Annotated in this window: 49 protein-coding genes (2 of these 49 only partly in view); 25 read left to right on the forward strand and 24 right to left on the reverse strand. The window is 71.3% G+C overall.

The features are described from left to right. Nucleotides 1-853, reverse strand: the 5' portion of a protein-coding gene (locus tag ACFVTR_RS00770; RefSeq protein WP_387034111.1) for an APC family permease. Its footprint begins 593 nt before the window's first position; 853 of the gene's 1,446 nt are visible here — the first part of the coding sequence; its start codon is at nt 851-853; its stop codon lies off the left edge, out of view. A gap of 169 nt (nt 854-1,022) precedes the next feature. Continuing rightward, nucleotides 1,023-2,015, reverse strand: a complete 993-nt coding sequence (locus ACFVTR_RS00775; RefSeq protein WP_387034113.1) for a LacI family DNA-binding transcriptional regulator — start codon at nt 2,013-2,015, stop codon at nt 1,023-1,025. Between the two features lie 294 nt (nt 2,016-2,309). On the opposite strand from ACFVTR_RS00775, the gene ACFVTR_RS00780 reads away from it, so the two are divergent. Continuing rightward, nucleotides 2,310-6,611: a DUF5722 domain-containing protein gene (locus ACFVTR_RS00780; protein ID WP_387034114.1), complete on the forward strand. Its 4,302-nt coding sequence runs from the start codon at nt 2,310-2,312 to the stop codon at nt 6,609-6,611. Between the two features lie 84 nt (nt 6,612-6,695). On the opposite strand, the gene ACFVTR_RS00785 is transcribed toward ACFVTR_RS00780, so the two are convergent. Both ACFVTR_RS00785 and ACFVTR_RS00790 read right to left on the reverse strand, forming a co-directional pair. Continuing rightward, nucleotides 6,696-7,373, reverse strand: a complete 678-nt coding sequence (locus ACFVTR_RS00785) for an SRPBCC domain-containing protein (RefSeq protein ID WP_387034115.1) — start codon at nt 7,371-7,373, stop codon at nt 6,696-6,698. A gap of 16 nt (nt 7,374-7,389) precedes the next feature. Then, nucleotides 7,390-7,809 (reverse strand): ArsR/SmtB family transcription factor, encoded by a 420-nt coding sequence (locus ACFVTR_RS00790; RefSeq protein ID WP_387034117.1) that lies wholly within the window; start codon nt 7,807-7,809, stop codon nt 7,390-7,392. Between the two features lie 90 nt (nt 7,810-7,899). Here ACFVTR_RS00790 and ACFVTR_RS00795 point away from each other — a divergent pair, with 90 nt between their 5' ends. Both ACFVTR_RS00795 and ACFVTR_RS00800 read left to right on the forward strand, forming a co-directional pair. Then, on the forward strand, nt 7,900-8,691 hold the full coding sequence (locus ACFVTR_RS00795; protein ID WP_387034119.1) for a hypothetical protein: 792 nt from the start codon (nt 7,900-7,902) through the stop codon (nt 8,689-8,691). 38 nt (nt 8,692-8,729) lie between these two features. Next, nucleotides 8,730-9,212 (forward strand): hypothetical protein, encoded by a 483-nt coding sequence (locus ACFVTR_RS00800; RefSeq protein WP_387034120.1) that lies wholly within the window; start codon nt 8,730-8,732, stop codon nt 9,210-9,212. A 15-nt stretch (nt 9,213-9,227) separates the two neighbouring features. Here ACFVTR_RS00800 and ACFVTR_RS00805 read toward each other — a convergent pair whose 3' ends face one another. Both ACFVTR_RS00805 and ACFVTR_RS00810 read right to left on the reverse strand, forming a co-directional pair. Next, nucleotides 9,228-9,635, reverse strand: coding sequence for a VOC family protein (locus tag ACFVTR_RS00805; protein ID WP_387034121.1), 408 nt, complete (start codon nt 9,633-9,635; stop codon nt 9,228-9,230). A 99-nt stretch (nt 9,636-9,734) separates the two neighbouring features. Next, nucleotides 9,735-10,076, reverse strand: a complete 342-nt coding sequence (locus ACFVTR_RS00810) for a RidA family protein (protein ID WP_387034122.1) — start codon at nt 10,074-10,076, stop codon at nt 9,735-9,737. Between the two features lie 120 nt (nt 10,077-10,196). Here ACFVTR_RS00810 and ACFVTR_RS00815 point away from each other — a divergent pair, with 120 nt between their 5' ends. Continuing rightward, on the forward strand, nt 10,197-10,685 hold the full coding sequence (locus ACFVTR_RS00815) for a nucleoside deaminase (protein WP_387034123.1): 489 nt from the start codon (nt 10,197-10,199) through the stop codon (nt 10,683-10,685). 36 nt (nt 10,686-10,721) lie between these two features. Here the strand turns inward: ACFVTR_RS00815 and ACFVTR_RS00820 are convergent, their stop codons facing one another. Further along, on the reverse strand, nt 10,722-12,473 hold the full coding sequence (locus ACFVTR_RS00820) for an L-aspartate oxidase (RefSeq protein ID WP_387034124.1): 1,752 nt from the start codon (nt 12,471-12,473) through the stop codon (nt 10,722-10,724). Between the two features lie 77 nt (nt 12,474-12,550). Between ACFVTR_RS00820 and ACFVTR_RS00825 the strand changes: the two genes are divergently transcribed. Next, on the forward strand, nt 12,551-13,540 hold the full coding sequence (locus ACFVTR_RS00825; RefSeq protein ID WP_387034125.1) for a LysR family transcriptional regulator: 990 nt from the start codon (nt 12,551-12,553) through the stop codon (nt 13,538-13,540). Here ACFVTR_RS00825 and ACFVTR_RS00830 read toward each other — a convergent pair. After that, nucleotides 13,480-14,418 (reverse strand): DUF1214 domain-containing protein, encoded by a 939-nt coding sequence (locus ACFVTR_RS00830; protein ID WP_387034126.1) that lies wholly within the window; start codon nt 14,416-14,418, stop codon nt 13,480-13,482. The two genes, ACFVTR_RS00825 and ACFVTR_RS00830, sit on opposite strands and share 61 nt — an antisense overlap. 104 nt (nt 14,419-14,522) lie before the next feature. Further along, the gene (locus tag ACFVTR_RS00835; protein WP_387034127.1) at nt 14,523-15,332 is read right to left on the reverse strand and encodes an SDR family oxidoreductase; all 810 of its coding nucleotides are present in this window, start codon (nt 15,330-15,332) and stop codon (nt 14,523-14,525) included. 72 nt (nt 15,333-15,404) lie between these two features. On the opposite strand from ACFVTR_RS00835, the gene ACFVTR_RS00840 reads away from it, so the two are divergent. Both ACFVTR_RS00840 and ACFVTR_RS00845 read left to right on the forward strand, forming a co-directional pair. Next, nucleotides 15,405-16,037 (forward strand): TetR/AcrR family transcriptional regulator, encoded by a 633-nt coding sequence (locus tag ACFVTR_RS00840; RefSeq protein WP_387034128.1) that lies wholly within the window; start codon nt 15,405-15,407, stop codon nt 16,035-16,037. Between the two features lie 33 nt (nt 16,038-16,070). Beyond that, the gene (locus tag ACFVTR_RS00845; protein ID WP_387034129.1) at nt 16,071-16,814 is read left to right on the forward strand and encodes a formylglycine-generating enzyme family protein; all 744 of its coding nucleotides are present in this window, start codon (nt 16,071-16,073) and stop codon (nt 16,812-16,814) included. A gap of 13 nt (nt 16,815-16,827) precedes the next feature. Here ACFVTR_RS00845 and ACFVTR_RS00850 read toward each other — a convergent pair whose 3' ends face one another. The 6 genes from ACFVTR_RS00850 to ACFVTR_RS00875 form a co-directional block, all read right to left on the reverse strand. Beyond that, complete coding sequence (locus ACFVTR_RS00850) at nt 16,828-18,021, reverse strand: serine hydrolase domain-containing protein (protein ID WP_387034130.1); 1,194 nt, start codon at nt 18,019-18,021, stop codon at nt 16,828-16,830. Further along, nucleotides 18,018-18,851 (reverse strand): ATP-binding cassette domain-containing protein, encoded by an 834-nt coding sequence (locus ACFVTR_RS00855; protein WP_387034131.1) that lies wholly within the window; start codon nt 18,849-18,851, stop codon nt 18,018-18,020. Before ACFVTR_RS00855 ends, ACFVTR_RS00850 begins: the two co-directional genes overlap by 4 nt. Continuing rightward, nucleotides 18,848-19,846 carry an ABC transporter ATP-binding protein gene (locus ACFVTR_RS00860; RefSeq protein ID WP_387034132.1) on the reverse strand — a complete coding sequence of 333 codons (999 nt, stop codon included), beginning with the start codon at nt 19,844-19,846 and terminating at the stop codon, nt 18,848-18,850. Before ACFVTR_RS00860 ends, ACFVTR_RS00855 begins: the two co-directional genes overlap by 4 nt. A 41-nt stretch (nt 19,847-19,887) precedes the next feature. After that, a complete protein-coding gene (locus tag ACFVTR_RS00865) occupies nt 19,888-20,781 on the reverse strand; it encodes an ABC transporter permease (protein ID WP_387034133.1) in 894 nt (297 codons plus the stop codon). Beyond that, nucleotides 20,778-21,794, reverse strand: a complete 1,017-nt coding sequence (locus ACFVTR_RS00870) for an ABC transporter permease (RefSeq protein ID WP_387034134.1) — start codon at nt 21,792-21,794, stop codon at nt 20,778-20,780. Before ACFVTR_RS00870 ends, ACFVTR_RS00865 begins: the two co-directional genes overlap by 4 nt. A gap of 80 nt (nt 21,795-21,874) precedes the next feature. Beyond that, nucleotides 21,875-23,476 (reverse strand): ABC transporter substrate-binding protein, encoded by a 1,602-nt coding sequence (locus tag ACFVTR_RS00875; protein WP_387034135.1) that lies wholly within the window; start codon nt 23,474-23,476, stop codon nt 21,875-21,877. 126 nt (nt 23,477-23,602) lie between these two features. Between ACFVTR_RS00875 and ACFVTR_RS00880 the strand changes: the two genes are divergently transcribed. Further along, nucleotides 23,603-24,490, forward strand: a complete 888-nt coding sequence (locus ACFVTR_RS00880) for a LysR substrate-binding domain-containing protein (protein WP_387034136.1) — start codon at nt 23,603-23,605, stop codon at nt 24,488-24,490. A gap of 132 nt (nt 24,491-24,622) precedes the next feature. Continuing rightward, nucleotides 24,623-26,908 (forward strand): hypothetical protein, encoded by a 2,286-nt coding sequence (locus tag ACFVTR_RS00885; RefSeq protein ID WP_387034137.1) that lies wholly within the window; start codon nt 24,623-24,625, stop codon nt 26,906-26,908. Nucleotides 26,909-26,990: 82 nt separating this feature from the next. On the opposite strand, the gene ACFVTR_RS00890 is transcribed toward ACFVTR_RS00885, so the two are convergent. Then, nucleotides 26,991-28,787, reverse strand: a complete 1,797-nt coding sequence (locus ACFVTR_RS00890; protein WP_387034138.1) for an acyl-CoA dehydrogenase — start codon at nt 28,785-28,787, stop codon at nt 26,991-26,993. A 167-nt stretch (nt 28,788-28,954) separates the two neighbouring features. Between ACFVTR_RS00890 and ACFVTR_RS00895 the strand changes: the two genes are divergently transcribed. The 4 genes from ACFVTR_RS00895 to ACFVTR_RS00910 are packed head-to-tail and all read left to right on the forward strand — an operon-like array spanning nt 28,955 to nt 32,910. Then, nucleotides 28,955-29,731 carry an electron transfer flavoprotein subunit beta/FixA family protein gene (locus ACFVTR_RS00895; RefSeq protein ID WP_387034139.1) on the forward strand — a complete coding sequence of 259 codons (777 nt, stop codon included), beginning with the start codon at nt 28,955-28,957 and terminating at the stop codon, nt 29,729-29,731. Nucleotides 29,732-29,741: 10 nt separating this feature from the next. Then, nucleotides 29,742-30,725 carry an electron transfer flavoprotein subunit alpha/FixB family protein gene (locus ACFVTR_RS00900; protein WP_387034140.1) on the forward strand — a complete coding sequence of 328 codons (984 nt, stop codon included), beginning with the start codon at nt 29,742-29,744 and terminating at the stop codon, nt 30,723-30,725. A 6-nt stretch (nt 30,726-30,731) separates the two neighbouring features. After that, a complete protein-coding gene (locus ACFVTR_RS00905; protein ID WP_387034141.1) occupies nt 30,732-32,324 on the forward strand; it encodes a cytochrome b/b6 domain-containing protein in 1,593 nt (530 codons plus the stop codon). 1 nt (nt 32,325) lies between these two features. After that, nucleotides 32,326-32,910, forward strand: coding sequence for a TetR/AcrR family transcriptional regulator (locus ACFVTR_RS00910; protein ID WP_387034142.1), 585 nt, complete (start codon nt 32,326-32,328; stop codon nt 32,908-32,910). Nucleotides 32,911-32,940: 30 nt separating this feature from the next. Here the strand turns inward: ACFVTR_RS00910 and ACFVTR_RS00915 are convergent, their stop codons facing one another. Continuing rightward, nucleotides 32,941-34,083 (reverse strand): acyl-CoA dehydrogenase family protein, encoded by a 1,143-nt coding sequence (locus ACFVTR_RS00915; RefSeq protein WP_387034143.1) that lies wholly within the window; start codon nt 34,081-34,083, stop codon nt 32,941-32,943. Between the two features lie 200 nt (nt 34,084-34,283). On the opposite strand from ACFVTR_RS00915, the gene ACFVTR_RS00920 reads away from it, so the two are divergent. Then, nucleotides 34,284-35,195 (forward strand): lytic transglycosylase domain-containing protein, encoded by a 912-nt coding sequence (locus tag ACFVTR_RS00920; protein WP_387034144.1) that lies wholly within the window; start codon nt 34,284-34,286, stop codon nt 35,193-35,195. Nucleotides 35,196-35,301: 106 nt separating this feature from the next. Here the strand turns inward: ACFVTR_RS00920 and ACFVTR_RS00925 are convergent, their stop codons facing one another. Then, nucleotides 35,302-35,730, reverse strand: coding sequence for a winged helix-turn-helix transcriptional regulator (locus ACFVTR_RS00925; protein WP_387034145.1), 429 nt, complete (start codon nt 35,728-35,730; stop codon nt 35,302-35,304). Nucleotides 35,731-35,858: 128 nt separating this feature from the next. Between ACFVTR_RS00925 and ACFVTR_RS00930 the strand changes: the two genes are divergently transcribed. Then, the gene (locus ACFVTR_RS00930) at nt 35,859-36,218 is read left to right on the forward strand and encodes a DoxX family protein (protein ID WP_387034146.1); all 360 of its coding nucleotides are present in this window, start codon (nt 35,859-35,861) and stop codon (nt 36,216-36,218) included. A 37-nt stretch (nt 36,219-36,255) separates the two neighbouring features. On the opposite strand, the gene ACFVTR_RS00935 is transcribed toward ACFVTR_RS00930, so the two are convergent. Beyond that, the gene (locus tag ACFVTR_RS00935) at nt 36,256-37,191 is read right to left on the reverse strand and encodes a LysR family transcriptional regulator (protein WP_387034147.1); all 936 of its coding nucleotides are present in this window, start codon (nt 37,189-37,191) and stop codon (nt 36,256-36,258) included. A 74-nt stretch (nt 37,192-37,265) separates the two neighbouring features. On the opposite strand from ACFVTR_RS00935, the gene ACFVTR_RS00940 reads away from it, so the two are divergent. The 3 genes from ACFVTR_RS00940 to ACFVTR_RS00950 all read left to right on the forward strand — a co-directional run bounded on the left by ACFVTR_RS00940 (nt 37,266) and on the right by ACFVTR_RS00950 (nt 41,433). Further along, complete coding sequence (locus ACFVTR_RS00940) at nt 37,266-38,768, forward strand: aminotransferase class I/II-fold pyridoxal phosphate-dependent enzyme (RefSeq protein WP_387034148.1); 1,503 nt, start codon at nt 37,266-37,268, stop codon at nt 38,766-38,768. An 82-nt stretch (nt 38,769-38,850) separates the two neighbouring features. Continuing rightward, nucleotides 38,851-40,329 (forward strand): amino acid permease, encoded by a 1,479-nt coding sequence (locus tag ACFVTR_RS00945; protein WP_387034149.1) that lies wholly within the window; start codon nt 38,851-38,853, stop codon nt 40,327-40,329. A 168-nt stretch (nt 40,330-40,497) separates the two neighbouring features. Next, nucleotides 40,498-41,433 (forward strand): LysR family transcriptional regulator, encoded by a 936-nt coding sequence (locus tag ACFVTR_RS00950; protein WP_387034150.1) that lies wholly within the window; start codon nt 40,498-40,500, stop codon nt 41,431-41,433. A gap of 84 nt (nt 41,434-41,517) precedes the next feature. Here the strand turns inward: ACFVTR_RS00950 and ACFVTR_RS00955 are convergent, their stop codons facing one another. Continuing rightward, nucleotides 41,518-42,900, reverse strand: coding sequence for an MFS transporter (locus ACFVTR_RS00955; protein ID WP_387034151.1), 1,383 nt, complete (start codon nt 42,898-42,900; stop codon nt 41,518-41,520). A 178-nt stretch (nt 42,901-43,078) separates the two neighbouring features. Here ACFVTR_RS00955 and ACFVTR_RS00960 point away from each other — a divergent pair, with 178 nt between their 5' ends. Beyond that, entirely contained in the window at nt 43,079-43,300 is a 222-nt protein-coding gene (locus ACFVTR_RS00960) for a hypothetical protein (protein ID WP_387034152.1), read from the forward strand. A gap of 43 nt (nt 43,301-43,343) precedes the next feature. Here the strand turns inward: ACFVTR_RS00960 and ACFVTR_RS00965 are convergent, their stop codons facing one another. Continuing rightward, nucleotides 43,344-45,086 (reverse strand): glycoside hydrolase family 13 protein, encoded by a 1,743-nt coding sequence (locus ACFVTR_RS00965; protein WP_387034153.1) that lies wholly within the window; start codon nt 45,084-45,086, stop codon nt 43,344-43,346. Between the two features lie 74 nt (nt 45,087-45,160). Then, nucleotides 45,161-45,541 carry a DUF2255 family protein gene (locus tag ACFVTR_RS00970; RefSeq protein WP_387034154.1) on the reverse strand — a complete coding sequence of 127 codons (381 nt, stop codon included), beginning with the start codon at nt 45,539-45,541 and terminating at the stop codon, nt 45,161-45,163. 140 nt (nt 45,542-45,681) lie between these two features. On the opposite strand from ACFVTR_RS00970, the gene ACFVTR_RS00975 reads away from it, so the two are divergent. From ACFVTR_RS00975 to ACFVTR_RS00990, 4 genes are all read left to right on the forward strand, one after another. Then, nucleotides 45,682-46,212, forward strand: a complete 531-nt coding sequence (locus ACFVTR_RS00975; protein ID WP_387034155.1) for a bifunctional nuclease family protein — start codon at nt 45,682-45,684, stop codon at nt 46,210-46,212. A gap of 70 nt (nt 46,213-46,282) precedes the next feature. After that, a complete protein-coding gene (locus tag ACFVTR_RS00980; RefSeq protein ID WP_387034156.1) occupies nt 46,283-47,083 on the forward strand; it encodes an alpha/beta fold hydrolase in 801 nt (266 codons plus the stop codon). Between the two features lie 158 nt (nt 47,084-47,241). After that, nucleotides 47,242-51,207 (forward strand): collagen binding domain-containing protein, encoded by a 3,966-nt coding sequence (locus tag ACFVTR_RS00985; protein WP_387034157.1) that lies wholly within the window; start codon nt 47,242-47,244, stop codon nt 51,205-51,207. 88 nt (nt 51,208-51,295) lie between these two features. Then, complete coding sequence (locus ACFVTR_RS00990) at nt 51,296-51,760, forward strand: recombinase family protein (protein WP_387034158.1); 465 nt, start codon at nt 51,296-51,298, stop codon at nt 51,758-51,760. 3 nt (nt 51,761-51,763) lie between these two features. On the opposite strand, the gene ACFVTR_RS00995 is transcribed toward ACFVTR_RS00990, so the two are convergent. Then, nucleotides 51,764-52,321, reverse strand: a complete 558-nt coding sequence (locus ACFVTR_RS00995; protein WP_387034159.1) for a TetR/AcrR family transcriptional regulator — start codon at nt 52,319-52,321, stop codon at nt 51,764-51,766. A 137-nt stretch (nt 52,322-52,458) separates the two neighbouring features. Between ACFVTR_RS00995 and ACFVTR_RS01000 the strand changes: the two genes are divergently transcribed. Further along, nucleotides 52,459-55,062 carry an MMPL family transporter gene (locus tag ACFVTR_RS01000; RefSeq protein WP_387034160.1) on the forward strand — a complete coding sequence of 868 codons (2,604 nt, stop codon included), beginning with the start codon at nt 52,459-52,461 and terminating at the stop codon, nt 55,060-55,062. Between the two features lie 15 nt (nt 55,063-55,077). On the opposite strand, the gene ACFVTR_RS01005 is transcribed toward ACFVTR_RS01000, so the two are convergent. After that, complete coding sequence (locus ACFVTR_RS01005) at nt 55,078-55,968, reverse strand: LysR family transcriptional regulator (protein WP_387034161.1); 891 nt, start codon at nt 55,966-55,968, stop codon at nt 55,078-55,080. A gap of 92 nt (nt 55,969-56,060) precedes the next feature. On the opposite strand from ACFVTR_RS01005, the gene ACFVTR_RS01010 reads away from it, so the two are divergent. Beyond that, on the forward strand, nt 56,061-56,145 hold the 5' end (the start) of the coding sequence (locus ACFVTR_RS01010; RefSeq protein ID WP_387034162.1) for an aminotransferase class I/II-fold pyridoxal phosphate-dependent enzyme. 1,388 nt of this gene lie beyond the right edge of the window; only the first 85 of its 1,473 coding nucleotides appear in the window; it begins with the start codon at nt 56,061-56,063; the stop codon falls past the right edge of the window.

Raw genomic sequence — 56,145 nt, forward strand, 5'->3', positions numbered from 1 at the left:
GGACCTGGAAGAGCATGCCGCCGACCGAGAACGCGAGCTCGGGGAGCGCGGTGCCCTCGGTGAGCCCCTCGACGCTGGGGAAGAGCGACTGGGCGAACCACCCGGCGACGAAGAACAGCGCCCCGCCGATCAGCAGCGAGAGCACGATCGCCTTCGGCACGGTGTTCGCGTCCTTCGCCTCCTCGGTGTACATCGTGATCGCATCGAACCCGATGAACGAGAAGCAGACGATCGTGGCCGCACTGATGACCGTCGCGATCTGCACGTTCGCGTGGTACAGCGGTTCGATGCTGAGCGGCGTGCCATTGCCGGCACCCGCGTTGAGCGCACCCCACGCGAGGCCGATGAACACGACGATGAGCACGACCTGGAAGATGAGGAGCGTGGCGTTCACGCGCGAGGTCGAAGTGATGCTCCACAGGTTCAGGAGCGTGATGAGGGCGACGTAGCCGCCGACCCACACCCAGCCCGAGATGTCGGGGAAGAACGCCTCGAAGTACTGGCGCAGCAGCAGTGCGTTCACGAGCGGCAGCAGCAGGTAGTCGAGCAGTGCCGTCCAGCCGACGAGGAAGCCGAAGTTCGGGTGGATCGTCTCGGAGGCGTAGGTGTAGGCGGAGCCCGCCGACGGGTAGACGCGGGTCATCCGGCCGTAGCTGATCGCGGTGAAGAGCATGACGACGAGCGCGAAGAGGTAGGCGAGCGGCACCACGCCGCCGCTCTCGTCCGAGACGTAGCCGAAGGTGTCGAACACCGTCATGGGCGTCATGTAGCCGAGGCCGAGGCCGACGATGGCCCAGAGTCCGAGCGAGCGCCGGAGCTTCGTGGGGTGGGCTGCGAGAGCGGGGGAGGTCATGCGTGGTTCCTGTCGTCGCCATTGATCGAGCGGACAGACACTACGCTACGCCGACGGAGGGCCGGCCTGCCGCTTCGGCCAATTCACGAGACACGATTGGACATGATGTCCAGCGGGCGTCCAAGCGGGGTGTGAGCGTGGAACGCGGCGCACGGAACGAGCCGACGCGCTACGTCGACCTCGTCGAGCTCTCGCGCACGATCAGCTTCGGCTCGATCAGGACGCGTTCGATGACCGCGGTCGCCCCGGCGTCCGTCTGACGGCGGATCAGGTCGACGGCGCGACGGCCGAAGGTCTCGCGCGGCCGGCGCACCGAACTCAGCGGCACGGCCGATGCGGCGACGAAGTCGACATCGTCATAGCCCACCACGGCGATGTCCTGCGGGATCCGGATGTCGCTCGCGCGCGCGAAGGCCTCGATCACGCCGATGGCGAGCGAGTCGTTGGCGGCGAAGATCCCGTCGGGCCGATCGGCGGGCGCACGCGCCGCGATCTCGCGGCCCACGGTGAGGCCCGATTGCACAGAGCGGTCCGCGGTCGGGACGACCTCGAGGCTCACTCCTGACGCCGCGCCGATCGTCGCCGTCGCGCCGCGCAGACGCTCGGCGATCTGGTAGGTGCGCGTCTCACCGCCGATGAACGCGATGCGGCGGCATCCCTGTTCGATCAGATGCTCGACCGCCTGGCACGCCCCGGTGAAGTCGTGGATCGAGCACGACGAGAATCGCCCGTTGGCCGGATAGGCGTCCATCAGCACGGTCGGGATGCCCGTGCTGTGGAGGAGCTCGAGGTCCTCGGCCGGCGTGATTCCCGAGGCGAGGATCACGCCGTACACCCGTTGCTGCACCAGCATTCGGATGTACTCGCTCTCGCGCTGCGGGTCGCCTCCGGCGCTCACGATCGACAGGAACAGATCCTCCTCGGTCGCCCGCCGCTCCATGGCTTCGGCCACCTCGCCGAAGAACGGGTTGTTCAGTTCGAGGGCGACGAACCCGAGCACCCGGCTGCGACCGGATTTGAGCTGGCGTGCTGCCTCGTTGCGCGTGTAGCCGAGTGCGTCGATCGCGTCGACGATCCTGCTCTGCGTCGCGGGGGCCACTCGCTCGGGCGTGTTGAGGAACTTCGACACGGTGCCCAGGGACACGGCGGCCCTGGCGGCCACGTCTTTCATGCTGACCACATCGAACCCCTTCCGTGACGGCGACGATCAGGCGCTCATCTGCATGTTAGGGCGGACGGAATGGGACTCGGACGCTATAACGTTTCATCGAAACGTGCCGGAATCTCGGCGCGATGGCGGCTTCAGCGGCCGACAGTAGGTCGGCGTGGGGCTTGACAGCGGCAAAGTGGAGCCCACATAGTGACTGTAACGTTTCACTTCTGGCGCGACCGTCTTGCGAGGCGCGCCGAGGGCTCGATGGAGAGAAGTTCGATGACGAACGACAGGAGTGCGGTTATGACGTGGCATGAGCAGGTATCCCCTCGATCATCGGCGCGGCGCCGGCTGCCCGGGCGATGGCGCCTGATCGCGGTGGCGGTGGCGGCGGCGATCATGGGCAGCGTGCTCACCCCGCTCGCGGCGGCCGCGGCCGAGACGCCGCACTGGACCTTCGGCACGGCCGGTGACCTGCAGGGCTGGAGTGCCGGAACGAGCACGGCGACCGTCGCAGCGACCGAGGCCGGCCTCGAGGTCCAGATCACGGGAGGCGACCCGTGGGTCATGTCGGGCAAGTTCGCCCTGGACGCGACGACGGCGAACACCGTGCACATCACCGCCCAGAACGAGACCGAGAACACGGGTGGCAAGATCTACTGGTCGACCGTCGCCCAGCCCACCTTCGCGGAGGAGCGCAGCGCGACCTTCGACATGCGGGAGAGCGAGACCGCTCCGGGGGAGTACGTCGTCGACCTGCGCGGCGTGCCGGTGTGGACCGGCACGATCGAGCGACTTCGCATCGACCCCGGCGAGAACGCGAGCGACATGGGCCGGGTCGTCATCACCGACGTCGGCTTCTCGTTCAACTCCGAGCCGTTGCCGGAGCCCGAACCCGACCCCGCGGACCGCGAGCCCGTCGAGCACATCGGCTCGGTCGAGCCCGTCAGCGCGACCGCGGACGAGATCCGCGTCACGGGCACGGCCCCCGCGGCGACATCCGCGACGACGCTGACGTTGTACGAGCTCGACGGCTGGGAGTACGAGCCCGACTTCGCTGACGGCATCGAGCTCGGGACGGTCGACGGCGGCGGATCGTTCGACTTCCGGGTGAGCCGCATGGACGGCGAGCGCGACCGGATCTCCTCGAAGTTCCTGGTCGTCGCGGATGCCGGTGGAACGCCCTCGTTCATCGACTCGGCCCGCTACGTGACGGTGCGCGACTTCCCCTCCGACAACGACTTCGCGTTCCCGGCGCCGGCGACCAAGAAGGGCTTGCAGGTGCAGCTGACCGACGACGCGGACGAGCTCGGCGTCGGACACGCGGCCATCAACATCGCGCTCGACCGAACCATCCAGACGACCGCCGCCGACGATGCGATCGAGTTCGAGTACGACGGCGAGACCTACTACTTCGACCGGGCGTACATGGCCGAGATGGATCAGACGATCAAGCCGTTGTCCGACAACGGGATGGTCGTCAACGCGATCCTGATCGCCTACGACGACAAGGGGTCGAACCCCGGTGCCGCGGATCTGATCATCCATCCCGACGCTGCTCGTCGCGCCTCCGGCGCGGTCGTCTACGCGTTCAACACGGTTGACGAGAACTCGCGCTACTTCCGAGCGACGATGGCGTTCCTCGCCGATCGGTACAGCCGCGAGGACCAGGCGCACGGCCGCGTCGTCGGCTGGATCGTCGGCAACGAGGTGAACTCCGGCTGGGTCTGGCAGAACATGGGCGAGCGGAGCCTGAACCGCTTCGTCGACGACTACGAGCGCGCCGTGCGCTGGGTCGACACGGCCGTCCGCAACGAGTACGCCGGGGGGCGCACCTACATCTCGCTCGATCACCTGTGGACGATGGCGCTGAGCACGACCGCGCCCAAGCGCTACTACAAGGGACGGGACGTGCTCGATCGGATGAACGCGGTCGCCGACGAGGGCGGGCAGTTCGGCTGGGACATCGCGTACCACCCCTACCCCGAGAACCTGTTCAATCCGGCGACGTGGAACGACCAGACTGCGCTCGACTCGATCGACAGCCCGCGCATCACGTTCAAGAACCTGCACATCCTGGGCCAGTACCTGCAGCGCGACGAGCTGATGTACCAGGGCGCGCAGCGTCGGATCATCCTGTCGGAGCAGGGCTTCCACGCCCCGGGCAACGACGCGGTCAACGCCGATCTGCAGGCCGCGGGGTACGCGTACGCCTACTACCGGGCCGTCACCACGCCGGGGATCGACTCGTTCATCCTCCATCGTCACGTCGACCACAAGCAGGAGGGCGGGCTGCGGCTCGGCCTGTGGACCTGGGACGACGCGCGGCCGGAGCCGTCGTCGCCCGACAAGATGCGTCGCATCTACGACGTGTTCAAGTACATCGACACCCCCGAGTCCCGCGCGCACACCGAGTTCGCGCTGCCGATCATCGGCGTCGACTCGTGGGAGGAGCTCTTCCCCGAACTCGACATCGAGGGGCAGGGCGTCCGGCCGCTTCCGGTGCCGTCTCCGGTCGAGCTGCGCGAGGAAACGGTCGATCCCGAGATCGCGATCGGCGCGGACCAGTGGATCGCTGGTGAGAACGTCGCGTCGGTGGCGGAGGCCGCCGAAGCGGTGACGGCGACGTTCGACACGCTCGACAAGCAGTGGCGTGGCGTGACCTTCCAGTCGTCGGATCCGGTCGATGCCTCCGACTCCGGGTTCCTGCAGGTGCGCCTCAACGTGCCCGGAACCGATCCGGCCGCCCAGCGGGTGGCGAAGATCAAGGCGTACTCCGGCGTCGAGGTGGCCGAGGGCGTCGTCGCGCTCGACGGTGCCGACAGCATCCTCACCCTCGACCTTCGCGGCTGGGACGCTCGTTCGCGCATCGACCGCGTCAAGGTCTGGGTGCGCGGTGAGTCGAACGCCGATTGGGAAGGCGAGTTCTCGGCGTCGGATGCTGGGTTCACGAACACGCCGGGCGAGCCCGGCGCCGCCAACCTCGCGATCTCGGCGACGGCCGAAGAGGTCGCCGAGGGCGAGAAGGTCACGTTCACGGTCGCGAACCGCGGCGGTACGAGCGTGTCGGGTGCGCTGAGTGCGCTCGACAGCGGCTCGGTGACGCTGACCGAGGGCGAGCTGCCGCTCGGTGACCTCGCGTCGATGGCGACGACGACTACCGAGGGCACGATCGCGGGCGTCGCGGACGGCGACGTGGTCGACCTGGAGTTCGACGGTCGCGAGTACGCGGTCACCGTGGGCGTGGCCGAGCCCGGCCCTGAGACCGGCGTGCCGGACGGGACGCGGCTGCTGTACGACTTCGAGGAGGACGTGCAGGGCTGGAAGGCGGGATCGAACACGGCAGCGGTCAGTGCCGCGTCGTCCTCGGCGAACCAGCCGGGGACCCCGCGGTTGGGCGGGTCGATGCTCGCGGTCGTGACCAACGGCGTCGCGGCCGACAAGTGGCGTTCCGCGTACGTCGACCTCGTCGAGCCGATCCCGGCGTCGGAGGGCGACGCGATCCTCGTGTCGCTCAACGCCTACGGGGGCCTGGGGACTGCTCACGAGGCGCGCATCTCGCTGACCACAACGAGTGGCGAGTACGAGCACGTCGAGACCGTGAAGCCCGACAGCTGGAACGATCTGCGGATGCCGTTGGACGGAGTCGAGGGCGACCTCACGCGCCTGACCGTCTCGTTCCGGGCCACCGGGTCGAGCACGCCGTGGGCGCCGCAGTTCCAGGTCGATCGGGTGGCGATGGAGCTCGCGGAGGACACCACGCCGCCGGTGATCACCGGGATGCCCGAGGGCATCGTGAACGCCGACGACGGCCTCGAACTCGAGATCCTGGCCGAGGACGCCGAGAGCGGCATCGGTTCGCTGAGCGTGACCCTCGACGGTCAGCCGATCGAGCCGAAGGGCTTCGTCGACCTCAGCGGGCTCTCGGGCGAGCACGTCATCGCCGCGACCGCCGTGAACGGCGCGGGCCTGTCGGCCGAAGCGTCGAGCACGCTGCTCGTCGTGCCCTCGGACGGCGCGACCAGCGCACCGGGAATGGGCTCCCTCGCGAACACCAGCGGCTGGAAGACGGGGCAGCACGACGGCACGTACGACATCCGCTTCCACCTGTGGTGGGGTACGCCTGGGAGCGTGCTGCGACTCTTCGAGAACGGAGCCGTGGTCGAGACGCGTGTGCTCACAGCGGTGCCGGGGGCGACATCGCAGCACGTCTCGATTCCGTTCGCCGGCAAGCCCGACGGGACGTACGAGTACCGGGCCCAGCTGATCAACTCACGCGGGGCGACGTTCAGCACGACCACCACCGTCAAGGTCACGTCGGCCACCCCGGGGGTACCCGTGGTGAGCCACGACAACCGGGACGGAGACGGCGACTTCACGGTCACCGCGAACATGTGGTGGGGCACCAACGCCGACGCCTACACGTTCACGCTGGACGGACAGCTCATCGGCGAGGGCTCGCTCGTGCCCGCCTCGCCCGCTGCGCAGAAGGCCAGCGTGCACGTGACCGGCGTCGCACCCGGTGAGCACACGCTCGTCGCCACGTTCCGGAACCCGAGCGGGGCGACGGAGTCGAAGCCGGTGGAGGTGACGGTCGACGAGTGAGCACCCATCCGGGGGGCGGCGGCACGCCGTCCCCCGGACGAGCGCTCGGTCGGGGGCGGCGCTGCGCCGGCCAGCGCCGGAGGATCACCCCATCTCGGGCGGCGGCAGCTCGCCGGTGTAGGTGCCGTAGGTGCGGTCGGCGGCACCCATCGCGACGTCCGCGTCGACCCCGTCGAGCTGCTGCGCCGCGGCCCAGGCGTCGGCCGAGCGTCGCATGAACGACTTGCCCTCGTCGGTGACGACCCAGGCAGCGGCCTCCTCGGGGGCGATCCCCTCGTCGCCTCCGCCGAAGTGGAGGGCGAGGCCGAGCAGGCCCTGGTCCCACCCGATGCCGGTCGCCGAGGGGCCGAACTGCTCCCACATGCCCTCGGGCAGGCTCGCCGCCGACGCGATGTTCTCGAGCTCCAGGCGAGTGGACGAGGCATCCACTTCGGTGAGGCGGATGCTCACGAGCGCCGGTTCGCCGGCGCCCATGCCCCAGGTGATCGTGTAGCCGGCCGTGCCGCCGTTCGGCGGGTCGCAGCGGCGGATCTCGCCGCCGGCGTTGCCCTCGAGCTGGTAGCGGCCGCCGAGCCGGAGGTCGCCCGAGACCGGCAGGAACCAGCGCGGGATCCGTTCGGCCGAGGTCACGGCGTCCCACACGTCGTCGATGGGGGAGGGGTAGGTCTGCGCGAGCTGCTGCACGTACGACAGCGCTCCGTCGACCTCCTTCGTCTCGATGCTGCGCGAGACCGCGTCGATCTGCGCGTTCACGTCAACCATGTCGGTGCTCCTTCGTTCACTCGTCGTGCGGATCGCTTCGAGCGTCGTCCGCGGGTTCGTCGTGCGGTCGAGCCGGCGGGGATGCCGCGGCCGCCCGTTCTTCGTCCGCCTTGCGTTGCGCCAGCCGGCCGCGCGCGAGCTCGGTGCCGAGGGCGTCGAGCTTCGGCTGCCAGAACCGGCGGAACGTGTCGAACCAGGCGTCGGCCTGCGCCAGCGGTTCGGGGTCGACCGCGTACAGCCGCCGCGCCCCGTCGGGGCGCACGGTCACGAAGCCCGACTCGCGCAGCACCCGCAGGTGCTGCGAGACCGCGGGCTGCGAGATGCCGAACTCGGCCTGGATGACTCGGCCGACGTCGCCGGCGGGCGCTTCGCCGTCGGCGATCAGCTCGAGGATGCGGCGTCGCACCGGATCTCCGAGGACATCGAGCGCGTGCATGCGAACATGATTGCATCGTGGCTTATATAAGTCAATGATTAATGGACGCTCGAGCCCGGTGCCCCGCACGCGCGTAGCATTGACGGTGTCATGAGCAGCATGGTGCATGCGCGGATCGTGACGATCTCACTGGCGGCGCTGGCCGCAGCGATGTTCGCCGGGTGCACCGGTGCGTCGCAGCCGGCCCAGCAGAGCGGGCTCCCCGAGGGGAGCGACGCCGTCGAGCTCGACCCCGCGCAGTTCACGACCGACATCGACAACCCGTACTGGCCGATGGAGCCCGGCACTCGCTGGACCTATCACGAGACCGACCCCGACGGCGATCTGACCGTCGAGGTGACGGTCACCTCGGAGACGCGCGAGATCGCGAACGGCATCGAGGCGCGCGTCGTGCGCGACACCGTGCGCCGCGGCGACGAACTCGTCGAGGACACCTTCGACTGGTACGCGCAGGACGAGGCCGGCGCGATCTGGTACTTGGGCGAGGACACGGCCGAGTTCGAGGACGGCGAGATCGTCTCGACGGAGGGGAGCTTCGAGGCCGGTGTCGACGGTGCGCTTCCCGGCATCATCATGCCCGCCGACCCTCGCCCGGGCATGGAGTACCGGCAGGAGTACCTCGCCGGCGAAGCGGAGGACCAGGGTGCGGTGCTCGGCACGGAGGAACTCGTCGAAGTGCCGTACGGGGCGTTCACCGGCGCGCTGCTGACCCGAGACACGACCCCGCTCGAACCCGACGTCGAGGAGCTCAAGTTCTACGCACGCGACGTCGGGCCGGTGCTGACGGTGACCGTCTCGGGCGGCACCGGCCGTGAAGAGCTCGTCTCGGTGACGACGGTGCCCGACGGCACCGCGACGGGGCCGCTCGGATCGCCCGACTGACCGGAGCCCATGTCGGCGGCACCCGATAGCGTCCGGCCATGAGCGCAACGGATTTCGACTTCCTCCTCGGTGACTGGTCGGTGCATCACCGGCGGCTGACCGATTCACTCGATCCCGACTGCACGACCTGGGTCGAGTTCGAGAGCATCGCCGGGGTCGAGAGCATCCTCGGCGGCCTCGGCAATGCCGACCAGACTCGCGGCACGCTCGCCGACGGCACGGCGTTCGACGGCTACTCGCTGCGCCTCTACTCGCCCGAGACCGACGAGTGGGCGATCTGGTGGGCATCGACCTCGCGCCCCGGAGTGCTCGACGACCCGGTGCGCGGCCGATTCGTCGACGGTGTCGGCACCTTCATCGGCCCTGCGGAGTACCGGGGCATCGCATTCCTCGCTCGATTCCGCTGGCTCGACACCGACGGCCCGAACCCCGTCTGGGAGCAGGACTTCTCGTTCGACGAGGGGGTCAGCTGGGCGCCGGTCAACTGGCGGATGGTGCACACGCGGCGAGAGCCGGCCTAGGGCCGAGGATCGGCCTCAGCCCGCGACGGACTCCTTCGGCGGGTTGAACATGAACTCGAAGCGGATGCCGTTGTCGTCTTCGATGAATGCCGCGTAGTAGCGGTCGTTGAAGCGCGGGTACAGCTTCGGGTCGCGCACCGAGGTCCAGCCCGCCTCGACCGCGATCGCGTGCAGCCGGTCGACCTCGTCGCGCGAGTCGACGGGGAAGGCGAGGTGCTGCCAGCCGATGCGGCCGTGGCGGTGGGGGCCTGTTCCGGGCTCGCGGGCCGGGAAGAGGATCAGCTCCTCCTCGCCGAGGTTCCAGGAGACGCTGTCGTCGGCGTCGTTGCGGGTGCAGCCGAGCGCCTGCATCACGGGGTCGAACTGGGAGATCGAGCGGGGCAGGTCCTCGACGCTGAGCCCGAGGTGGTCGAAAAGCGGCATCCGGTCATCCTCGCGTGCGATTTCGAGGCCCGTCAAGTCGGATGCGAGAAGGGCCGGATGTCGACGACATCCGGCCCTTCGTCGCGGAAGGCGACCCGCTCAGATCGCGGCCGTGACCGCGAACTCGACGAAGTAGTCGGGGGTGGCGAGCTTCGCCTCGACCGTGGCGCGGGCGGGCGGGTTCGCGCCGTCGACCCAGGCGTCCCAGACCGAGTTCATGTCGGCGAAGCTCGCGATGTCGGCGAGGTAGATGGTGACGCTCAAGAGCTTCGACTTGTCGCTGCCGACGCTCGCGAGCAGCTCGTCGACGCGCTGCAGCGCAGCCTGGCTCTGCTCGACGACGGTGGCGCCCTCGGCCACCTGGCCGGCGAGGTAGACGGTGTCGCCGTGGACGACGGCCTGGCTCATGCGGGGGCCGGGCTGGATGCGCTGAATGCTCACGTGAGTCTCCTGGTTGCGATCGGGGATGGACGTCAGGCTATCGGCCCGCGCTCGAGGTCGAGGATGCCTTGAGGTCGGCGACCCTCGCCATCGGCGCCCGCTCGGGCCAAGCTTGAGTGCATGACGATCTCAGAGGCCGATCTCGCCCATCTCCGTCGTGCGGTCGAGCTCGCGCGTGAGGCGCTCGCTGGCGGCGACGGCCCGTTCGGCTCGGTGCTCGTCGACGCGGCGGGCGTCGAGCGGTTCGCCGACCGCAACCGTGAGGAGACCACCGGCGATCCGACGCGGCATCCCGAGTTCGAGATCGCACGCTGGTCGGCGGTGCACCTCACCGCCGACGAGCGTGCGGCGGCGACGGTGTACACCTCGGGGGAGCACTGCCCGATGTGCTCGGCGGCGCACGCCTGGGTCGGGCTCGGCCGTATCGTGTACGTGGCCTCGGCCGAGCAGATCGCCGGGTGGCGCCGTGAGCTCGGCGCCCCCGCCTCACCGGTCGCGGCACTGCCGATCACTGCCGTTGCGCCCGGCCTGCCCGTCGAAGGGCCGGTCGACGAGCTCGTCGCCGAGGTGCGGGTGCTCGTGGAGCGCGCGGTCCGCTCCGCCGAGTGACGGAGCGGACTGCAGGAGCATCCCGTCGCTGCCCGTCTACTCGACGAGCTTGCCCGCCACCGAGACCTCCTCGCGCATGAGGGCGGCGATCTCGTCGGGGATCGGCGGGATCGCTTCGCGGGTCACCCCGGTCGCGGGCGACCAGACGAGGTTCACCTGCAGCGAGGCATCCGTCTCGGGGTAGTCGCTGCGGTTGTGGCAGCCGCGGGTCTCGCGGCGCTCGAGCGCCGCCTCGAGCGTCGCGCGGGCCGCCAGCGCCGCCGACCTGAGGTCGAAGGCGTGCGCGAGGTCCTGGTAGCCGGCGATGTCGGGGTGCACGCCGAGGTCGGCCATGCGTGCCTCGATCGCGTCGAGCTCGGCGAGCCCGGCGGTGAGGCCCTGCTCGTCGCGCACGACACCGGCGTGCTCGGTCATCGTGTCGCGGATGGCCCGCTGGAGGGCGCGCACGTTCTCGGTGCCGTCGGCGGTGAGCAGCGCGTCGATCTCGTCGCGCGCGATGGCGACCGCGGCGGCCGAGCGGCGCTGCGCCGGGAGGGCGCGCGAGTAGGCGGCCGCGGCCTCGCCGACGATGCGCCCGAAGACGAGCAGCTCGATGAGCGAGTTGCCGCCGAGGCGGTTCGCGCCGTGCAGTCCGCTGGATGCCTCGCCGATGGCGTAGAGCCCGGGCACGTCGGTGCCGTGGTCCTCGGGGCGCACCCAGACGCCGCCCATCGAGTAGTGCGCGGTCGGCGCGATCTCGATCGGCTGCTTCGTGATGTCGAGCATCTGCAGCTCGAGCATGGTCTGGTACACGCGGGGGAGGCGCTGCATGATCGTCTCGCGGGGCAGGTGCGAGACATCCAGCCAGACACCGCCGTTGGCGGTTCCGCGCCCCTCCTTGATCTCGGTGTAGCAGGCGAGGGCGACACGGTCGCGGGTCGAGAGCTCGAGGCGCTCGGGGTCGTACTTGTGCATGAAGCGCTCGCCGAGCCCGTTGGTCAGGATGCCGCCCTCACCGCGCGCGGCCTCGCTGATCAGGGTGCCGGCCGCGTTCTCGGGCTCGATGATGCCCGAGGGGTGGAACTGCACGAGCTCGGGGTCGCGCACGCGGCCGCCGGCCTCGACGGCGAGCCGCCACGAGTCGCCCGTGTTCTCGTCGCGGCGTGAGGAGGTGCGCCGCCAGATGCGGTTGTGGCCGCCGGCGGCGAGGATCACGGCGTCGGCGTGGATGAGGTAGCGCGTGCCGTCCTCGAGGTCGAAGCCGTAGGCGCCGAACACCGCGCCGTCGTCGTTCACGAGGATGCGGGTGACGTAGACGGTGTCGAGGATCGGGATGTCGAGCTGCGCGGCCCGGTTGACGAGGGTGCGCTGGATCTCGAGTCCGGTGTAGTCGCCCGCGAAGGCGGTGCGGCGGTAGGTGTGCGCGCCGAAGAAGCGCTGCGAGATGCGCCCGTCGGCCTCGCGTGCGAACGGCATGCCGTAGCGCTCGAGGTCGTCGATGCCGCGGGCGGCGCCCTTCGTCACGGTCTCGACCGTGCGCGGGTCGGCGAGGTGGTAACTCTCCTTCAGGGTGTCGGCGGCGTGCTGCTGCCAGCTGTCGTCGGCGTCCATGGTCGCGAGGGCGGCGTTGATGCCGCCGGCCGCGAGCGAGGTGTGGGCGTCGTGCCTGGGTCGCTTGCCCAGGGCGAGCACGTCGACGCCGGCTTCGGCGAGTTCGATGGCCGCGCGCAGACCCGAGCCGCCGGTGCCGATCACGAGCACGGTGGTGGAGATCTGCCGCTCCGGAGTGGGGTTGCCTGAGGTGGTCATGCGTTCCACGGTAGGTTCGAGGTTCTGATTACTCCAATGCATCATTCATGTGGCAACGATGCGCGTAGGCTATGAATATGAACCTTGAGCAGCTGCGCGGCTTCGTCGAGGTGGCCCGGTTCGGCAACTTCACCCGGGCCGCCGAGGAGCTCTACCTCGCACAGCCCTCGCTGAGCCGTCAGATCGCCGCGCTCGAGCAGGACCTCGGCGCCGAACTGTTCCACCGCGCCCGTGGCGGCAGCACCCTCACGGTCGCCGGGGAGTCGCTGCTGCCGCTCGCTCGCCGCATGCTCGCCGACGCCGAGTCGGTGCGGCGCGAGCTCGCCGAACTCGCCGGCCTCGAGCGCGGACGCGTGCGGCTCGGCGCCACGCCGACGCTCTGCATCAGCCTCGTCGCCGAGGTGCTCAGCGCGTTCCACACGGAGCATCCGGGCATCGAGCTGCACCTCTCGGAGCAGGGATCGCGTCGCCTCCTCGACGAGCTCGCCGGCGGCGAGCTCGACCTCGCATTGATCACCACCTCGGATGCCTCGTCGGCCGAGCGGCTCACCGTGACGCCCCTGCTCGTGGAGGAGCTCGTCGTCATCTCGTCGGCCGGAGCGCCGCCGATCACGACGCGCGACCGGATCGGCCTCGGCGAGGTCGCCGCCCTGCCGCAGATCGTCTTCAGCTCGAGCTACGACCTGCGCGCCGCGACCGACGCCGCGTTCGCCGGGGCCGGGCTCACGCCCGAGGTCGTGCTCGAGGGCGCCGAGATGGACGCGGTGCTGCGATTCGTCGAGCGCGGACTCGGCGTCGCGATCGTGCCCGCGATGGTGCTCATCGACCGGCCGGGCCTGCGCTCGGTGCGACTCGACGCCGCGGCGCTCGCCCGCACCATCAGCCTCGCCCGCCCGGTGGGCGTCGCGCCGACCGCGGCCGTCGAGGTCATGCAGCGCACGATCGCAGCGACGGCGGTCGGCTTCGCGGCGCGCGCCGGCGCGACCATGCGGGTCGCCGCCGACGACTACGCGTCGAGCACCGGGAACGACCAGCGACCCTCGAGGATCTCGGCGCGCGGGCGGTAGAGCCGCACCAGGTAGTTCCACCCCTCGGTGATCGGGATCGTGTTCGGCGTATCGGCGGGGTAGTCGCCGAAACGGACGGTGATGGTGCCGTCGCCGTTGCGGGCGCCCGTGATGTTGTTGATCGTGTACGCGCCGCGGTCGTTCGGCTCGAAGAAGCCGTCGGCGTTGTACACCGAGATCGACCAGAACCCGTCGACGGGGACGTCGCCGACGGTCAGCTCGTACCGGCCCACCGGGAGGCGCGGTTCCACGCCGATGTAGTTCGCCTCCGAGGTGGGGAGCCCGCCCCAGCCCGCGGCGGTGCCGATGAGGTGGCGGACGGGGTCGACCTCGTCCTGCGCGCCGAACATGCGGTCGAATCCGGTCAGGTTGCGGGCCAGCGCGAGCAGAGCATTTCGCGTCTCGTCGAGGCTGTTCGTGTCGTAGTCGGGCATCTCGAAGGGAGCCGACGAGTCGGCCGTCAGCGTGATCCGATCCTGGAGCGCGACGACCTCGGCCAGGTCGTCGGCCTCGACGGGATCGACGAGGATGCGCACCGCGAGCACCACATGCGGAGTGCCGAACTGCTCGAGGGTCAGCCGGTGCTCGCCCGCGTCGTGGAAGATCTCGTTGATGTAGTGCTTCTCGTTGACGACCATCGCCGAGAGGTACCGATCCCCGTGCTCAGGGAGGGTGAAGGTGGCGCCGTCGGTGATGTCGACCACCGCGAAGCTGTACAGGGTGTCGCGGTTCATCCGGATGACCGTCTGCTTGTCGATGTCGGCGGGGGCCCGGTTGTGGAGGAAGCGGTTGACGCCACCGGTGTTCTCCTGGAGGTCCCGCATCATGCGGTGGGTCTCGGCGAGCGCGAAGTTGTCGACGTTGACGTGGATGGCCATTCGACGATCTTGCCAGCTGGAGCGGATGAATCGCCGGGGACACGACGGCAGGGGGCGGATGCCACGTGGCATCCGCCCCCAGGCTGTCGACCTGCCGCGGCTGCTCAGGCCGCGGGCGTCGGGTCGTTCCACGACCAGATGTCGTCGCCCCGCAGCGTCGCGTCGGCGCCGCCGTCGCAGTAGATCGTCTGCCCGGCCATGTGCGTGTTCTCGACGCTCGTGAGCCAGACGAGCAGGTTCGCGATCGACTCGGCCGGCTGGTGGTAGTTGAGCGGCATCGGCACGGCGGCGTCGACCATCGCGAGCCCCTCGGGGTTGTCGAGGAGCGCGGCAGTCATCGGGGTGATGACCGTCCCGGGGGCGACTGCGTTGAGGGGGATGCCCGACCCGGCCCACGCCTCGCCGACCGACTCGCGGCGCACCCAGCGCGAGAGGGCGCGCTTCGAGGAGGGGTAGACGAGGTAACCCACCTCGGGGCCCTGCTCGGCGAGCTTCGCGGCGGCGGCGAGTGCGGCGGGCTCGTCGCCCGCGAGGCCCGCGTCGACGAGCTCGGGAGCGACGGGCTGCAGCGAGGCCATCGAGGAGACCACGGCTGCACGCGGGGCCGAAGAGGCCCGCAGGGCGGGCAGCAGCCCTTCGAGCACGGCCGTGACGCCGAAGAAGTTGACCGACATGGTGACGGGGGCGGGGGCCGAGATGCCGGCGCACGCGATGACGCCGTCGACGACGCCGCCCGAGAGCTCCAGCACGCGCGCGACTGCCGCGTCGCGGCCCTCGGTCGTCGACAGGTCGGCCTCGACGTCGGCGTCGCGGAGGTCGACGCCGATCACGGTCGCGCCCTGCTCGAGGAGCGCGCGCTTCGTCGCGGCGCCGATGCCCGAGGCGGAGCCGGTCACGACGTACTTGCGGGTCATGGTGTGTTTCCTTCCCATTCGCGGAGCGAGGTCTATATTTGACACACTACGTCAAAAACATCGGAGGTGGCTGTGGAAACCACATCGGCTGAGGACGCGGCACCCGAGGCACCGACCCGTGGCCGCGGGCGGCCGAGCATCGTCGACGGCGATGCGGTCGCCGAAGCGGCCTTCGCCCTCTGGTCGGAGCACGGCTACGCGGCGACAGGCTGGAAGGAACTCGGCGATGCCACCGGGGTGAGCACGCGCACGCTCATGCGCCACTACGGCACGCGCGACCGCATCGCCTGGGGCGAGGTCGAGTCGGCGAACGACCGGCTCGCGCGATCGATCGCCGAGATGAGCCCGGAGACGCCGGCCGCCGAAGCCGTGCGTCGGGCGATCGTCGCCTCGGTCTCGCACGACGCGCATGTGCGGCGCAGTGCGGCGGCCTGGTTCCGCCTGATCGCGAGCGAGCCCGAACTCGCCGCGACCGCCGCAGCCGCGGATCTCGCCTGGACGGGGCGGCTCGCCGAGTTCCTCGGCAGCCGGCTCCCGGGTGCGTCGGCCGGCACCTGCCGCGCGCTCGCCGCGGCCATGCAAGCGGCGACGTTCGCCGCACTCACGGGCTGGGTCGAGGCCGGCGCCGAGGGCGACCCCGCCGACGCCGTCGCGCAGACGCTCGCCTGGATCGAGCTCGCCGAGCCGCTGGCCGACACCGACTGACCCGCGGCACCCTGCCCGTGCGAGACTGCACGGATGACCGAGATCGAGCTCGCACCCATCGAGGCGGGCACCGTCACGCTGCACGACGCGCGTCGCAAGGTGCGCTGGAGCGTGGAGCTCGACTCGTTCGAGATCGGCGTCTACCCCGTCACGCAGGCACAGCTCGGCGAACTGCTCGGGGAGACCGCTGAGCATCCGCGACGGCCGGCGAGTGACGTCAGCTGGCTGCGCGCCGTGCGGTTCTGCAACGCGGCCTCCGAGTGGGAGGGCCTCGATCCGGCGTACTCGTTCGACGGCGAGGAGGTCACCTGGCACGTCGACGCCGACGGCTTCCGGCTGCCCACCGAGGCGGAGTGGGAGTTCGCCTGCCGTGCCGGCTCGACCGGTCCGCACTACGGGCCGCTCGATGAGGTCGCATGGACGGGGGCCGACGGAGTGAGCGCGCCGCAGCCGGTCGGAGGCAGGCTGCCGAACCTCAACGGCCTGTTCGACACCCTCGGCAACGTGTGGGAGTGGTGCTGGGACCTGCTCGACCCCGCCCGCTACGACGACTACCGCGTGTTCCGGGGCGGCGGCTTCGCCGACGACGCGTGGAACGTGCGCGCCTCGACCCGGCGTGGCGGCGCCCCGCGCATGCACCACGAGGACGTCGGCTTCCGGGTCGCCCGAGGCGGCTTCGACGCGACGGATGCCGCGCAGGGCTGGTCGGCCGCGGCCGACCGTGAGCGCGCCGACGTCGGCGGACCGCTGCCGCCCGGGTGGACCCCGCGACGCTGAACCTCGGGGGCGATCAGCGGCCCGCCGCGTCGCAGAGATCGCGGAAGAGCTCGGCGTGCACCCGGTTCCACTGCTCGGTGACCGGCTCGGGCCACGACGAGAACTTGGCCACCACGATCCCGGTCGACGGGTCGACCCAGATGAACTGGCCGTGGATGCCCACCGCGTAGTAGTCGCCGCGCGCGCTGCCGGTGATCCACCACTGGTTCGAGTACGCCCCGCCGGGATGCACCCGCTGGAACACCGTGCCGCTCGCCGCGTCGGGGTCGCCGCCGTCGCGCGTGCGACGCACCCACTCGGCCGACACCACCGTCTCGCCGCCGATGACCCCCTCGCCGAGCATCAGCTCGCCGACCCGCGCGAGGTCGCGCGCCGTGCACGAGATGCCGCCGTTCGCGAAGCCGAACCCGCCCGGATCGACGGTGATGCTCGCGTCGTGCTCGCAGCCGAGCCGCGACCACAGTCGCTGCGACACCGCATCGGGATACCGCAGGCCGGTCGCGCTCTCGACCACCCAGGCGAGCACGTCGGTGCCGGCGGAGCAGTACTTGAACCGCTCGCCGTGGCGTCCGCCGCCGCGCAGCGTGGCGAGGAAGGCGTACGTGTCGGCGGGGTCGTCGGCGAGGCGGGGCCGCCAGCCGGCGACGCGATCCTGGGCCTGCACGTGCGAGGCCGGGTTGCGGTAATCCTCGTCGTAGTCGACGTCGACGGTCATGTCGAGCACCTGCTGGAGGGTCGCGTCGCCGTACGCGCTCCCCGCGAGGGCCGGCACGTACTCGTCGACCCGCCGAGCGAGCTCGAGGCGACCGTCGTCGACGAGGGTGCCGACGGTCAGGCCGCAGATCGACTTCGACACGCTCATCAGCAGGTGCGGCGTCTCGGGCCCGATGCCCTCGCGGTAGTGGTCGGCGACCACGCGACCGTCGCGCACGACGACGAGCGCATCGGTGTAGCTCGCCTCGAGCCGGGCGGCCAGATCGGGCAGCTCGTCGAGGAGCGCGTCGAGCCCGGCGCGATCGCGGCCGGGGAGCGGCGCCGCGCTGCGGGGGATCGGCGCGGTCGGCACGAGCTCGGCGACATGGGCGAACGCCCAGCGGTTGTGCGGAGCATCCTGCCAGGTCTCGAGGCTCGGCTCGCCGGGCTCGGCGCCCGGGAATCGCGGCGGGTGAGCGTCGCGGGCGACGCCCGCGGGCAGCAGGGAGGTCATGACAGGATCCTGTTCTCGTTCGGGGCGGTCGGAGCGACGGGGGGCGCCGAGAGGTCGATCGCCCCCGGCGTCTCGGGCATGGCCGCGAGGAGGCGCTGCGTGTACTCGTGCCGCGGGTTCACGAGCACCTCCGCGGCGGGGCCGACCTCGACGAGGCGGCCGGCGCGCATGACGCCCGCCGTGTCGCTCATGTAGCGCACGACGTCGAGGTCGTGCGAGATGAGCAGGTAGCTGAGCGAGTGCTCCCGGCGCAGCTCCTGCAGGAGATTCAGCACCTGGGCCTGCACCGAGACGTCGAGTGCGCTCGTGGGCTCGTCGAGCACGAGCAGCTTCGGCCGGGTCGCGAGCGCCCGCGCGATGCCGACCCGCTGGCACTGCCCGCCCGAGAGCTGGTGCGGCAGGCGCTCGGCGTGCGCGCGGGCGAGCCCCACCTCGTCGAGCAGCGCGCGCGCCCGCTCGACGAGGGCACGGCCGCGCAACCGCGTGTGGGTGCGCAGCGGCTCGGCGATCGACTGTTCGACGGTGAGCCTGGGGTTGAGGGCCGCGACCGGGTTCTGGAACACCATGCCGGTGCGTGCCCGCAGTTCGCGGAGCGCCCGGCCGCGCAGTGCACCGATCGGTTCGCCGTCGATGCGCGAGCCGCCCGAGCTCGGTTCGATGAGCCGCAGCGCGCATCGGGCGACGGTGCTCTTGCCCGATCCGGATTCGCCGACGAGACCGAACGTGGTGCCCGCCTCGACGGCGAACGAGACGCCGTCGACGGCGCGCACCTCGCCGCCGTGCGCGCGGTACACCTTCACGATCTCGTCGACGTGCAGCATGGCCGTCATCGGATGACCTCTTCGGCGACGCGGATGCACGCCGCCTCGTGCAGCGGTGCGGTGGGCTCGAGCACGGGGTCGACCTCGGCGCACCGGTCGACGGCGACCGGGCATCGATCGCGGAACGAGCAGCCCGAGAGCGCCAGCAGGTTGCCGGGCACGGCGCCGCGAATGGCCTCGAGCGGCTGCCCCGGCCGGTGGCGCGCGGGCAGTGCGCCGAGGAGCCCCTGCGTGTACGGATGCACGGGTGAGCGCAGCACCGCCCCCGTCGGTCCGGACTCGACGACGCGGCCGGCGTAGAGCACCGCGATGCGATCGCAGATCTCGCGCACGATGCCGAGGTTATGGGTGATGAGCAGCACGCCGAAGCCGAATCGGTCGCGGAGCGCGAGCACGAGCTCGAGGATCTGCTTCGCGATCGTCACGTCGAGCGCGGTCGTGGGTTCGTCGAGGATGAGCAGGCGCGGTTCGCAGAGCAGCGCCATCGCGATCATGGCCCGCTGCAGCATGCCGCCCGAGAGCTCGTGCGGGTAGCTGCGGAAGACCCGTTCGGGGTCGGGCAGCCCGACCTGCTCGAGGTACTGCACGATGTGCGCCTTCGCGGCGGCGCGACCGAGGGGGCGGCCGTCGACGCGGCGGTGGCGGGCGACGACGTCGCGCATCTGCCGGCCGAGCGTGAACACCGGGTTGAACGCGGTCCCGGGGTTCTGGAACACGATCGAGATCGCGTCGCCCCGGGCGGCCCCGGTCCCGTCGAAGGGCTGCTCGACACCGTCGAGCACGATGCGCCCCGAGGGCACGGCGCCCTTCGGCAGGAGCCCCAGCACGGCGAGGCCGGTGAGGCTCTTGCCGCACCCGGTCTCGCCGACGATGCCGACGACCTCGCCGGGGGCGATGGAGAGGGTGATGCCGCGCACCGGCCGGTTGGTGAGGGCGCCGCGCTCCGCGAAGGCGACCTCGAGGTCGTCGATGAGGAGGAGGTCGGTCGTCGCTTCGGCGTTCATCGCTTCACCGGTTCCTGCGGCATCGGTCGGAGGTTCGGAATTCATCGCTTCACCTGCCGGGGGTCGAAGAAGTCGCGCAGCGAGTCGCCGAGCAGGTTGAAGCCGAGCACGGTGACGAAGATCGCGAGGCCGGGGAAGGTCGAGATCCACCAGGCGGTGAAGATCTGCCCGCGGCCCTCGGCGACCATGAGGCCCCAGTCGGGCGCCGGCGGCTGGGCGCCGAGCCCGATGAAGGCGAGCGAGCCGGCCGCGAGCACGACGCTGCCGATGTCGACCGTGGCCTGCACGAGCACCGGGGTCATGCAGTTGCGCAGGATGTGCCGCGGCAGGATGCGCCAGGCGGGCACCCCGATCGACCTCGCGGCCTCGACGAACGGCCGGTCGCGGAGCGAGCGCGCCTCAGCACGGACGAGTCGCGCGTACCAGGGCCACCAGCAGATGGCGAGCGCGAGGCCCGCGTTGGTGAGGCTCGGACCGAGGATCGCGACGGTGACCATCGCGAGCAGCAGCGGGGGGAAGGCCTGGAAGACCTCGGTGATCCGCATGAGGACCTCGTCGAGCCATCCGCCCCGATAGCCGGCGATCGCGCCGAGCGGAATGCCGATGAGCGCGGCGATCGCGACGACGAACAGCGAGATCGTGAGCGCCGGACGGGCGCCGATGATCACCCGGCTGAGGACGTCGCGGCCGAGCTGGTCGGTGCCGAACCAGTGCTCCGTGCTCGGGGCGAGGCCGCGGGTGCCGACGCTCGTCTCGCCGTAGCCCTGAGCCGGGTACGGGGCGAGCCACGGGCCGAAGACGGCGAGCACGACGACGAGCACGATGAGGGCGAGGCCGAGGGCGGCGAGCCGGTCGGTGCGCAGCACCCGGCCGATGCGGCTGAGGGCGCCGCCGCCCATCGGCACGTAGGCGGGCAGTGCGGTCGTCGCGGTCATGCGAGCGTCACCCGCGGGTCGAGCCGGGCCTGGACGAGGTCGACGACGAGGTTGGCGATGAGGTAGCCGGCGGCGCCGAGCAGGGTGATCGCCATGATGGCCGGGTAGTCGACGGCGAGCATCGCATTCGCGGCGAACTGGCCGATGCCGGGCCAGTTGAAGACCACCTCGACGAAGAAGGTGCCGGTGAGCGCGTAGGCGGCGGCGAGGCCGATGACCGTCATCGTCGGCGGCAGCGCGTTCTTCAGCGCCAGCCGCCAGCGGATGAGCGCATCGCGCAACCCGTAGGCGCTCGCCGTGAAGACGTAGTCCTGACCGAGCACCTCGAGCATCGATGCGCGGGTCATCCTGGCGATGAGGCCGAGCGGGTACGCGGCCAGCGTGATCGCCGGCAGCACCAGGTGCGCGAGGCCGTCGCTGTAGGCGACCCAGTTGCCCGTGATGAGGCTGTCGAAGAGCGGGAAGCCGGTGACCGGGGTGATCGGGGCGAGGTACTCGACCTCGGTGCTGAACTGCCCGGTCGCGGGCAGCAGTTGCAGCCGCCCCACGAAGAGCACCTGCAGCAGCAGTCCGAGCCAGAACGCCGGCATCGAGACGCCGCCGATGGCGAGGAACCGGATCGCGCCGTCGAGTGCCCTGCCGGGTCGCTTCGCGGCGACCACCCCGAGCACGATGCCGAAGACGACGGCGATGAGCATCGCGGCGAAGAGGAGCTCGAGGGTCGCGGGGAGGCGGGCGGCGAGCTCGTCGAGCACGGGGCGCTTGGTCGCGAGTGAGTCGCCCCAGTCGCCCGTCACGAGACCGCCGAGGTAGGCGAAGTACTGCACGACGATCGGCTGATCGAAGCCCAGCTTCTCGCGGATGCGGGCGAGCTCTTCGGGTGGGGCCTTCGGCCCGGCGTAGACGACCGCCGGGTCGGCCGGGATGACGCGCGAGAGCACGAACACGATGAGCGTGAGCACGAAGAGCACGAGCACCGCGGTTCCGAGCCGGCCGGCGAGGAAGCGCAACATGGATGACTCCAGGATCGAGGGGAGGGGCGGCCGGGCGGACCCAGTAGGGCGGTCCACCCGGCCGGGCGGGGCGGCGGGCGTCAGCTCGCGGGCGTGATGGGGGCGAAGAAGGTCGTGAACGGGTAGTTCTCGTTGAAGTCCGCGACGTCGATCGCCGGCGGCACGACGCTCACGGCCTGCGCGTCGTAGAGGAAGAACCCGGGCGCCTGGTCGACGAGCAGGCCCATCGCCTCCTCGTACTTCGCCTGGGCGGCCTCGCGGTCGCTGCCCGTGAGCGTTCCCGCCTCCTCGACGAGGGCGTCGTACTCGCCGTTCTTCCAGTAGCTGAGGTTGAAGAACGGCTCCTCGCTCGAGTGGAACAGCGAGTAGAGGTTGTCGGCGCCGGCGTCGCTGTAGGTCGGCCAGTAGTACACGACGAAGATGTCCTGGGCGGTCGCCGGGTCGGCCTTCGCGTTCTCCCACTGCTGGTTGAAGAGCTCGGCCCGCACGTCGAGGGTGACGCCGATCTTGGCGAACGCGTCCTTGATGAGCGGCACGAAGCGCGCCTCCGACGAGTTCTCGGACGCATAGGTCAGTGTCAGTTCGAGTCCGTCGGCGTGGCCCGCCTCGGCGAGCAGGGACTTCGCCTTCTCGAGGTCCTGCTCGTACTGCGGCACGCTGTCGGAGTACGGGAAGATGCCCTTCGGCACGGGCCCGTGCGACTGGGTGCCGTACCCCTGGCCGCCGACCTCGATGACGTCGTCGTAGGGGATCGCGTAGCTCAGCGCCTGCCGCACCTTCGGGTCGTCGAGCGGCGGCCTCGTGGTGTTGAAGAAGCCGACGAAGTTGAACGGCGAGTTCGCGGTGCGCACCTCGGTACCGAGGTCGGATGCCACGGTGTCGACGTTCTCCAGAGGCAGGTTCGTCGCGAGGTCGACCTCGCCGCTCGTCAGCATCTGCTGCGCGGTGACCGCGTCCGGGGTGATGGCGATGTCGACGATGTCGTAGTGCGGCACCGCGTCCTCGTTCCAGTACTCGTCGTACGCCTCGAGCACGACCTTCTCGCCGGGAGTGTACGACTTCACCGTGTACGGCCCGGTGCCCGCGTCGATGCCCTGCTCGAAGTACTGCTCGTCGTCGGCGGAGGCGGTGAGCGCCTTCGGCGACACGATCCACGCGCCGTACGTCGAGGCGGCGATGAGGTCCATCGGTGCGGAGTACGAGAGGTGCATGACGACGGTCGCGTCGTCGGTCGCCTCGATCGACTCGAGCGGCGCCCAGATGAAGGATGCCCCGGCGTGGTCCTTCGCGGCCTCGATGCTCGCCTTCACGGCGTCGGCGTCGACGGCTTCGCCGTCGTGGAAGGTCGCGCCCTCGCGGATGTGGAACGTCCAGGTGAGCCCGTCGTCGCTCGCCTCCCACGACTCGGCGATGCCGGGGGTGAACTCCTCGGCCGCGCCTTCGGCGTTCTTCCAGAGGAGCGGCTCGTACACGTTGCCGAGGTAGAGCGCCTCGGTCGAGAACGACCGCACCGGGTCCCAGGTGGTGACCGCGGCCGACGCGGCCACGCTGAGCACCGTTGAATCGGAACCGGATCCGGCGGCGGCGCCGCCGGCGGTGCAGCCGGCGAGGCCGGCGATGCCGACGGCCCCGACGGCCAGAACTGCGAGTGCGCGAGAGCGTCGCGCTCGGGTGACTGCCATGACTGCCTCCTGGGGTGGGCTCGCCACCGCGGGGGTCTTCGGCGGCGAAGTGCGGCCAGTCTATGGACGCCGAGCCTTAACAGACCAATACTTAGTTTCGGTTGAAGTGATGCCTGGGAGGTATCGATGGATCTGCGCCTGCTCCGCTACTTCCTCGCCGTGTGCGAGGCAGGCACGCTCCACGGCGCCGCCGCCGTCGTGCATGTCGCCCAGCCCTCGCTCAGCCGGCAGATCCGCCGCCTCGAGCAGGACCTCGGATTCGACCTGTTCGACCGGTCGGCACGGGGGCTCGCGCTCACCGCCGCCGGCCGGAGATTCCGCCCCGTCGCCGAAGACCTCGTGGGGCGCGCGGCGCAGGCGGGCGCGACCGCGCACGCGATCGCGCGCGGCACGGCGCCCGAGCTGACGGTCGTGACCGCCCCCACGACGGCGACCGACATCGTCGCGCCGTTCATCGTCCGCGCGGGACCGGACGGCGTGATCGGCAACGTCGTCGAGGCCATGCCCGAGCACGTCTACGCGGCGGTGGCGACCGGGCGTGCTGACTTCGCCGTCGGCACGCGGATCCCGCCGGCCGAGTTCCGCACGAAGGTGATCGGGCACGCCTACCTCTGGGCGCAGATGCGGCGGGACCATCCGCTCGCCGATCGCGAGACGGTCGACATCGCCGAGCTCGTGACGCAACCGCTCATCGTCATGAGCCGCGCGCACGGCGTCCGCCAGATGTTCGACTCGGCCGCGGCGAGCGCCGGTCTCAGGTTCACCGCCTCGCTCGAGACCGAGTCGCCCCCGCTCGCCCAGGCGCTCGCGGCCGCCGGGCGCGGCATCTGCATCCTCTCCGACGACCCCAGGTTCGGCCTCACGACCACGCCGATCGAGACCGGCACGGGTCCGCTCGTGATCACCCTCTTCGGCGTCTGGGACGAGATGCACTACGCGAGCGCGCAGATCGAGCGCTGCCTCGACGAGATGGAGCAGTTCCTCGTCGAGACCTACCCGCCGAACTCCGTCTGATCGTTCGCGCCGAGCCACCGATGCCCGCGGGGCATCGAAGCGGGGCCGAACAGGTCGTGGACGCGGCACCGACGGGCGGCCACACTGGCTCCGATCGAACCGCCCCCTTCCGAATGGCCTGAAGGAGAACTCGTGCGTCGCTTCGTCCCGCTGGTGCTCGTCACCGCACTCACCGCCCTCGCCCTCGTCGGCACCGGGGTCGCCCCGGCCTCCGCCGCCGTCACGCCCGTGCCGGGCGACCCGCTCACCGGCTCGGGCACGGTCTCGCGCTCCGTGCTCACCGCCGCCCAGCTCACGAGCGGCACCGCCGCAGGCACCGTGCCGAACAGCGCGTTCGCGCTTCCCGCGGCGGCCGCCGCACCCGCCCACGTCTTCTCCGGCACGCTGACGCTGAACGGCGTCGCCACGGCCGGCGGGTTCGCCAAGGTGAAGGACACCGCGAACTACGACGCCGTCGAGGCCCGGAAGCACCTGCCGCCGTTCTCGGTGCAGCTGACGCAGAACGGCAGCCATCTCGTGCCTGCCGAGCGGGGCCTGCAGATCACGGGCAGCCCCGTCTGGAACCTCGCGGTCGGGGCCGGACGCGCCTGGAGCGAGACCGGAGACGGCGGGAAGACGCGCGCCGCGCTGCCGTTCGCGCTCGTCGAGCGGAATGCGAACTGCGTGCACAACGGCCTGCTCAGCTTCCTGTTCGACGCCTCGACGGTGTCGCAGGTGCGCTACCAGGTGACGAGCGAGACCTGCGCGTACTTCCAGTTCGATCTCTGGGGCCAGGTGGGGGCGACCTACGCCCCGGGCGGCCTCGCCGACGCCGACGGCGTCCGCAACGCGTACGCCGCCGAGGTGGCGGACCGCCTGCCGACCAGGCCGATCGCCGCGCTCGCCGCCGACCACCCCGGAACCGGCGTGAACCCCGCGGCGTTCGGCTCGGGCATCACGCCGAGCGCGCTCAGCACCTACGGCTTCGTCTACGACGGGGTGAACTACGTCGGGGACTGCCCGACCCGGCAGGGCGCGTACCCGTTCTGCGGCCAGCTCCTGCTGCCCTCCTACTCGACGGCCAAGTCCGCGTTCGGCGGTATGGCGCTCCTGCGCCTGGCGCAGAAGTACGGCCCGTCGGTCGCGAACGAGACGATCTCCGCCCACGTCGCCGAGGCCGGCGGTGCCGCCTGGAACGGCGTGACGATCGGCAACGCCCTCGACATGGCCACCGGGAACTACAACTCGGCGCTCTTCGAACGCGACGAGTCGGGTGCCGTGATGCTCGACTTCTTCGACGCGGAGAGCACCGCCGACAAGCTCGCGCTCGCGCTCTCCTTCCCGCGGAAGGCGACACCGGGCACCAAGTGGAACTATCACACCTCCGACACGTTCCTCGCGACCCGGGCGATGGACGACCTCCTGAAAGACCAGGAGGGCGCAGCAGCCGACCTGTTCTCGATGCTCCGCGACGAGGTGCTCGCGCCCGCAGGGGTCGGTCCCGACGCGCTCACGACCGTGCGCACCGGCAACTCGCCGAGCGGTGCCCCGTTCGGCGGGTACGGCCTCTTCTGGACGCAGGACGACATCGCCAAGGTCGCCAAGCTGCTCGTCGACGACCACGGGGCGGCGGGCGGCCAGCAGCTGCTGCACCCGGGCCAGCTCGACGCGAGCCTGCAGCGCGATCCCGCCGATCGCGGGCTCACGACGAGCGGTACGACGCCGTTCAAGTACAACAACGGCTTCTGGGGGCTCGACTTCGACAGCAGCGACGACCCCGCGTACACCTCGCCGTTCTGGGTGCCGTTCATGTCGGGCTACGGCGGCATCACCGTCGCCCTCATGCCGAACGGCTCGAGCTACTACGTCTTCAGCGACAACAACGAGTTCGCGTGGGCGTCCTCGGTGAAGGAGTCGAACAAGCTCACCCCGATGGTCGAGGGCACCGGTGGCGGCGGTGGCTGCGTCGCGGCCGACGCGATCGGCAACGGCGGCTTCGAGACCGGCACCGCGACGCCCTGGGCCGCGTCCGCGGGGGTCGTCGACGGCAGCCCGGCCGTGCAGCCGGCGCGCAGCGGGTCGTGGAAGGCGCTGATGAACGGCGTCGGGGACGGCGGCAGCCTCGCGACGCTGAGCCAGGTGGTCACCATCCCCGCGGGCTGCACGAACGCCACGCTGCGGCTCTGGCTCCGGGTGGTCTCCGACGAGGTGCTCGCCAACGTCTACGACAAGCTCGACCTGGAGGTCACCGATGCCGACGGCGACACGACGCGCCTCGTCCGCTGGTCGAACATGGACGAGCAGGACTACACGCTCGAGACCGTGCCCCTCGGCGCGTACGCCGGACAGACGGTGACGCTGGCGTTCACGGGCGACGAGAATCTCCGACGGGCGACCTGGTTCGTCATCGACGACGTCTCGCTTCCCGTCGCCGGCTGAGCTGGGCACTCCAGCACGCGACGACGAGGGGCGGATGCCACGCGGCATCCGCCCCTCGTCGGGATCGCGCTGTGCGGTCGGATCAGACGCGCGCCCCGCGCGCCACCGCGTCGCCGAGTGCGGCGGCGTCGAGGGCGAAGAGGTCGCGCGAGCCGGCGGTCGCCGCACTGGCGAGGCCCGCTGCCTGCGGCAGCAGCTGCTCGGCGTAGAACCGGGCCAGCGGCAGCTGCGTCTCGGCGATGCCGTCGTCATCGAGGCCGCGTGCCGCGAGCGCCGACTTCGCCATGAGCCAGCCGCCCACGACGAGGCCCCAGATGCGCTGGTACGGCGTCGAGCCCGAGAGCACGGCGTTCGGGTCGGTCGCGCCGGTGCGGAGCATCCATGCCGTCGTCTGCTCGAGCGTGTCGAGCTGGGCGCTCAGCTGGGCGCGGATCGAGGCGAACTCCTCGCCCGCCGCGGCCAGGTCGGCGTCGAGTTCGCGCATGCTCGCGATGAACTCGAGTGCGGATGCCCCGTCGCGGACCGGGAGCTTGCGGCCGACGAGGTCGGCGGCCTGGATGCCGTTCGTGCCCTCGTAGATCGCGGCGATGCGGACGTCGCGGTAGTGCTGCGCGGCGCCGGTCTCCTCGATGAAGCCCATGCCGCCGTGGATCTGCAGCGCGAGCGAGGTGAGCTCGTTGCCGAGGTCGGTGCCGAACGACTTGCTGATCGGGGTCAGGAGGCCGACGATCTCGTTCGCGCGAGCGCGGGTCGCGGGGTCGGCGTGGTGCGTCGACACGTCGGCGTACGTCGCCGTCAGCAGCATCATGCGGCGCATCGCGGCGATATATGCCTTCTGCGTCATGAGCATGCGGCGCACGTCGGGGAAGTCGATGATGGGGGAGTCCTCGGTGGCGCCGATCGCGCGACCCTGGATGCGCTCGGTCGCGTAGTCGAGCGACTGCTGGTAGGCGCGCTCCGACACCGCGAGGCCCTGCATGCCGACCGAGAGGCGGGCGCTGTTCATCATGACGAACATGATGCGCATGCCGATGTTCTCGGCGCCGACGAGGTACCCGGTGGCGTCCTCGTACGAGAGCACGCACGTCGGCGAACCGTGGATGCCCATCTTGTGCTCGACGCCGACGGTGTGCACGCCGTTGCGCTCGCCGATCGAGCCGTCCTCGTTCATCAAGAACTTCGGCACGATGAAGATCGAGATGCCCTTGGTGCCGGCGGGGGCGTCGGGCGTGCGGGCGAGCACGAGGTGCACGATCTGCTCGCTGAGGTCGTGGTCGCCGAAGGTGATGAAGATCTTCTGGCCGGTGATGCCGTAGGTGCCGTCCTCGCGCTTCACGGCCTTCGTGGTGAGGGCGCCGACGTCGGATCCCGCGTGGGGCTCGGTCAGGTTCATGGTGCCGGTCCACTCGCCGGAGACCATCTTCGGCAGCCACTGCTGCTTCTGCTCGTCGCTGCCGTAGTGCAGCAGTGCCTCGATGGCGCCCTGCGTGAGCAGCGGGGCCAGCGCGAACGCCATGTTCGCGGTCGTCATGAGCTCCTGGAGCGCGAGGCCGACCGTGCGCGGGAACCCGCCGCCGCCGAACTCCTCGGGCAGCGGCACCGAGCCCCAGCCGGCGTCGACGTAGGCCGAGTAGGCCTCCTTGAAACCCGTCGCCGTGGTGACGGTGCCGTCGGGGTTCAGCGTCGAACCCTCGAGGTCGCCGGCGCGGTTGGTCGGGGCCACCAGCTCGGTCATGAAGTTGCCGGCCTCATCGAGGATCTCCGTGACGGTCTCGAGGTCGGCGTGCTCGTAGCCGGGCAGCTGCGCGACGGCGTCGTAGTCGACGACGTGCTCGAGGGCGAAGGCGATGTCTGCAACAGGGGGTCGGAATCCGCTCATGCCCGCAGCGTAACCCCGCGCCTCCGTACCGGCCAGCGAAACTGTGCGGGTTCCACGAGCGGCTCGGGCGAGCCTTCCGGCCGCTTTGGCGGCATCCCACAAATCAGTGTCCCTTTCAGGCAAGCAAGTGCTTGGTTAGGATGGAGCCACTCGTGCGAAGGAGCGGAATGAAGATCGTCGTCCTGGTCAAAGAGGTCCCCGACACCTATGGGGACCGCAAGCTGAACCTCGAGACCGGCCTCGCCGATCGCGCGGCGAGCGACACGGTGCTCGACGAGATCGGCGAGCGCGCCCTCGAGGTCGCACTGAGCTACGCCGACGCGAACGCCGACACCGAGGTGGTCGTGCTCTCGATGTCGCCCGGGTCCGCCGCGGCGACCGTGCGCAAGGGCCTCGCCATGGGCGCGTCGTCGGCCGTGCATCTCGCCGACGAGGCGCTCGCCGGCGCCGACCTCGGGCTCACCGCCGAGGCGCTCGCCGCAGCCCTCCAGCACATCGGGTACGACCTGGTGATCGCCGGCAACGAGTCGACCGACGGATCGGGCGGGGTGCTCCCCGCGATGATCGCCGAACTCCTCGACGTGCCGAATGCGACGAGCCTGAACTCGGTCGAGATCGCCGACGGCGAGGTGCGCGGCGAGCGTGCGAGCGACCACGGCACGATGCGGGTCACGGCCGCGCTGCCCGCCGTGATCTCGATCACCGAAGCGCTGCCCGACGCCCGGTTCCCGAACTTCAAGGGCATCATGGCCGCGAAGAAGAAGCCCTTCGAGACGCTCACGCTCGCGGAGCTCGGCGTCGACGCCGAGAGCACCGAGGCCTCGCGCTCGATCATGATCTCGCTCGGCGAGAAACCGCCGCGCACCGCGGGCACCAAGATCGTCGACGAGGGCGACGCCGGCGAACGCCTCGCCGAGTACCTCGTCCAGAACCGGCTCGCGTAAGGGATCGACGATGACTGACTACACGGCCGACTCCATCCTCGTCCTCCTCGACGTGACCCCCTCCGGCGCGCTCACCAAGAGCGCCGCCGGTCTCCTCGGCGCCGCCGCCGGCATCGGCGCCCCCGTCGCCCTCCTCGTCGCCGCGGGCGACGGCGAACAGCTCGCCGCCGACGCCGCCGCGCTCGGCGCGAGCCGGGTGCTCGTCGCCGAGCACTCCGAGCCCGGAGCGCAGCTCACCGTGCCCGCCGCAGACGCGCTCGCCGCCGCCGCCGAACTCGTGCGGCCCGACGCCGTGCTCGTCTCGAACTCGATCGAGGGTCGTGAGATCGCGGCGCGGTTCGCGGCGCGCTCGCGCTCGGGCCTCGCCGTCGACGCCGTGGGCGTCTCGCGCGACGCCGAGGGCGTCGTGGCCCACCACTCGGTCTACGGCGGCGCCTACAACGTCGACTCCGCCGTCACCTGGGGTGCTCCCGTCATCACCGTCCGCGAGGGGGCGATCGACGCCCGCGCCGAGGCGCAGCCCGTCTCGGTCGAGCGGCTCGCGGTCGCGGCATCCGGACGCAGGGCCGCCGTGATCGAGAGCGTCGACGAGGCCGTCGTCACCTCGTCGCGTCCCGAGCTGCGCGGCGCCGCGAAGGTCGTCTCGGGCGGCCGGGGCCTCGGATCCGAGGAGCAGTTCGCGCTCGTCGACCAGCTCGCCGACGTGCTCGGCGCCGCCGTCGGCGCGTCGCGCGCCGCCGTCGACGCCGGTTACGTGCCGCAGTCGTACCAGGTCGGCCAGACCGGCGTCTCGGTGTCGCCGCAGCTCTACATCGCGCTCGGCATCTCGGGCGCGATCCAGCACCGCGCCGGCATGCAGACCGCGAAGACGATCGTCGCGATCAACAAGGATGCCGATGCCCCGATCTTCGAGATCGCCGACTTCGGCGTCGTGGGCGACCTGTTCACGGTCGTGCCGCAGCTGATCGCCGCGCTCGAGGCGCGGAAGGCGTAACCCCCGATGGCGACGTACGGGCGAACGACACGGCAGGGCCTGCCTCGGGTCGCGGGCGGCGAGCCCTGGCCTCCGGTGGTCGAGCTCGCGGGAGTCGCGGCGGTGCAGGCGGAGGCGGCGCCCGCGGCGGCGGCGGCCGAGCAGCTCGAAGCGTCGCCGGTCGCCGCGACGACGCCCGCCGAGACCGCCGTGGCGAGTCGTCCGGTGCGGCGGGGACTGCCGCGCGTGCCGGGCGGTGAGCCCTGGCCGCCCGCCGGATCGGCGACGGTCGCGGCCTCCGCGGGTCTCGTCGCGGATGCCACGAGCGCGAGCGCTCCCGAGGTCGCCCCCGCAGCCGTGGTCACCGAGACCACGCCTGCCGCGGCGCCCACGGTCGCCGCGGCGCCCGCTGCAGCTACCGCCTCGGGTGGCGTCGCACTGCGCCGCGGACTGCCGCGCACCTCCGGCGGCGAGCCGTGGCCCCCCGCGGGCACCGCGCCCGCGCGGCCCGAGCGCGTGGTCGAGATGCCTGCCGCGACCGTGCCGGTCGTCGCCGAGGTCGCGGTCCAGACCGCACCGGCACCCGTCGCCGCACCCGCGGCCGCCCCTGCCGACGTCGCCCCGGCCGCCGTGCCCCAGCGCACCCCGGCACCGCAGCCTCGTCGCGCGGCGCCGGTCGTGGCATCCACCCGCCCCGCGGCCGAACCGTGGCCGAAGCTCTACGGACCGTACTCGCGAGCCGAGTGGGCCAGCGCCCTCGCCATCGGCGGATTCGGGTTGCTGCTCGCGGCGACCGGCGTCGTCGTCGTGGTCAACTGGCTGCTCGCGCTCGCGCCGATGCAGGACTTCCTCGCGACGTACCCGGGCGAATACCACCTGCCCGAGGGTGCGCCCGTCGGCATTCCGGCCTGGATCGGCTGGCAGCACTTCTTCAACGTGTTCCTGATCGTGCTCATCATGCGATCGGGCCTGCAGGTACGCACCCAGAAGCGGCCGACCGCGTTCTGGTCGCCCCGCTGGAACGCCAAGCGCAAGATCAGCCTGTCGCTCTGGTTCCACCAGTCACTCGACATCCTGTGGCTCGTCAACGGCGCGGTCTTCGTCGTGCTGCTCTTCGCGACCGGGCAGTGGATGCGGATCGTGCCGACCAGCTGGGAGGTCTTCCCGAACGCGATCTCGGCGTTGCTGCAGTACCTCTCGCTCGACTGGCCGACCGAGAACGGCTGGGTGAACTACAACAGCCTGCAGCAGATCGCCTACTTCGTGACCGTGTTCATCGCCGCCCCGCTCGCCGCGATCACCGGGGTGCGCATGTCGGGGCTCTGGCCGAAGAACGCGAAGACGCTGAACCGCATCTACCCGGTCGAGTGGGCGCGCGCCGTGCACTTCCCGGTGATGCTCTACTTCGTGGCGTTCATCATCGTGCACGTGGGGCTCGTCTTCGCCACGGGGGCGCTGCGCAACCTCAACCACATGTACGCCAGCCAGGACGTCGTGAACTGGGTCGGATTCTGGATCTTCGTGGGGTCGCTCGTGGTGATCGCCGCGGCCTGGGTCGCCGCGCGCCCGCTCGTGCTTGCGCCCATCGCCCGGCTGTTCGGCAAGGTCAGCGGGCGCTGAGGTGGGAGATGGAACGGGGCGGCGCGAGCAGATCATCGCGATCGCGACGAGGCTGATCGCCTCGCGGGGCTACTCGTCGACGACCGTGCGCGACATCGCCGACGAGGCCGGGATCCTCTCGGGCAGCCTGTACCACCACTTCGCCTCGAAGGAGGCGGTGCTCCAGGAGATCCTGCACACTTTCCAGCACGACACGCTCTCCGCGTTCGAGCGCATCGCGGCCGGCGGCGGCAGCCCGCGCGAGCACCTCGACCAGCTCATCGAGCACGCCTTCCTCACGATCGAGCAGCGCCCCGACGAGGTGCGCATCTATCAGAACGAGACCGGGTTCCTGATGACCCAGCCCGGGTTCGAGTTCCTCGTCGACGGTGCCGCCCGCATCGAGGAGATCTGGCTCGAGCAGATCACCGCGGGCCAACGCGACGGGGTCTTCCGCGACACCGTCGACCCGCGTCTCGCCTTCCGGTTCATTCGCGACGCCGTATGGTCGACGGTGTTCTGGTACCGCCCCGGCGGCAGCCACACCGCCGCGAGCCTCAGCGCGAACTACCTCGAGCTCCTGCACTCGGGACTGCTCGCGAGCTGAGCGCCGGGCGCGACCGCCCGACCCGAACCCTCAGCGCGAGCCGAGCAGCCGGCGAGCGATGATCATGCGCATGACCTCGTTCGTGCCCTCGAGGATCTGGTGCACCCGCAGGTCGCGGACGACCCGCTCGATGCCGTACTCCGACAGGTACCCGTACCCGCCGTGCAGCTGCAGCGCGCTGTTCGCGACGGTGAACGCCGCATCGGTCGCGAACCGCTTGGCCATCGCACATCGGGCGGTGGCGTCTGACTCACGGGCGTCGATCGCCGCGGCCGCGTCGTGCACGAGCAGGCGTGCGGCGTGCAGCTCGGTCGCCATGTCGGCGAGGGTGAACGCGACCGACTGGTGCTCGGCGAGCGGATGCCCGAAGGTCTCGCGCTCCCGGACGTAGCGCAGCGTGCGGTCGAGCGCCCACTGGGCGCCGCCGATCGAGCACGCCGCGATGTTCACCCGCCCGCCGTCGAGCCCGGACATCGCGATCGAGAAGCCGTCGCCCTCCTCGCCGAGTCGGTTGCCCACGGGAACGCGCACCCCGTCGAGCACGACCTGGCGGGTCGGCTGGGCGTTCCATCCCATCTTCTTCTCATCGGGCCCGAAGGAGAGCCCGGGCGCCTCGCCGGGGACGACGATCGCGCTGATGCCCCGGGATCCGGGCTCGCCCGTCCGGGCGAAGACGAGGTACACGGCGGAAGATCCGGCGCCGGAGATGAATTGCTTCACGCCGTTGAGCACGTACTCGTCGCCCTCGCGCCGGGCGGACGTCGTGACGGCCGCGGCATCGGACCCCGCCGACGGCTCCGTGAGGCAGTAGCTGCCGCGATCGACCAGGGAGCTCATCCGGGGCAGCCACTGCTCGCGCTGACGGTCGTCGCCGTACCTGTCGATCATCCACGCGACCATGTTGTGGATCGACAGGTACGCGGCGATCGCGGTGTCGCCCTTGGCGAGCTCCTCGAAGACGAGTGCCGCGGTGAACCGCCCCAGGGCCGAGCCCCCGAACTCCTCGCCGACGTAGATGCCGCCCAGGCCGAGCTGACCGGCGCGCTCGAGGGCGTCGACCGGAAAGTGCTTGGTCTGGTCGCGCTCGTTCGCGAACGGGGCGAGCTCGGCCGCGGTGAACTCGCGGACGGCGGCCACGATGGCGAGCTGATCTTCGGAGAGTGCGTTCGACATGGCGCAATCAGCCCTTCTTCGTGCCGACGTGGCCGAGCCTAGTCGGGTGGGCGGCGATTCACGAGGGCCGACTGGCACGTTTCGGGCGCGCCGGCGGCGACGGACGCGTAGTGTGGATGGGGGTCGTCGCCGTCGCGCTCGAACGAGTGCCACCGGAGCGGCCCTGCGGGCACCTGAACCAACGCCCGAACGGAGCAACGATGTCCTGGGACGACGATTTCGACGCCGATGATCGCGGCGAGCGTCGGGCAGCGCGCACGCGCGTCAGCTGGGGCCGGCTCGTCGGACGGGTCGCGATGTACCTGGGTGCCACCGTCGGGGTCGTCGCACTCGTGGTCGGCGTCGTCGTCGCCGTGAATCTCATCGGCACGGCGCGGAACCCCGGCGGATTCGCCGCGCCCGCCGCCTACGGCTCGTACGTCGCGCTGCCGCCGACGACCTCGCAGCCCGACGACCTCGACCGGGCCGAGGGCGACGCCTCCGCCGACGGAGGCACGGCGACGCCCGAGGACCCCGCCGACCTCTCGGGCTCGGGTCGCGAGTCGCTGCCCGTGCCCGTCGTCGACGGCGACTGGCTCGCAATGGCGGCCGACGCCACCGGGATCCCCGAGCGGGCGCTCGCGGCGTACACGCTCGCGCACGTCGCGGTGGCCGAGGAGGAGCCGGCGTGCGGCGTCGACTGGGCGACGATCGCCGCGATCGGGTCGATCGAGTCGGACCACGGCCGCCACGGCGACTCGGCGCTCGGCGAGTCGGGCGACGTGAGCCCGCCGATCATCGGCCGGGCGCTCGACGGCGACGGCGTGGCGAAGATCGCCGACACCGACGACGGTGTCCTCGACGGCGACACCACCTGGGACCGGGCGGTCGGACCGATGCAGTTCATCCCGTCGACCTGGGAGCGGTGGGCGAGCGATGCGAACGGCGACGACGTGGCCGACCCGCACCAGATCGACGACGCCGCGCTGACCACGGCGCGGTACCTGTGCGCGGCGGGCTCGATGACGAGCCCCGAGGGCTGGCGCGAGGCGGTCTACTCGTACAACCACGACAACGACTACGTCGACAAGGTCGCGCGGGTCGCGCAGGAGTACGCGGACCTGATCGGCTGAGGCCGGGAGGCCGGGAGGCCGGGAGGCCGGGAGGCCGGGAGGCCGGGAGGCCGGGAGGGCCGAGCACGGCGGCCGAGCGCGGCGCCGGCGGCGCACCGCGACGAGCTCAGCGCTCAGCGTCGAAGGCCTCCCGGGCGTCGAGGATGTCGGTGCGGTGCGCGGCGGCCCACCGGGCGAGCTCGATGACGGGCTCGGACAGCGAGCGGCCGAGCGGGGTCGCCGCGTACTCGACGCGGGGCGGGATCTCGGGGTAGCTCGTGCGGGTGACGAGGCCGTCGCGCTCGAGACTGCGCAGGGTCTGCGTGAGCATGCGGTGCGAGATGCCGTCGATCTTGCGCTGCAGCTCGGTGAATCGGAGGGGGCCGTCGTGCAGCACGCCGATGACGAGCATGCTCCACTTGTCGCCGACCCGGGCGAGGATCTCGCGGATGAGGCCGCTCGCGGGGTTGTCGACGCTGCACGCGGCGGTGCCCTCGTGCCCGACGGGCGCGTCGAGCGGTGCGACGGTCATGGTGCGTGCCGGCCGGGTGGGCATTGCGGCTCCTCTCGCATGGCCCGATACGCACCTCGAGGTGCGTTGCGCACGGAGAAGTGCCGGGACCTGGGGGTTTACGATACCAGATCGTGCGTTACGAACTCTTCGTAACCGAGAAGGGAACCCCCATGATCATCGCCCTCTGGATCGCCACCGCCGTGCTCGCCCTCGCCTTCGTCATGGCCGGCACGATGAAGGTCGTCACCCCCTACGAGCGCGTGGGGGAGAAGATGTCGTGGGTGGAGGTCGTCAACCCTGCCCAGCTCAAGGGCATCGGGGCGCTCGAGGTGATCGGTGCGATCGGCATGATCCTTCCCGCCGCGACCGGGATCGCACCCTGGCTCACCCCGATCGCCGCCTTCGGACTCGCCGGCATGATGGCCGTCGCCGTGGGCCTGCACGTCCGCCGCAGCGAGCCCTTCGCCCCGAGCCTCGTGCTCGGCGTCATCGCACTTGCGATCGGCGCGGGTTGGCTGATCTTCGCCTGAGCGGGGTCCGGGCGGTGCCCGCCGCCGGGCGGGTGCCTCACGAGCGGGGCGGACCCGCAGGCGCAGCGGTCGTCTGACGGGAGAGCTCGGCGGCCGCGTCGACGAGGATGTCGCGGAGACGCGCGAGGGCCGGCAGCTGCGCGTCTCCGCGGGTGACGAAGGCGAGGCGGCGCATCCCGAGCTCCTGGACGGGCGGTCGCACGACCACCCCGAACCCCGGCACGAAGGTCGACGGCACCGCGAGCGCGACGGCGAGATCGGCGGCGACGAGGCCGTGGATCATGTTGAGGTCGTCGGTGCGGGTGAACACGTGCAGCTCCCGCCCGAGCGCGGCGCTCGCACGACGGAGGACGCGTTGCGAGGCCTCGTCGTCGTTGCGGCTGCCGATCCAGCTGCGGCCGAGCTCGCCGAGGTCGAGCTCGTCGAGCTCCGCGAGCGGGCTCGACGCCCCCACGAGCACGTGGAACGGTTCGGACATGAGCAGGGTCGGCTCGAGATCCGGCGCGTCGAAGACCGGGTCGCCTTCGAGGTCGTAGATGAGGGCCGCATGGAGGGCGCCGTCGCCGAGCATCCGCACGAGCTCGGTCGGCTCTCCCTCGACGAGCTCGACCTCGACGTGCATCGACTCGCGGAGCGCCCGGATCGCCTCGGGGAGGAGGCGCGAGCCGATCGAGGGGAAGGTGCCGACGACGAGTGTCATCGCCCCGGCGTCGCGATAGGTGGCGACGAGTCGCTCGGCGTGCGCGACGCGCGCGAGGATCTGCTCGCCCTCCTCGGCGAGCAGCTCGCCGATCGGGGTCAACCGTGCGCCCCTGGGCGTGCGCTCGACGAGCCGCGCCCCGAGCGCCGACTCGAGGGCGTCGAGGTGGTGCGTGACCGTCGGCACCCCGTAGTGCAGGGCGTTCGCGGCCTTCGTGAGACTGCCGTTCGCGCGCACGGCGAGGACGACGCGGAGCTGTTGCAACGAGATCACTCATAGAGCGTATGTCGCTGCGGCAAAGATTCACCCACTTCTCATGTCGCGCGATGGTTCCTAACCTGAACGTCATGCTCCACGCCGCACCGACGCAGCTCCCCACGCAGACCGAGGTCCCGTACGCCGACGCGCTTCGCGCGCTCGCCGCGGGCGACTGGCAACACATCCACGTGCCCGCCCACCACGGCCACGCCGAGAACGCCCCCGGGATCGCCTCGTTCATCGGCGAGCAGGCGCTGCGCATGGACAAGCCGATGCTCTTCAGCGGCATCGACCAGGACAGCTGGCGCATGATCAACCCGGCCAAGCCCACGCCGCTCGCCCGCTCGCTCGAGCTCGCGGCCGATGCGTGGGGCGCCCGCCGCGCCTGGTTCCTCACCAACGGCGCGTCGCAGGGCAACCACATCGCGACCATGGTCGCCCGCGCGCTCGGCCGTGAGCTCGTCGTGCAGCGGGGCGTGCACTCGAGCGTCATCGACGGCATCGCCCACGGGGGCATCGACGCCCACTTCGTCCAGGGGGCGGTCGACAGCGCCCTCGGCTCCTCGCACGGGCTCACGGCCGAGCAGGTCGATGCGGCGCTCACCGCCCACCCCGCGAGCGGCGCGGTCTACCTCACGAGCCCCAGCTACTTCGGCGCCGTCTCCGACATCGCCGCGATCGCCGAGGTCGCCCACGCGCACGGCGTGCCGCTCATCGTCGACGAGGCCTGGGGCGCCCACTTCGGCTTCCACCCCGAGCTGCCGACGAACGCCGCGAGGCTCGGCGCCGACCTGGTCGTCTCGAGCACCCACAAGGGCGGCGGTTCGCTCACCCAGTCGGCGATGCTCTTCCTCGGCGAGGGGCAGTTCGGGCAGCGCCTGGAAGGACTCGTGGACCGCGTGCACCGCTCGTACCAGTCGACGTCGTCGAGCGCCCTGCTCATGGCCTCGCTCGACGAGGCGCGCCGCCGCCTCGTCGTCGACGGCGAGCGTTCGATCGGCGAGACGCTCGCCGCGGCCGACGCGATCCGCCGCGGCATCCGCGATGGCGGGCGCTTCGGCGACGCGAGCGACGACATCCGCCGGAGCGCCGGCACCGTCGACCTCGACCCGTTCAAGATCGTCATCGACACGCGCGCCGGCGGTATCTCCGGGGGCGAGGCCCATCACCGCCTCATCCGCGACCACGGCGTCGTCGTCGAGCTCTCGACGCACTCGGCGATCCTGCTGCTGCTCGGCGCGACGAGCCGGGTCGACGTCGATCGGTTCCTCACCGCGCTGCACGCCCTCCCCGTCGCCGCAGAGAGCCTCAGCGAGCCGCGCCCCCTGCCCGCCGTCGCCCCGCTCGCGATGAGCGTCCAGGACGCGTTCCTCAGCGAGACCGAGGTGATCCCGTGGGAGGAGAGCGTCGGCCGAGTTTCAGCTGACGCGCTCGCCGCGTATCCTCCTGGTATCCCCAATGTGCTTCCCGGTGAACCGTTCACCCGCGAAGTGCTCGATTTCCTCCGCGCCACCGCTGCCGATCCCTCGGGCTACGTGCGCGGCAGCGTCGATCCCCGGCTCGATCGCGTGCGCGTCGTCGCCCGAGCCTGAGCCGGGCGCCGAGCCCGGGCAGGCAGCCCGGAGCCGGCCTCGAGCACCCCGCCCCGATCCGCACAGACGAAGGAGTCCCCCTATGACCGAAGCGGCATCGCCCCCCAGAACGACCGACGCCTCGAGCGACGCCCCGCCGGCCGAGCTCGAACGCGGGCTGAAGAACCGCCATCTGCAGCTCATCGCGATCGGCGGCGCGATCGGCACCGGCCTGTTCCTCGGCTCGGGCACCGTCATCAGCCTCACGGGGCCGTCGATCATCTTCGTGTACATGATCATCGGCGTCTTCGTGTTCTTCATCATGCGGGCGCTCGGCGAGCTGCTGCTGTCGAACCTGCACTACAAGACCTTCGGCGACATCGCGAAGGACATGCTCGGCCCGTGGGCCGGGTTCTTCGTCTCGTGGACGTACTGGTTCTCGTGGGTGGTCGCCTGCGTCGCCGACATCGTCGCGATCACGGCGTACACCCAGTACTTCGCCCCCGACATCCCCGTCTGGGTGCCGGCGCTGCTCACGGCCGTCGGCCTGACCATCCTCAACCTGCAGCCGGTGAAGTGGTTCGGCGAGACCGAGTTCTGGTTCGCGATCGTGAAGATCGTCGCGATCCTCGCGCTCATCGCGGTCGGCATCGTGCTGATCGTCACCGGCTACACGAGCCCCGACGGGGTGCAGGCCTCGGTCACGAACCTCTGGGAGCACGGCGGGCTCTTCCCGCTCGGCGCCTCGGGGTTCATCATGGGCTTCCAGATGGGCGTGTTCGCGTTCATCGGCGTCGAGCTCGTCGGCACCGCCGCCGCCGAGACCGAGAACCCGCGCCGAAACCTGCCGAAGGCGATCAACTCGATCGTCGTGCGCATCATCGTCTTCTACGTCGGTGCGATGGTCGTCATCATGAGTATCACGCCGTGGGACCAGATCGAGGCGGGCACGAGCCCGTTCACCTCGACGCTGCTGCTCGCGGGCTTCGGGGCGGCGGCCTTCGCCATCAACCTCGTCGTGCTCACCTCGGCCGCATCGAGCGCGAACTCGGGCCTGTACTCTGGCACGCGCATGCTGTTCGGCCTCGCGAAGGACGGCCATGCGGCGCGCGTCTTCGCGAAGGTCGATCGCCGGTTCATCCCGCGCAACGCCGTCTTCTTCACCTGCGTGTTCCTCTTCGCGGCGATCCCGCTGCTCTACGCGGGCGACGGCGTCGTCCAGGCGTTCACCTTCGTGAGCTCGGTGTGCGCCAGCCTCGTGCTCTTCACGTGGGGCTCGATCGTCGCGAGCCACCTCGTGTACCAGCACCGGTACCCCGAGAAGCACGCGGCGTCGGCGTTCCGCATGCCCTTCGCCAGGGTCACCCCGTGGCTCGTCTTCGCCTTCTTCGCGTTCATCATCGTGACGCTGCTGCTGGGAGAGTCGACGCGGCCCGCGCTGCTCGCGGCTCCGGTGTGGTTCGTCGTCCTCGCGATCCTGTGGATGCTCCGTCGTCGCCGCCTGCTCCGCGAGGGGCTGCCGCTCACCGGGGCGATCCCGACGACCACGCACCCGCTCGACGAGGTCGACGCGGAGCGCTGACGCTTTCGAGACCGGGCCTGCGGCCGCCCTTGGGGGAGGACGGCCGCAGCGCCCATGCTCGGCCGCCGTTGGGGAGGGCGGCCGAGCGCCCTTCTGCCCGGTCGGGCCATCCGGCGGGCGGTTCGACGCGGGCGCACTCCGGTGCGGCGACTTCGCGACTGTGCGATCATGCACAGCGTGATCACGGCACCGCGGCCCGCCGCGAACCCCGACGACCTGCTCGTCTTCCTCGCGGTCGCGCGTTCGGGGCGATACACCGCCGCCGGCGCGGCGCTCGGCATCAACCACACGACCGTGGGCCGGCGCATCGAGTCGCTCGAACAGGCGCTCGGCGGCCGGGTCCTCGTGCGCGGCTCCGCGGGATGGGCGCTCACTGCGCTCGGCGAGCAGGCGCTCGTCGCGGCCGAGGGCGTCGAGCAGGCGCTGCGCGGGCTCGACCCCGAGGCGACGGCGCTCGCGGGGGTCGTGCGGCTCTCGGCGACCGACGGCTTCAGCGGCTACATCGCGGCGCCCGCGATCGTCGCCCTGCGCCGCGAGCATCCCGAGGTGTCGCTCGAGATGGTCGCGGCGACCCGCCGGGCGGCGATGCAGCGGGTCGGGGTCGACCTCGAGGTCGTCGTCGGCCGGCCGCACGTGCACCGCGCCGAGGCGAGCCACCTGGCCGACTACACGCTCGGGCTCTACGCGAGCCGGAGCTACCTCGAACGGCACGGCACCCCGGCCGACCTCGCCGGACTCGCCGGGCGCCCGCTCGTCTACTTCATCGAGTCGATGCTGCAGGTGGACGCCCTCGACGACGCCCGTCGTGCGGTGCCGCGCATGCTCGACGCCGTGTCGAGCACGAACGTGTACGTGCACATCGAGGCGACGCGTGCGGGCGCCGGCATCGGGCTGCTCCCGGCGTTCCTCGCCGATCAGCACCTCGACCTCGTGCGGCTCCTGCCCGAGGCGGTCGAGGTGCGGCTGCCGTACTGGATGGTGATCCACCCCGAGGCACTGCGTCAGCCGCTCGTGCTCGCCTACATCACGGCGCTGCGCGCCCGCATCGAGGAGGTGCGCCCGGCGCTGCTCGGGCGCTGGGCCTCGGGTGCCCGTGACGAGTGAGGCGGACGACGAAGCGGATGCCGGGCGCAGACGCCGACGGCCGGCCCGTACGGTGACGGGCCGGCCGCGGCATCCGGTTCGTGGTCAGGCGTTCGCCGTGACCCGGTCGGGCTTCTCCGCCGCGCCGAGCCGCTCGCGGTCGGCGGCGTCGAGCGTGCGGAGGTCGAGCCCCTTCGTCTCGCGGGCCGCCGCGACCGCGACGAGGGTGATCGCGCAGGCGATCGCGACGTAGATCGCCACCGGCACGCTCGAGCCGTACTGCGCGAGCAGCGCGGTCGCGATGATCGGGGCGAGCGAGCCGGCGAAGATCGAGGTCACCTGGTAGCCGAGGCTGACGCCCGAGTAGCGCATCCGGGTCGGGAACATCTCGGCCATGATCGCCGGCTGCGCGGCGTACATGGCGGCGTGGAACACGAGCCCGAGCGCGATCGCCGCCCAGATGACGACCGGCTGGCCGGTCTGCATCAGCGGGAAGGCGAAGAACGCCCAGGTGGCTCCGAGCACGGCGCCCGCGGCGTACACGCGCTTGCGGCCGAGCCGGTCGGAGAGCCGCCCGAACACCGGGATGACGAGGAAGTGCACGACGTGCGCACCCGCGAGGATCAGCAGGGTCGCCGAGGTGCCCTCCTGCACGACCTGCGTCAGGTACACGATCGAGAAGGTCACGACGACGTAATACAGGATGTTCTCCGCGACGCGGAGGCCCATCGCGACGAGCACGCCCCCCGGGTAGCGGCGCAGCACCTCGAGCGGGCCGAACGAGTTCGCCTTCACCTGCTCGCGCTCCTGCTGCATCTCGAGGAAGATCGGCGCCTCGGTGACCTTCGTGCGGATGTACCAGCCGATCAGCACGATCACCGCCGACAGCCAGAACGCGACGCGCCAGCCCCAGCCGAGGAACGCCTCGGCGGTGAGCGTGGACGAGAGCACGAACAGCACGAGGGTCGCGAGCAGGTTGCCGATCGGCACCGCGGCCTGCGGCCAGCTCGCCCAGAAGCCGCGCGAGCGGTCGGGGCTGTGCTCGGCGACGAGCAGCACCGCACCGCCCCACTCGCCGCCGAGGGCGAAGCCCTGCGCGAAGCGCAGCACGACGAGCAGCAGCGGCGCCGCGAGGCCGATCTGCGCGTAGCTCGGCAGGCAGCCGATGAGGAAGGTCGCGGCGCCGATGAGCAGGATGCTCACCTGCAGCAGCCGCTTGCGCCCGTACTTGTCGCCGAAGTGTCCGAACACGATTCCGCCGAGCGGGCGGGCGATGAAGCCGACCGCGTAGGTGAGGAACGCGGCGATGATGCCCGCGAACGGGTCGTCGGACGGCGGGAAGAACACGGTGCCGAACACGAGCGTCGCCGCCGAGGCGTAGAGGAAGAACTCGTACCATTCGACGACGGTGCCCGCCATCGACGCGGAGACGACGCGTCGGAGGCCCGACGCGGACGTCGGCGCCTGGGCGGCTTGGGACTGGGTCATCCGATGCTCCTTTGCATGAACGGAGTGGGCGGCAGGGTCGCGCCACTGCTCGATTCTGGGGCGGCCGACCGTCTGCACCAATGGGGAGATCCGCACGCGCCGTGTGCGAAATCGCACATTCGGCTGTGTCAGGCTGGCAGCGACGCACATACGGGACGAACGGAAGGGTGCGACGAGGATGACCGGACGCGGGAAGCGGCGACTGATCGCGGTGCTCGTCGGCGTGGGCGGCACCGCGCTCGCGCTCGCGTTCGTCCGGATCTCGCTCGACTGGTCGGACGCCCAGCCCTACGAGGGCGAGGCGACCGAGATCCGCTACATGGTCTTCGCGACGATCGCCGGTCTCGCGATCATCGCGAGCGCCGTCACCGCGATCGTGCTGTGGCGGCGGGCGCGCTGAACGAGGCGCCCGCTGGGCTGGCCTGCGCGGGAGCCCGCGAGGTTCAGCGCACCCACACCGTCGTCGCGCCGGGCAGGCTGCCGTCGCCGGGCAGTTCCCCGCTCGCGATCAGCACCTCGCCCGCGGGCATCGGCACGGCGTCGTCGCCGAAGTTCGTCACGGAGCGCCAGCCGCCCGGCCGGGCGAAAGCGAGCACCGACGGTCCGGATGCCTCGAGCCACTCGAGGGTCTCGTCGCCCTGCAGTTCGCGGCGCAGCCCGAGTGCCGTGCGGTAGAGCTCGAGCGTCGAGCCCGGCACCCCCGCCTCGACGTCGACGGCGTAGTCTGCGAACCACTCGGGCTGCGGCAGGTGCGGCGCTGCGGCGCCAGTGGGGCCGAAGCCGAACGAGGTGCCCTCGGCCGTCCAGGGCAGCGGCACGCGGCATCCGTCTCGACCGATCTCGACGCCGGTGTTGCGGAAGAACGCCGGATCCTGCCGGTCGGCGTCGGGGATCTCGCCCACCTCGGGCAGGCCGAGCTCCTCGCCCTGGTAGAGGTACGCCGAGCCCGGCAGCGCGAGCATCAGCAGCGTCGCCGCGCGGGCGCGGCGGAGCCCGAGGGCCGTGTCGACGAACTCGGGGTCACCGCCCGCGAGGAGCCACGCCTTGCCCTCCGCCCCGGTCGGCGTGCCGCCCGCGGCGCCCGACTCGACCGTCAGGCCGTAGCGGGTCGCGTGCCGCACGACGTCGTGGTTCGAGAACACCCACGTCGACGAGGCGCCCGTGGCGGCCGCCTCCGCGAGGTTGTTCGCGATGACCTCGCGGAAGCCCGCCGCGTCGAACCCGGCCTGCAGCAGGTCGAAGTTGAAGGCCTGGCCGAGCCCTTCGGGCGAGGCGTAACGGGCGCGCCGGTCGGCATGCACCCAGGCCTCGGCGACCGCCGTGCGCGGCGGGTCGTACTCGTCGAACACCTGTCGCCACTCGGCGTAGATCTCGTGCACGTCGTCGCGGTCCCAGAGGGGGTGCGAGCCGTCGGCGAAGAGGTCGGCGCGGTGGATCGTCGCGAGATCGTCGTGCGAGGCGTCCAGGTCTTTCTTCAGCCCGTGGGCGACGTCGACACGGAAGCCGTCGACGCCCCGGTCGCTCCAGAACCGCAGGGTGCGCCGGAAGTCCTCGTGCACCTCGGGCAGCTCCCAGTTGAGGTCGGGCTGCTCCTTCGCGAAGAGGTGGAAGTACCACTGGCCGGGAGTGCCGTCGGGCTCGGTGACGCGCTCCCAGGCGCTGCCGCCGAAGATCGAGGTCCAGGCGTTCGGCGGCAGTTCGCCGTTCGCGCCGCGCCCGTCGCGGAAGAGGTAGCGCTCGCGCTCGGGCGAGCCCCTGCCTGCGGCGACCGCGGCCCGGAACCACTCGTGCCGGTCGGAGCTGTGGTTCGGCACGATGTCGACGACCACCTTGATGCCCGCCCCGTGCAGCGCCGCGACCATCTCGTCGAACTCGGCGAGCGTGCCGATCTTCGGGTCGACGTCGCGGTAGTCGTCGACGTCATAGCCGCCGTCGGCGAGCGCCGAGGGGTAGAAGGGGCTCAGCCACACCGCGTCGACGCCGAGCTCGGCGAGATAGGGCACCCGCGAGGTGATGCCGACGAGGTCGCCGATGCCGTCGCCGTTGCGATCGGCGAAGCTGCGCGGGTAGATCTGGTAGACCGCCGCCTGCCGCCACCAGTGCGGGTCGGCGGCCGACGACGCCGACGGTTCCGACGCGTGCGATGCGGTCGGTGCGGATGCCTCGGCGCGGGCGTCGTTCGTCATGCGGGTCCCTTCGGAGCGGCGCCGGCGGGACGCCGCACGCATCCCGCCATTCTCGCCGAGCGGCCGCCCTCGGGCTACGCCCCGTCCGGGGCGAGTCGCACCGTGAGGTCGTAGCGGTGCGGGCCGACGACGGTGGCGACGATCTTCTCGCCGTGGCGGTCGTACTTGCGGTGGTACTCGTCGTCGAGCGGCACGTTCGCCTCGGCTTCGCCGGGTTCGAATCGCACCTCGCGCTCGACGCCGCCCGCTCGGATGCGGCCGCGGCCGCTGGCGAGGGCGTGCCGGTACCACGCGGCGTCGGGGCCGTACGCCGAGCGGGTGTACAGCTCGTCGCCGACCCGGGCGACCCACATCACGACGTAGCGGCGCAGCGTGCCGTCGGGACGGTACGAGGCGAGCTGCAGCTCTTCGGCGTTGCCGATGCGGTCGAGTTCGTCGGCGGTCCAGCTGCTCATGCGAGGCTCCTTCGGCGGTGATCCGGATCGTTCCATCCTGAACCCGGCGGACGACCCGCGCCAGCGTGCTCGCTCTCGGCGAACCATCCTGTCGGCGAACCACCCTGTCGGCGAGCGGCGAACGCGCCTACCCTCGAAAGATGGTCCAGGTCCGCGTGCTCGGCATCGCGCTCGACGCCGCCCAGCAGCACCTCGTGCTGCTGAAGCCGATCGACGACGCGCTCGAGCCGGGCGCCCCGCGGGTGCTGCCGATCTGGATCGGCGCGCAGGAGGCGACCTCGATCCTCATCGCCCTCGAGGGCGAGCAGGCCCCGCGGCCGCTCTCGCACGACCTCATCACGACCCTGTTCGCCACCGTCGGCGCGCGGGTCGAGCGCGTCGACGTGACGCGCATCGAGTCCGGCACCTTCTACGCCGAGCTCACGCTCACCACGCCGACCGGGCGGCAGGTCATCGATGCGCGGCCGTCGGACGCGGTCGCCCTCGCGCTGCGCGCCGCGGCGCCGATCTTCGTCGCCGACGAGGTGCTCGACGACGCGGGCATCCCCGCCGAGCTCGCCGGGGGCGATGACGACGACGAGGCCGAAGTCGAGGGCCCCGACGACGAGGCGAAGCTCGCCGAGTTCAAGCAGTTCCTCGACGACGTCGACCCCGAGGACTTCCAGGGCTGAAGGCGCGACGGGCGCGACGCGATGGGGCCGGGTGCGGCACGAGGCATCCGCGACCGGGAGAATGGCCGACATGGATGCCCCGCTCCCGCAGCTGACCGAGATGCCCGCCCCGCAGTTCGTGATGACCGCCGAGGGGCGGCGCATCGCGACGTACTCGTGGGGCGACGAGTCGGCGCCGACCGTGCTCGCGGTGCACGGCTTCGCGTCGAGCTGCCGCGACAACTGGGTGAACACCGGCTGGGTGCGCGACCTCCTGAACGCCGGGTACCGGGTGCTCGGCGTCGACCAGCTCGGGCACGGCGCGAGCGACAAGCCGCACGAGGCGTCGGAGTACGCGATGTCGGCGCTCGTGCAGGACCTCGTGACCGTGCTCGACACCTACCTCCTCGACTCTGTGCGCTACACGGGCTACTCGCTCGGCGCGCGCGTGGGCTGGCAACTGGCCGTCCAGGCGCCCGAGCACGTCGACTGCGCCGTGCTCGGCGGCATCCCCGACGGGCGCCCGCTCGCGCGGCTCGACGTCGCGCAGGCCCGTGCCTACGCCCTGCACGGCACGCCGATCGACGACCAGGTGACGCGCAACTACGCGACCCTCGCCGAACGGGTGGAAGGCAACGACCTGCTCGCGCTGATCGCGCTCGCCGAGGGCATGCGGCACGGCGACGCCGATCCCGACGTGTCGAGGCCGCCCCGCCAGCGCATCCTCTTCGCGACCGGCACGAAGGACGCGATCATCGAGGAGTCGCGGCTCCTCGCCGCGGCGACGCCCACCGGCGAGTTCGTCGAGCTGCCCGGGCGGCACCACTTCAACGCGCCGGGGTCGCGGGTGTTCCGCGAAGCGGCGATCGGCTTCTTCGGCGCGGCCGGCTGAGGCCCGCAGCGACGTCCAGTGAGCGGGCGCCCGGGGCTGTTCACCTCGCTCCGAGTCCGCTACGGTGAGACCGTGCGCACGCCGGAAAAAGGCGGTCTGATCAGCGCGACGGTGGCGCCGCCGCCTGGGATCGCCATGCACGGGAGCGTGCGTCGACCATGACCGGACGGCGGCGGCGCAGCGCGGCGATGATCGCCGTGGCGCTGCTCGCAGCCGTGCTCGTGCCGCTCGGTGCCGCCGCGCCAGCCTCGGCCGCGACCCTGTCGCCGTCGGGGCTCCAGACGGGCATGGTGATGAACGGCACCACCACGCCGGCCTCTCCGCCGACCACATTCAACTGGGGCGACTTCATCACGGGCGTCCAGCCCGACAGCAGCTTCACCTTCACCCCGACGGGGCCGTACACGACGACGCAGGGGCTGCAGTCGAGCGGCGTCGTGCAGGGGGCGTTCGCCTGGGACAACAACTCGGCGACGGCGGCCTGCGCCGTCGGCGCCGAGCCGACCGGCGCGCCGCCGAGCCAGAATCCGAACACGAACCCGTGGCTCCCGGGCTCGGCGAAGCCCAACGAGAAGGGCGACCTCTGCTCGACGGGCTACGGCGTCGAGATCGTCCTGGGCGCCGATGGCACCCGGCACGCCATCCTCTACGGCTACTGGACGAGGTACGTCGGCAACGGGGAGGTGAGCATCTTCCAGCATCTCGAGGGCCCCGGTGCCGGCCGCTGCGACGACGTGCTCATCGAGTTCGACTACGCCTCGTCGGGCACGACGGCACGGGTGCTCCGATGGGCGCCGGCCGCGGGCGACGGGTGCGCGAACGGGCTCGGCGCCGGCACGTGGCAACCGCAGCCCGGCACCGCCGACCTCGACTGGTCGACGGGCGTGCGGCAGGAGGGTCCGCCGCTCACGAACCAGCCGCTCGAGACCTTCGGGGAGTTCGCGATCGACCTGACCACCGCGGGCATCTTCGCTCCGACGGAGTGCAGCACCTTCGAGGTGTCCGAGATGTTCACGCGCACCGGCAACTCGCCGCAGGCGAACATCCAGGACTTCGCGGAGCATTCGCCCGACCCGATGAACCTCTCGAACTGCGGCGCCCTCACGGTGACGAAGGCGACCGTGCCGACCGGCATCGTGGCCGACGACGACTTCGGCTACACGATCTCCCGCGACGGCGGTCCGGTCCTCCCGGGGCTGCCGCCGGTCGACACGATCGTCGACACGATCGGGGCGGGCGAGACGAAGAGCTACCCCGAGGTGCTCGCCGCATCGGACTACCGCCTGTCGGAGACGCAGATCCCGCCGCCGTGGTCGTTGCAGTCGGTGGTCTGCACCGCGATCCCGCTCACCGGCGGCCCTGCGCAGCAGTTCGTGCTCGACGACCCCGCCGACACGTTCCTCGTCTCACCCGAGAACACGACCGACTGCGTGATCACCAACTCGGCGGCCGTGATCACCGTCGTGAAGCAGACCGAACCCGACGGCGCGACCGCCGAGTTCGAGTTCGAGGCCACCGGGCAGGAACCCTTCACGCTCGGCGACGACGGCAGTCTCTCGTTCGCCGTGCCGGTCGGCGAGCCGGTCACGATCACCGAAGGGCCAGCCGACGGATGGCTGCCGCCCAGTCTCAACTGCGACGCCGAGGTGGAGACCGGCGAGCGCTCGGTCACCGTGACGCCGTCGGCCGGCCAGAACATCACTTGCACGTTCACGAACACCCAGCTCGGCACCGTGATCGTCTCGAAGGAGGTGCACGGGGTCGACGGACGCACCTTCGACTTCACGAGCGATCTGCCGGGCGGAGAGAGCTTCAGCATCGCTGCCCCGAACGGCGACGGAACCCTCTACGAGGAGGTCTTCGCAGGCGTCGCACCGGGCGACTACACGATCACCGAGGTGACCGACGCCGAAGACCCCGCGACCCGGTTGGCCGACCTCTCGTGCACCTACGGCGGCAGCGACCACACCGGCGACCTCGAGCTGCGCAGCATCGACTTCTCGGTGCTGCCCGGCGAGACGGTGCGCTGCTTCTTCACGAACAGCCTTCCGGGCTCGATCGCGGTCGTCAAGCGGACCATCCCGGTCGAGTTCGACCAGCTGTTCGACTTCCTCTTCACGCCGCCCGACGCCGCCCCGACGGGCTTCGCGCTCAACGGCAACTCGACCCCGCCGAACGTCGCACTCGATTCCTTCGGGTCGCTCGACCCCGGCAGCTACACGATCACCGAACCCGTCGACGTCGAGGGGTGGTCGCTCGACGGCGTCGACTGCAACGGCGCCGAGTGGGCGCCGAGCGCCGACGGGCGCGGGGTCGTCGTCGACCTCCTCGACATCGAGGCGGCGGTCTGCTTCTTCACCAACCGCGCCGAGCCGGCGTCGCTGTCGGTCGAGAAGTCGGTCGTGGGCGTCGACCCGGGCTTCGCGTGGTCGTTCGACTTCGAGCTCGTCGCGCCCGACGGCAGCGTCGCCGGACGCACCTCGACCGACGCGGCACCGATCGTCGAATGGGGCGAGCTCATGCCCGGCAGCACCTACACGGTTCGCGAAGCGGGCGCCGATCAGCCCGGCTGGACGCGCGGCGAGCTCAGCTGCGAGGGGGTCGCCGACCTCGATCCGGCCTCGCCGGGCGTGCAGTTCGTGCCGGCGCCGGGCCAGTCGATCTCCTGCGCCGTCGAGAACACCGCGGCGACGTCGTCGATCACGGTCGCGAAGATCGCCGGCGGCATCGCCTCGGACTTCGAGTGGTCGTTCGACCTGTCGATCGCCCCGGTGCCCGACGGCGAGGCGAACCCCAAGACCGTGAGCGGCACCGGGCAGTCCGGCCAGAGCGCGACCTGGACGGGACTCGTGGCGGGGCGGAGCTACTCGATCACCGAGAACGTGCCCGGCGGGTGGACCGGCACCGTCGACTGCGGCGGGCTCGTCGACGAGGCGCCCGAGGAGCCCGGTGTGCAGTTCACGGCGCCGGTGGGCCAGGAGCTCGCCTGCACCTTCATCAACCAGGCCACGGCCGGCACCGGCACGCTCACCAAGACCTCGCTGGGCGGCGACGGCACCTTCGAGTTCGTCCTCACCGATCTCGACCACGAGGTCGACCCGATCACCGTGAGCGTCGCCACGGAGAGCGGAACCGCGAGCATCGCGCTGCCGGTGATCGTTCCGGGCGTGCGCTACTCGTTCGTGGAGGTCGATCGCCCCGGCTGGCTCGAGGGCGCGCTCAGCTGCACGATCACCCCGGGCGACGGTGGGGCGCCGTTCGTGCTCGACGACCTCACCGAGTTCTCGGTCGATCCGGGCGACGTCGGCGAATGCGCGGCGCTGAACACGGCCCTCGGGCGGATCGTCATCGCGAAGGCGGTCGACGGCGCCGACGGCACCTTCGACTTCACGGGCGACTGGCTGGAGCCGCCCGACTTCACCGTGACGACGAGTGACGGCACCGGGGCCGAGACCTTCGACGGCATCGTGCCGGGGAGCTACACGGTGACGGAGTCGGACGAGGACGGCTACGACACGACCGGGCTGAGCTGTGTCGACGGCGATGCGGAGGGCACCGCGTCGAGCGTCGAGGATCTCGTCGGGTCGATCGAACTCGACCCCGGCGAGACCGTCGTCTGCACGTTCACGAACGTGGAATGGGGCATGATCGTCGTCGACAAGACGACGGACCCGAGCGGTTCGTCACAGGAGTTCGCCTTCGCATGGGGCGGGACGGGCGAACCGGGCGAGGGCTTCACGCTGTCGGATGCCTCGCCGCCGTTCTCGACCGAGCCGCTCGCGCCGGGCGAGTACGTCGTCACCGAGTCCGGCACCGACGGGTGGGAACTCGTCGAGGTCACGTGCACGGGGGCGAGCGGCGGAGCCGTGGTCGAGGGCGCGAGCGCCGTCGTCGACCTCGGTCTCGGCGAGACAGTCGTCTGCACCTTCGTGAATGAGCAGACGACGCCGCCCGGACCGACCCCCGGACCGACGCCGCCGCCCGGGCCGGCGGCGCTGCCGGACTCCGGATTCTCCGGGACCCCGCTGCTGCTCGTCGCGTTCGTGATGCTCATGCTCGGTTCGGCGGCTGTCGTGCTCGCCCGGCGTCGCGCCCGCCGGGTGCGTCTCGGCGCCGACGACTGATGCCGCGTCCGGCCGGCCGTTCCTCCCGCCCCGATGTCGGCCCGACCGCGTACGATGAAGGCCGACCCTGCGAGGAGCGAGCGAGACCATGAGCGACGAGAATCCCACCACCGAACGGGAGTCGTCGACCCACACTCCGACCCAGTGCCCCGAGTGCTTCGTCGAGGTGCAGCACGACCACCACTGGTGGATGGCGCGGCCCGAGGGCTCGCGGCTCGTCGGCCTTGTGATCGCGCGACCCGACATGCCGCCCATCCTCGAGCAGCGGCAGGACCTGGCCGCCTTCGGGGTGCAGATCCTCGACTTCCGCTACCCGGCTCCCGAGAACCTCGGCGAGTCGTGGGAGCAGCGGCTCGCCCGCTTCTTCGGCACCCTGCACGGCGGCGACGTGCTCGTCGTCGCGAACGTGCATGCGTTGGGGCGCGACGTCGACGAAGAACTCCGCACGCTCGGTGAGCTCCGCCGGCGCGGCGTCGTCGTCAAGGTGCTGAGCCACGGGGCCCGGCACCTCGCCGACACCGCGATCGAGCAGGGCGCCGCCGGGCAGGCCTGAGCCTCACCGCCAGGCGTCGCCGGGGCCGAGGAGCACCCGCCACAACCACTCCGCGGCGGTCTCGACCGGCGGGCGGGGGTCGCGCGCGAGCCAGGCCTCGATGACCCCGAGCGCGGAGCCCGCGATGCCCGCGCCCACCACGTCGAGGGGCAGGCCCTCGAACACGCGGGAGCCCGACGCAACGATGCCGTCGCGCACGATGGCCTCGATGCGGGCGCGGAGGCGCGCCATCACGACTGCCGAGCCGTTCGGGCCGAGCACTCGGCGGTAGACCTCGGCGTTGTCGTCGAAGTGGTGGAGGTAGTCGAAGAGCGCCTGCGGCGGCCCGTCGAGCGGCTCGGTGACGCGGGGGAGCGACGCCCCGGCGGCCTCGGCCGCGGCGTCGAGGGCGTCGGCGAGCAGGGTCTCCTTGTCGTCGTAGTGCTGGTAGAAGCTCGAGCGGTTGACGCCCGCGCGGGCGGCGATGTCGGCGACCGTGAGCTCGTCGAGCGGGCGCTCCCTGGCGAGCGTGAACAGCGCCTCCTGCAACGCACGGCGGGTGCGCTCGACGCGGACATCCATATCGCGATTCTGCCAGCCGGATGCCTCGCGCCCCGACCGTTCTCCGACATCGGTCGGATATCCGACAGATGTCGGATATCCTCGGAGTGGCTCGATGAGGCGCCGCCACTCCCTCGACTCGAAAGGGCAGCACTTCCATGGCCGAACTCCTCTACCGCCTCGGGCGCTTCGCCGCGCACCGGCCGTGGCGCGTCATCGTCTCGTGGGTGCTCGCCCTCGGGCTCGCGGTCGGCGGATTCCTCGCGTTCGGCGGCACGCTGACGTCGAGCATGAGCATCCCCGGCACGGAGACCGACCGAGTGACGGCCGAACTGCAGGGCGAACTCGACGATCTCGGTGGCGCGACCGGCACGGTCGTCTTCCAGACGGACGACGGTTCCGAGTTCACCGAGGGGCAGCAGGAGGAGATCGGCGCACTGCTCGAGCGAATCGCCGAGCTCGACGGCGTTGCGGGCGTCGTCGACCCCTTCGCCGCGGACGCCCAGCGCGCCGAGGCGCAGGCGCAGCTCGATGACGGCAGCGCGCAGCTCGACGCAGCCGAGCAGCAGCTCGCCGACGGCGGCGCGAAGCTCGACGCCGCCCAGCAGCAGCTCGACGCGGGCCAGGTGCAGCTCGACACGGCGGTCGAGCAGGCGAAGGCCGCTGGCATGTACGACGCGGCGGCCGCGCAGTTCGCGGCGCAGCAGGCGCAGCTCGACGCAGGGCAGGCCGAGCTCGACGCGAAGCGCGCCGAGCTCGATGCGGGCACCGAGGAGCTCGAGGCGCAGCGCGTACAGCTCGACGCCGGCGTGCGGCTCGCCGACGCGGCATCCGAGATCAGGACCGTCTCGGACGACGAGGCCACGGCGCTCGGCGCGGTGATGTTCGAGGAGGACCTCTTCAGCCTCCCCGACGAGCAGAAGTCGGCCGTCGCCGCCGAGCTCGACGGCGCCGGCACCGAGGGCGTGAGCATCGACTACTCGACCGAGATCGCGGCCTCGATCGATGGGCTCATCGGGCCCGGCGAGATCATCGGCGTCGTGCTCGCGCTCCTCGTGCTCGTCGTCATGTTCCGCGCGCTGCTGCCCGCGGTGCTGCCGATCCTCTCCTCGCTCGTGGGCGTCGGCGTCGGCGTCGCGGGTTCGCTCGCCTTCTCGGGCGTCGTCGACATGTCGTCGGTCACCCCGGTGCTCGGCGTCATGCTCGGCCTCGCGGTCGGCATCGACTACGCGCTCTTCATCTTCAACCGCCACCGCCGTCAGCTGCTCGCCGGCATGGACCTCGACGAGTCGATCGCGCTCGCGAACGGCACCTCGGGCAACGCCGTCGTGTTCGCGGGCTCCACGGTGCTCGTCGCGCTGCTCGCGCTGAACGTCACCGGCATCCCGTTCCTCGGGGTCATGGGCACGGTCGGCGCGGTCTGCGTGCTCATCGCCGTGCTCGTCGCGGTCACCCTGAGCCCCGCGCTCCTCGGCCTCATCGGCCTGCGGGTGCTGAACCGCCGAGCCCGCGCGCAGATCGGGCACGACGCGCACACGCAGCCCGAGCTGAAGCCCATGAAGACCTCGCGGGCGCTGCTCCGCGCCGGCATCGCGATCGTCGCCCTCCTCGTCGTCGCCATCCCCGCGCTCTCGATGCGGCTGGGGCTGCCCGACGGTTCGTCGGAGTCGGCCGACTCGACCCAGTACCGCGCGTACACGGCAGTCGCCGACGCGTTCGGCGCCGGCCAGAACGGCACGCTGCTCGTCACGGTCGCCCTGCCCGACGGGCTCGACGAGGACGGCGTCGTCCCGGCGCAGGCCGAGCTCGCCGAGCTGTTGCAGGGCCAGCCCGGCGTCGTCGCCGTGGCCCCGGTCGGCGTCTCCGACGACCGCGACTTCCTGGCCTTCCAGGTCGTGCCCGACGACGGACCCTCGAGCGAGTCGACCGAGGAGCTCGTGCACGCACTCCGGGGGCTCGCGCCGCTCGACGCCGCCGATGCTGGCCTCGACGGCTCCGGCGAGCTCGCGCTCGGCGTCGCCGGCCAGGCGAGCGGCAACATCGACATCTCCGAGAAGCTCGCGAACGTGCTGCCGCTCTACCTCGGCCTCGTGGTCGGCCTCTCGATGCTCATCCTCATGCTCGTGTTCCGCTCGATCCTGGTGCCGATCATCGCGACCGCCGGGTTCGTGCTGTCGCTGTTCGCGGCGTTCGGCGCGGTCGTCGCGATCTTCCAGTGGGGATGGTTCGGCCCGCTCTTCGACGTGCACGACCCGGGGCCGGTGCTGAACTTCGCGCCGATCATCGTCATGGGCGTGCTGTTCGGGCTCGCGATGGACTACCAGCTCTTCCTCGTCTCGGGCATGCGCGAGGCCTGGGTGCACGGCGTGCCGGCGCGCACGGCGGTGGTCGCCGGCCTGCGGGGCGGTCGAGCGGTCGTCACCGCCGCGGCCATCATCATGGCGGCGGTGTTCGGCGGCTTCGTGTTCTCGCACCTCACGATGGTGCGCCCGCTCGGCTTCGGCCTCGCGGCGGGCGTCCTGCTCGACGCGTTCGTCGTGCGGATGCTGCTCATCCCCGCGATCATGCACCTGCTCGGTGAGAAGGCGTGGTGGCTGCCGAAGTGGCTCGACCGCATCCTGCCCGACGTCGATGTCGAGGGCGCCGCACTCGAGCGCACCCACCCCGTGCACGGCGCGGCCGCGGCCTCCGAAGCCTCTGGAGCCTCTGGAGCCGAGACGGAGGACGGGCCGTCGGTGCCGGTCGGCGCCGGGCGCGACTGAGGGGAACCCGGCAGGTCAGGCGAGTGCGCGCACCATGAGTTCGCGCAGTTCGGGGGCGAGGGCCGGCGCCGTCGCGAGCGAGACCTCGCGCGCGAGCGCCGGCCCCTCGACCTCGACCACGGCCAGGTCGTCGCGGCCGGTGGGCACGGCGAGCTCGGGCACGAAGGCGAGGCCGAGCCCGGCGGCGACGTATTCGACGACGACGCGGTAGTCGTCGCTGCGCGGGCCGAGCAGCGGCTCGAACCCGGCCTGCACGGCGGCCGAGCGGAACGCGGCGTCGACCGGGTCGTCGTCGAGCGTGCCGACCACCCAGCGTTCGCCCGAGAGCGCGGCGAGCCGCACCGCTCCGACGCCCGCGAGCGGGTGGCGGGCCGGCACCACGAGCGAGAAGTGCTCGGTGAACAGCGGCGTGCGCGTGACGCCGCTGCCCGATCGGCGGACGCCGTGGCGGGGCGCACCGGGCGCCGAGTAGACCACCGCGGCGTCGAGCTCGAGCCGGTCGAGCGCCGAGTCGAGCACGTCGAGCTCGGCCTCGGTGATCTCGGGCACGAGGCCGGCGGCGTCGAACGCCGTGACGAGGCCCGGCAGCAGTCGGGCCGCGGCGGTCGGGAAGACGCCGAAGCGGACCGTGCGGCGCCCGGACTCGAGCGTCGCGGCGACCTCGACGAGCGCGCGGTCGGCGCGGTCGACGATGGCGGAGGCGTGCGGGAGCCAGAGGCGACCCGCGGTGGTGAGCGTGGTGCCCGCGGCCGAGCTCTCGACGACGGCGGAGCCCGTGGCACGGCCGAGCCCGGCGAGGTGGTGGGACACGGTCGGCTGGCTCCAGTCGAGCGCGCGTGCGGCGGCGGCCACGGAGCCGTGCTCGGCGATCGCGCGCAGCGCGCGGAACTGACGGAGATCGATCACCGCGCCTCCAGGATGTTTGCTCAATACTCATTATCGATCATTCCAGAAAGACCGCTATTCCGTATCGATCTCGGATCGGGGAGGCTTGAGGTATGCCCACCCCCTACGCCGACGCCGTCGCCCGCTACGCCGAGATCGACCGGGCGCGGGTCTACGTTCCCGGCCACGCGGCCGACC

Origin of the sequence: Agromyces sp. NPDC058126 (assembly GCF_042884595.1) — a bacterium.
Taxonomy (GTDB): Bacteria; Actinomycetota; Actinomycetes; order Actinomycetales; family Microbacteriaceae; genus Agromyces.

Excerpts from the sequence above, each read along its gene's own strand:
- ACFVTR_RS00780 (WP_387034114.1), top strand. The coding sequence starts at position 2,310 with ATGACGTGGCATGAGCAGGTATCCCCTCGATCATCGGCGCGGCGCCGG.
- ACFVTR_RS00785 (WP_387034115.1), bottom strand. The coding sequence starts at position 7,373 with ATGGTTGACGTGAACGCGCAGATCGACGCGGTCTCGCGCAGCATCGAG.
- ACFVTR_RS00790 (WP_387034117.1), bottom strand. The coding sequence starts at position 7,809 with ATGCACGCGCTCGATGTCCTCGGAGATCCGGTGCGACGCCGCATCCTC.
- ACFVTR_RS00795 (WP_387034119.1), top strand. The coding sequence starts at position 7,900 with ATGAGCAGCATGGTGCATGCGCGGATCGTGACGATCTCACTGGCGGCG.
- ACFVTR_RS00800 (WP_387034120.1), top strand. The coding sequence starts at position 8,730 with ATGAGCGCAACGGATTTCGACTTCCTCCTCGGTGACTGGTCGGTGCAT.
- ACFVTR_RS00805 (WP_387034121.1), bottom strand. The coding sequence starts at position 9,635 with ATGCCGCTTTTCGACCACCTCGGGCTCAGCGTCGAGGACCTGCCCCGC.
- ACFVTR_RS00815 (WP_387034123.1), top strand. The coding sequence starts at position 10,197 with ATGACGATCTCAGAGGCCGATCTCGCCCATCTCCGTCGTGCGGTCGAG.
- ACFVTR_RS00820 (WP_387034124.1), bottom strand. The coding sequence starts at position 12,473 with ATGACCACCTCAGGCAACCCCACTCCGGAGCGGCAGATCTCCACCACC.
- ACFVTR_RS00825 (WP_387034125.1), top strand. The coding sequence starts at position 12,551 with ATGAACCTTGAGCAGCTGCGCGGCTTCGTCGAGGTGGCCCGGTTCGGC.
- ACFVTR_RS00830 (WP_387034126.1), bottom strand. The coding sequence starts at position 14,418 with ATGGCCATCCACGTCAACGTCGACAACTTCGCGCTCGCCGAGACCCAC.
- ACFVTR_RS00835 (WP_387034127.1), bottom strand. The coding sequence starts at position 15,332 with ATGACCCGCAAGTACGTCGTGACCGGCTCCGCCTCGGGCATCGGCGCC.
- ACFVTR_RS00845 (WP_387034129.1), top strand. The coding sequence starts at position 16,071 with ATGACCGAGATCGAGCTCGCACCCATCGAGGCGGGCACCGTCACGCTG.
- ACFVTR_RS00850 (WP_387034130.1), bottom strand. The coding sequence starts at position 18,021 with ATGACCTCCCTGCTGCCCGCGGGCGTCGCCCGCGACGCTCACCCGCCG.
- ACFVTR_RS00855 (WP_387034131.1), bottom strand. The coding sequence starts at position 18,851 with ATGACGGCCATGCTGCACGTCGACGAGATCGTGAAGGTGTACCGCGCG.
- ACFVTR_RS00860 (WP_387034132.1), bottom strand. The coding sequence starts at position 19,846 with ATGAACGCCGAAGCGACGACCGACCTCCTCCTCATCGACGACCTCGAG.
- ACFVTR_RS00865 (WP_387034133.1), bottom strand. The coding sequence starts at position 20,781 with ATGACCGCGACGACCGCACTGCCCGCCTACGTGCCGATGGGCGGCGGC.
- ACFVTR_RS00870 (WP_387034134.1), bottom strand. The coding sequence starts at position 21,794 with ATGTTGCGCTTCCTCGCCGGCCGGCTCGGAACCGCGGTGCTCGTGCTC.
- ACFVTR_RS00875 (WP_387034135.1), bottom strand. The coding sequence starts at position 23,476 with ATGGCAGTCACCCGAGCGCGACGCTCTCGCGCACTCGCAGTTCTGGCC.
- ACFVTR_RS00880 (WP_387034136.1), top strand. The coding sequence starts at position 23,603 with ATGGATCTGCGCCTGCTCCGCTACTTCCTCGCCGTGTGCGAGGCAGGC.
- ACFVTR_RS00890 (WP_387034138.1), bottom strand. The coding sequence starts at position 28,787 with ATGAGCGGATTCCGACCCCCTGTTGCAGACATCGCCTTCGCCCTCGAG.
- ACFVTR_RS00895 (WP_387034139.1), top strand. The coding sequence starts at position 28,955 with ATGAAGATCGTCGTCCTGGTCAAAGAGGTCCCCGACACCTATGGGGAC.
- ACFVTR_RS00900 (WP_387034140.1), top strand. The coding sequence starts at position 29,742 with ATGACTGACTACACGGCCGACTCCATCCTCGTCCTCCTCGACGTGACC.
- ACFVTR_RS00905 (WP_387034141.1), top strand. The coding sequence starts at position 30,732 with ATGGCGACGTACGGGCGAACGACACGGCAGGGCCTGCCTCGGGTCGCG.
- ACFVTR_RS00915 (WP_387034143.1), bottom strand. The coding sequence starts at position 34,083 with ATGTCGAACGCACTCTCCGAAGATCAGCTCGCCATCGTGGCCGCCGTC.
- ACFVTR_RS00920 (WP_387034144.1), top strand. The coding sequence starts at position 34,284 with ATGTCCTGGGACGACGATTTCGACGCCGATGATCGCGGCGAGCGTCGG.
- ACFVTR_RS00925 (WP_387034145.1), bottom strand. The coding sequence starts at position 35,730 with ATGCCCACCCGGCCGGCACGCACCATGACCGTCGCACCGCTCGACGCG.
- ACFVTR_RS00930 (WP_387034146.1), top strand. The coding sequence starts at position 35,859 with ATGATCATCGCCCTCTGGATCGCCACCGCCGTGCTCGCCCTCGCCTTC.
- ACFVTR_RS00940 (WP_387034148.1), top strand. The coding sequence starts at position 37,266 with ATGCTCCACGCCGCACCGACGCAGCTCCCCACGCAGACCGAGGTCCCG.
- ACFVTR_RS00945 (WP_387034149.1), top strand. The coding sequence starts at position 38,851 with ATGACCGAAGCGGCATCGCCCCCCAGAACGACCGACGCCTCGAGCGAC.
- ACFVTR_RS00950 (WP_387034150.1), top strand. The coding sequence starts at position 40,498 with ATGCACAGCGTGATCACGGCACCGCGGCCCGCCGCGAACCCCGACGAC.
- ACFVTR_RS00955 (WP_387034151.1), bottom strand. The coding sequence starts at position 42,900 with ATGACCCAGTCCCAAGCCGCCCAGGCGCCGACGTCCGCGTCGGGCCTC.
- ACFVTR_RS00960 (WP_387034152.1), top strand. The coding sequence starts at position 43,079 with ATGACCGGACGCGGGAAGCGGCGACTGATCGCGGTGCTCGTCGGCGTG.
- ACFVTR_RS00965 (WP_387034153.1), bottom strand. The coding sequence starts at position 45,086 with ATGACGAACGACGCCCGCGCCGAGGCATCCGCACCGACCGCATCGCAC.
- ACFVTR_RS00970 (WP_387034154.1), bottom strand. The coding sequence starts at position 45,541 with ATGAGCAGCTGGACCGCCGACGAACTCGACCGCATCGGCAACGCCGAA.
- ACFVTR_RS00975 (WP_387034155.1), top strand. The coding sequence starts at position 45,682 with ATGGTCCAGGTCCGCGTGCTCGGCATCGCGCTCGACGCCGCCCAGCAG.
- ACFVTR_RS00980 (WP_387034156.1), top strand. The coding sequence starts at position 46,283 with ATGGATGCCCCGCTCCCGCAGCTGACCGAGATGCCCGCCCCGCAGTTC.
- ACFVTR_RS00985 (WP_387034157.1), top strand. The coding sequence starts at position 47,242 with ATGACCGGACGGCGGCGGCGCAGCGCGGCGATGATCGCCGTGGCGCTG.
- ACFVTR_RS00990 (WP_387034158.1), top strand. The coding sequence starts at position 51,296 with ATGAGCGACGAGAATCCCACCACCGAACGGGAGTCGTCGACCCACACT.
- ACFVTR_RS00995 (WP_387034159.1), bottom strand. The coding sequence starts at position 52,321 with ATGGATGTCCGCGTCGAGCGCACCCGCCGTGCGTTGCAGGAGGCGCTG.
- ACFVTR_RS01000 (WP_387034160.1), top strand. The coding sequence starts at position 52,459 with ATGGCCGAACTCCTCTACCGCCTCGGGCGCTTCGCCGCGCACCGGCCG.